The organism is Burkholderia sp. MR1-5-21 (assembly GCF_053427715.1).
The window spans coordinates 171484-227019 of the sequence record NZ_JBSAXD010000004.1 but is presented as its reverse complement, the minus strand read 5'-3'; the positions used below and the strand labels follow the sequence as shown (position 1 = coordinate 227019).

General features: G+C 67.4%; 56 protein-coding genes. 20 read left to right on the top strand and 36 right to left on the bottom strand.

The genetic code is table 11. From position 1 onward, the window contains the following. The first annotated feature begins 54 nt into the window (after positions 1 to 54). Complete coding sequence (locus ACV229_RS07645; protein WP_448082511.1) at positions 55 to 924, top strand: alpha/beta hydrolase; 870 nt, start codon at positions 55 to 57, stop codon at positions 922 to 924. 112 nt (positions 925 to 1036) lie between these two features. Here the strand turns inward: ACV229_RS07645 and ACV229_RS07640 are convergent, their stop codons facing one another. From ACV229_RS07640 to ACV229_RS07615, 6 genes are all read right to left on the bottom strand, one after another. After that, the gene (locus ACV229_RS07640; RefSeq protein ID WP_448082510.1) at positions 1037 to 1717 is read right to left on the bottom strand and encodes a MarR family winged helix-turn-helix transcriptional regulator; all 681 of its coding nucleotides are present in this window, start codon (positions 1715 to 1717) and stop codon (positions 1037 to 1039) included. 223 nt (positions 1718 to 1940) lie between these two features. Continuing rightward, on the bottom strand, positions 1941 to 2519 hold the full coding sequence (locus ACV229_RS07635) for a YceI family protein (protein WP_448082509.1): 579 nt from the start codon (positions 2517 to 2519) through the stop codon (positions 1941 to 1943). 68 nt (positions 2520 to 2587) lie between these two features. Beyond that, on the bottom strand, positions 2588 to 3148 hold the full coding sequence (locus tag ACV229_RS07630; RefSeq protein WP_448082508.1) for a YceI family protein: 561 nt from the start codon (positions 3146 to 3148) through the stop codon (positions 2588 to 2590). Positions 3149 to 3156: 8 nt separating this feature from the next. Beyond that, entirely contained in the window at positions 3157 to 3717 is a 561-nt protein-coding gene (locus ACV229_RS07625; protein WP_448082507.1) for a cytochrome b, read from the bottom strand. Positions 3718 to 3846: 129 nt separating this feature from the next. After that, positions 3847 to 4269, bottom strand: coding sequence for a DoxX family protein (locus ACV229_RS07620; protein WP_448082506.1), 423 nt, complete (start codon positions 4267 to 4269; stop codon positions 3847 to 3849). 49 nt (positions 4270 to 4318) lie between these two features. Then, a complete protein-coding gene (locus ACV229_RS07615) occupies positions 4319 to 5017 on the bottom strand; it encodes a pirin family protein (protein WP_448082692.1) in 699 nt (232 codons plus the stop codon). Positions 5018 to 5197: 180 nt separating this feature from the next. Between ACV229_RS07615 and ACV229_RS07610 the strand changes: the two genes are divergently transcribed. Next, positions 5198 to 6112: a LysR substrate-binding domain-containing protein gene (locus tag ACV229_RS07610; protein ID WP_448082505.1), complete on the top strand. Its 915-nt coding sequence runs from the start codon at positions 5198 to 5200 to the stop codon at positions 6110 to 6112. Between the two features lie 283 nt (positions 6113 to 6395). Then, positions 6396 to 6665, top strand: a complete 270-nt coding sequence (locus ACV229_RS07605) for a DUF4148 domain-containing protein (RefSeq protein WP_448082504.1) — start codon at positions 6396 to 6398, stop codon at positions 6663 to 6665. A gap of 83 nt (positions 6666 to 6748) precedes the next feature. On the opposite strand, the gene ACV229_RS07600 is transcribed toward ACV229_RS07605, so the two are convergent. From ACV229_RS07600 to ACV229_RS07590, 3 genes are all read right to left on the bottom strand, one after another. Next, positions 6749 to 7114, bottom strand: coding sequence for a 5-carboxymethyl-2-hydroxymuconate Delta-isomerase (locus ACV229_RS07600; protein ID WP_448082503.1), 366 nt, complete (start codon positions 7112 to 7114; stop codon positions 6749 to 6751). A 224-nt stretch (positions 7115 to 7338) separates the two neighbouring features. Then, positions 7339 to 8934 (bottom strand): thioredoxin family protein, encoded by a 1596-nt coding sequence (locus tag ACV229_RS07595; RefSeq protein ID WP_448082502.1) that lies wholly within the window; start codon positions 8932 to 8934, stop codon positions 7339 to 7341. 333 nt (positions 8935 to 9267) lie between these two features. After that, the gene (locus tag ACV229_RS07590; protein WP_448082501.1) at positions 9268 to 9783 is read right to left on the bottom strand and encodes a GNAT family N-acetyltransferase; all 516 of its coding nucleotides are present in this window, start codon (positions 9781 to 9783) and stop codon (positions 9268 to 9270) included. A gap of 296 nt (positions 9784 to 10079) precedes the next feature. Between ACV229_RS07590 and ACV229_RS07585 the strand changes: the two genes are divergently transcribed. Then, entirely contained in the window at positions 10080 to 10349 is a 270-nt protein-coding gene (locus ACV229_RS07585; RefSeq protein ID WP_448082500.1) for a hypothetical protein, read from the top strand. 175 nt (positions 10350 to 10524) lie between these two features. Next, positions 10525 to 11520: a DedA family protein/thiosulfate sulfurtransferase GlpE gene (locus tag ACV229_RS07580; protein WP_448082499.1), complete on the top strand. Its 996-nt coding sequence runs from the start codon at positions 10525 to 10527 to the stop codon at positions 11518 to 11520. A 166-nt stretch (positions 11521 to 11686) separates the two neighbouring features. Here ACV229_RS07580 and ACV229_RS07575 read toward each other — a convergent pair whose 3' ends face one another. The 7 genes from ACV229_RS07575 to ACV229_RS07545 all read right to left on the bottom strand — a co-directional run bounded on the left by ACV229_RS07575 (position 11687) and on the right by ACV229_RS07545 (position 19566). Beyond that, positions 11687 to 13165 carry an OprD family outer membrane porin gene (locus ACV229_RS07575; protein ID WP_448082498.1) on the bottom strand — a complete coding sequence of 493 codons (1479 nt, stop codon included), beginning with the start codon at positions 13163 to 13165 and terminating at the stop codon, positions 11687 to 11689. Between the two features lie 153 nt (positions 13166 to 13318). Then, on the bottom strand, positions 13319 to 14335 hold the full coding sequence (locus ACV229_RS07570; protein ID WP_448082497.1) for an ABC transporter ATP-binding protein: 1017 nt from the start codon (positions 14333 to 14335) through the stop codon (positions 13319 to 13321). Continuing rightward, positions 14332 to 15324, bottom strand: coding sequence for an ABC transporter ATP-binding protein (locus tag ACV229_RS07565; protein WP_448082496.1), 993 nt, complete (start codon positions 15322 to 15324; stop codon positions 14332 to 14334). The genes ACV229_RS07570 and ACV229_RS07565 overlap by 4 nt, the downstream gene beginning before the upstream one ends. 1 nt (position 15325) lies before the next feature. After that, positions 15326 to 16228 carry an ABC transporter permease gene (locus ACV229_RS07560; protein ID WP_448082495.1) on the bottom strand — a complete coding sequence of 301 codons (903 nt, stop codon included), beginning with the start codon at positions 16226 to 16228 and terminating at the stop codon, positions 15326 to 15328. Between the two features lie 13 nt (positions 16229 to 16241). Continuing rightward, positions 16242 to 17180 (bottom strand): ABC transporter permease subunit, encoded by a 939-nt coding sequence (locus ACV229_RS07555; protein WP_175965167.1) that lies wholly within the window; start codon positions 17178 to 17180, stop codon positions 16242 to 16244. Between the two features lie 11 nt (positions 17181 to 17191). Continuing rightward, a complete protein-coding gene (locus ACV229_RS07550; protein WP_448082494.1) occupies positions 17192 to 18805 on the bottom strand; it encodes a peptide ABC transporter substrate-binding protein in 1614 nt (537 codons plus the stop codon). A gap of 179 nt (positions 18806 to 18984) precedes the next feature. Then, positions 18985 to 19566, bottom strand: coding sequence for a cupin domain-containing protein (locus ACV229_RS07545; protein WP_448082493.1), 582 nt, complete (start codon positions 19564 to 19566; stop codon positions 18985 to 18987). Positions 19567 to 20065: 499 nt separating this feature from the next. Here ACV229_RS07545 and ACV229_RS07540 point away from each other — a divergent pair, with 499 nt between their 5' ends. After that, positions 20066 to 21592 carry a peptide MFS transporter gene (locus tag ACV229_RS07540; protein WP_448082492.1) on the top strand — a complete coding sequence of 509 codons (1527 nt, stop codon included), beginning with the start codon at positions 20066 to 20068 and terminating at the stop codon, positions 21590 to 21592. A gap of 113 nt (positions 21593 to 21705) precedes the next feature. Next, positions 21706 to 21915 (top strand): hypothetical protein, encoded by a 210-nt coding sequence (locus ACV229_RS07535; protein WP_448082491.1) that lies wholly within the window; start codon positions 21706 to 21708, stop codon positions 21913 to 21915. Between the two features lie 141 nt (positions 21916 to 22056). On the opposite strand, the gene ACV229_RS07530 is transcribed toward ACV229_RS07535, so the two are convergent. From ACV229_RS07530 to ACV229_RS07520, 3 genes are all read right to left on the bottom strand, one after another. Then, a complete protein-coding gene (locus tag ACV229_RS07530; protein ID WP_448082490.1) occupies positions 22057 to 23181 on the bottom strand; it encodes an OpgC domain-containing protein in 1125 nt (374 codons plus the stop codon). Between the two features lie 445 nt (positions 23182 to 23626). After that, entirely contained in the window at positions 23627 to 24529 is a 903-nt protein-coding gene (rarD, locus tag ACV229_RS07525; protein ID WP_448082489.1) for an EamA family transporter RarD, read from the bottom strand. Between the two features lie 7 nt (positions 24530 to 24536). Continuing rightward, on the bottom strand, positions 24537 to 24833 hold the full coding sequence (locus ACV229_RS07520; protein ID WP_448082488.1) for an acylphosphatase: 297 nt from the start codon (positions 24831 to 24833) through the stop codon (positions 24537 to 24539). A gap of 165 nt (positions 24834 to 24998) precedes the next feature. On the opposite strand from ACV229_RS07520, the gene hpnA reads away from it, so the two are divergent. Together hpnA and ACV229_RS07510 are read left to right on the top strand one after the other, a co-directional pair. Continuing rightward, the gene (gene hpnA / locus ACV229_RS07515; protein ID WP_448082487.1) at positions 24999 to 26006 is read left to right on the top strand and encodes a hopanoid-associated sugar epimerase; all 1008 of its coding nucleotides are present in this window, start codon (positions 24999 to 25001) and stop codon (positions 26004 to 26006) included. A 319-nt stretch (positions 26007 to 26325) separates the two neighbouring features. Then, the gene (locus ACV229_RS07510) at positions 26326 to 27834 is read left to right on the top strand and encodes a phage tail protein (RefSeq protein WP_448082486.1); all 1509 of its coding nucleotides are present in this window, start codon (positions 26326 to 26328) and stop codon (positions 27832 to 27834) included. Between the two features lie 127 nt (positions 27835 to 27961). Here ACV229_RS07510 and ACV229_RS07505 read toward each other — a convergent pair whose 3' ends face one another. Further along, on the bottom strand, positions 27962 to 29149 hold the full coding sequence (locus ACV229_RS07505) for a glycosyltransferase (RefSeq protein ID WP_448082485.1): 1188 nt from the start codon (positions 29147 to 29149) through the stop codon (positions 27962 to 27964). Between the two features lie 437 nt (positions 29150 to 29586). Between ACV229_RS07505 and ispH the strand changes: the two genes are divergently transcribed. From ispH to ACV229_RS07480, 5 genes are all read left to right on the top strand, one after another. Then, a complete protein-coding gene (ispH, locus tag ACV229_RS07500; RefSeq protein ID WP_448082484.1) occupies positions 29587 to 30528 on the top strand; it encodes a 4-hydroxy-3-methylbut-2-enyl diphosphate reductase in 942 nt (313 codons plus the stop codon). A gap of 12 nt (positions 30529 to 30540) precedes the next feature. Next, positions 30541 to 31701, top strand: a complete 1161-nt coding sequence (gene hpnH / locus ACV229_RS07495; protein ID WP_448082483.1) for an adenosyl-hopene transferase HpnH — start codon at positions 30541 to 30543, stop codon at positions 31699 to 31701. A 386-nt stretch (positions 31702 to 32087) separates the two neighbouring features. Next, the gene (locus ACV229_RS07490) at positions 32088 to 32441 is read left to right on the top strand and encodes a DOPA 4,5-dioxygenase family protein (protein ID WP_448082482.1); all 354 of its coding nucleotides are present in this window, start codon (positions 32088 to 32090) and stop codon (positions 32439 to 32441) included. Positions 32442 to 32624: 183 nt separating this feature from the next. Further along, positions 32625 to 33059 carry a nuclear transport factor 2 family protein gene (locus tag ACV229_RS07485; RefSeq protein ID WP_448082481.1) on the top strand — a complete coding sequence of 145 codons (435 nt, stop codon included), beginning with the start codon at positions 32625 to 32627 and terminating at the stop codon, positions 33057 to 33059. Next, positions 33056 to 33208 (top strand): hypothetical protein, encoded by a 153-nt coding sequence (locus ACV229_RS07480; protein ID WP_448082480.1) that lies wholly within the window; start codon positions 33056 to 33058, stop codon positions 33206 to 33208. The genes ACV229_RS07485 and ACV229_RS07480 overlap by 4 nt, the downstream gene beginning before the upstream one ends. Here the strand turns inward: ACV229_RS07480 and trhA are convergent. From trhA to ACV229_RS07445, 7 genes are all read right to left on the bottom strand, one after another. Further along, positions 33183 to 33803 carry a PAQR family membrane homeostasis protein TrhA gene (trhA, locus tag ACV229_RS07475; RefSeq protein ID WP_448082479.1) on the bottom strand — a complete coding sequence of 207 codons (621 nt, stop codon included), beginning with the start codon at positions 33801 to 33803 and terminating at the stop codon, positions 33183 to 33185. The two genes, ACV229_RS07480 and trhA, sit on opposite strands and share 26 nt — an antisense overlap. A 213-nt stretch (positions 33804 to 34016) precedes the next feature. Next, positions 34017 to 34223: a YbdD/YjiX family protein gene (locus tag ACV229_RS07470; RefSeq protein WP_050013388.1), complete on the bottom strand. Its 207-nt coding sequence runs from the start codon at positions 34221 to 34223 to the stop codon at positions 34017 to 34019. A gap of 12 nt (positions 34224 to 34235) precedes the next feature. Next, the gene (locus ACV229_RS07465; RefSeq protein WP_448082478.1) at positions 34236 to 36314 is read right to left on the bottom strand and encodes a carbon starvation CstA family protein; all 2079 of its coding nucleotides are present in this window, start codon (positions 36312 to 36314) and stop codon (positions 34236 to 34238) included. Between the two features lie 323 nt (positions 36315 to 36637). Then, positions 36638 to 36868: a hypothetical protein gene (locus ACV229_RS07460; RefSeq protein WP_448082477.1), complete on the bottom strand. Its 231-nt coding sequence runs from the start codon at positions 36866 to 36868 to the stop codon at positions 36638 to 36640. 98 nt (positions 36869 to 36966) lie between these two features. After that, positions 36967 to 37119: a hypothetical protein gene (locus ACV229_RS07455; protein ID WP_448082476.1), complete on the bottom strand. Its 153-nt coding sequence runs from the start codon at positions 37117 to 37119 to the stop codon at positions 36967 to 36969. Between the two features lie 165 nt (positions 37120 to 37284). Then, positions 37285 to 38952 (bottom strand): NRAMP family divalent metal transporter, encoded by a 1668-nt coding sequence (locus tag ACV229_RS07450; RefSeq protein WP_448082475.1) that lies wholly within the window; start codon positions 38950 to 38952, stop codon positions 37285 to 37287. A gap of 120 nt (positions 38953 to 39072) precedes the next feature. Next, entirely contained in the window at positions 39073 to 39213 is a 141-nt protein-coding gene (locus ACV229_RS07445; RefSeq protein WP_448082474.1) for a hypothetical protein, read from the bottom strand. 1092 nt (positions 39214 to 40305) lie between these two features. Here ACV229_RS07445 and ACV229_RS07440 point away from each other — a divergent pair. Then, positions 40306 to 41001 (top strand): hypothetical protein, encoded by a 696-nt coding sequence (locus ACV229_RS07440; protein WP_448082473.1) that lies wholly within the window; start codon positions 40306 to 40308, stop codon positions 40999 to 41001. A gap of 121 nt (positions 41002 to 41122) precedes the next feature. Here ACV229_RS07440 and ACV229_RS07435 read toward each other — a convergent pair whose 3' ends face one another. The 3 genes from ACV229_RS07435 to ACV229_RS07425 all read right to left on the bottom strand — a co-directional run bounded on the left by ACV229_RS07435 (position 41123) and on the right by ACV229_RS07425 (position 43738). Continuing rightward, on the bottom strand, positions 41123 to 41551 hold the full coding sequence (locus ACV229_RS07435; RefSeq protein ID WP_448082472.1) for a PRC-barrel domain-containing protein: 429 nt from the start codon (positions 41549 to 41551) through the stop codon (positions 41123 to 41125). 289 nt (positions 41552 to 41840) lie between these two features. Continuing rightward, a complete protein-coding gene (locus ACV229_RS07430; RefSeq protein ID WP_448082471.1) occupies positions 41841 to 42971 on the bottom strand; it encodes a 3-deoxy-7-phosphoheptulonate synthase in 1131 nt (376 codons plus the stop codon). Positions 42972 to 43039: 68 nt separating this feature from the next. Next, the gene (locus ACV229_RS07425; protein WP_448082470.1) at positions 43040 to 43738 is read right to left on the bottom strand and encodes a YceH family protein; all 699 of its coding nucleotides are present in this window, start codon (positions 43736 to 43738) and stop codon (positions 43040 to 43042) included. A gap of 372 nt (positions 43739 to 44110) precedes the next feature. Here ACV229_RS07425 and ACV229_RS07420 point away from each other — a divergent pair, with 372 nt between their 5' ends. Then, the gene (locus ACV229_RS07420) at positions 44111 to 44878 is read left to right on the top strand and encodes an SDR family oxidoreductase (RefSeq protein WP_448082469.1); all 768 of its coding nucleotides are present in this window, start codon (positions 44111 to 44113) and stop codon (positions 44876 to 44878) included. 44 nt (positions 44879 to 44922) lie between these two features. After that, complete coding sequence (gene hutC / locus ACV229_RS07415) at positions 44923 to 45660, top strand: histidine utilization repressor (RefSeq protein ID WP_448082468.1); 738 nt, start codon at positions 44923 to 44925, stop codon at positions 45658 to 45660. 113 nt (positions 45661 to 45773) lie between these two features. On the opposite strand, the gene ACV229_RS07410 is transcribed toward hutC, so the two are convergent. After that, the gene (locus ACV229_RS07410; protein WP_448082467.1) at positions 45774 to 46625 is read right to left on the bottom strand and encodes a phytanoyl-CoA dioxygenase family protein; all 852 of its coding nucleotides are present in this window, start codon (positions 46623 to 46625) and stop codon (positions 45774 to 45776) included. 39 nt (positions 46626 to 46664) lie between these two features. Further along, positions 46665 to 47450: an ABC transporter substrate-binding protein gene (locus ACV229_RS07405; protein WP_448082466.1), complete on the bottom strand. Its 786-nt coding sequence runs from the start codon at positions 47448 to 47450 to the stop codon at positions 46665 to 46667. A gap of 581 nt (positions 47451 to 48031) precedes the next feature. Here ACV229_RS07405 and ACV229_RS07400 point away from each other — a divergent pair. Next, complete coding sequence (locus ACV229_RS07400) at positions 48032 to 48895, top strand: LysR family transcriptional regulator (protein WP_448082465.1); 864 nt, start codon at positions 48032 to 48034, stop codon at positions 48893 to 48895. A 19-nt stretch (positions 48896 to 48914) separates the two neighbouring features. On the opposite strand, the gene ACV229_RS07395 is transcribed toward ACV229_RS07400, so the two are convergent. Together ACV229_RS07395 and ACV229_RS07390 are read right to left on the bottom strand one after the other, a co-directional pair. Next, the gene (locus ACV229_RS07395; RefSeq protein WP_448082464.1) at positions 48915 to 50108 is read right to left on the bottom strand and encodes an amidohydrolase family protein; all 1194 of its coding nucleotides are present in this window, start codon (positions 50106 to 50108) and stop codon (positions 48915 to 48917) included. Between the two features lie 73 nt (positions 50109 to 50181). Continuing rightward, entirely contained in the window at positions 50182 to 51381 is a 1200-nt protein-coding gene (locus ACV229_RS07390; protein ID WP_448082463.1) for an amidohydrolase family protein, read from the bottom strand. A gap of 575 nt (positions 51382 to 51956) precedes the next feature. Here ACV229_RS07390 and ACV229_RS07385 point away from each other — a divergent pair. Next, positions 51957 to 52583 carry a glycine zipper 2TM domain-containing protein gene (locus ACV229_RS07385; RefSeq protein WP_448082462.1) on the top strand — a complete coding sequence of 209 codons (627 nt, stop codon included), beginning with the start codon at positions 51957 to 51959 and terminating at the stop codon, positions 52581 to 52583. Between the two features lie 396 nt (positions 52584 to 52979). On the opposite strand, the gene ACV229_RS07380 is transcribed toward ACV229_RS07385, so the two are convergent. Further along, positions 52980 to 54230 (bottom strand): NAD(P)/FAD-dependent oxidoreductase, encoded by a 1251-nt coding sequence (locus tag ACV229_RS07380; protein ID WP_448082461.1) that lies wholly within the window; start codon positions 54228 to 54230, stop codon positions 52980 to 52982. A 31-nt stretch (positions 54231 to 54261) separates the two neighbouring features. Further along, complete coding sequence (locus ACV229_RS07375) at positions 54262 to 54615, bottom strand: RidA family protein (protein ID WP_448082460.1); 354 nt, start codon at positions 54613 to 54615, stop codon at positions 54262 to 54264. 208 nt (positions 54616 to 54823) lie between these two features. On the opposite strand from ACV229_RS07375, the gene ACV229_RS07370 reads away from it, so the two are divergent. Further along, the gene (locus ACV229_RS07370; RefSeq protein WP_448082459.1) at positions 54824 to 55462 is read left to right on the top strand and encodes a helix-turn-helix domain-containing protein; all 639 of its coding nucleotides are present in this window, start codon (positions 54824 to 54826) and stop codon (positions 55460 to 55462) included. The last annotated feature ends 74 nt before the right edge of the window (positions 55463 to 55536 follow it).

The window sequence follows — 55536 nt, the reverse complement described above, 5'->3', positions numbered from 1 at the left end:
CAGCTTCACCCGTCGCTTCGGGCGATGGCCGCGGCGGCCGCGGCAAAACCCGGCATGGCCGACGTGAGCCCCGATGAAGCGCGGGCGGGCGTCGCCGCGCGCACTGCCGCGCGGGCGCCCGGCCCTCATGTCGACAAGGTTTTCGACCTTGCCATTCCCGGTCCCGGCGGCGATATCCCGGTGCGGATCTATCATCCCGACGGCGCCACCGGCGTGACGATGGCCTTTCACGGCGGCGGATGGCTGATGGGCAATATCGACAGCCTCGACGCCGTCTGCCGTCATCTCGCCAACGACTCCGGACTTGCGGTGATCAGCGTCGACTATCGCCTCGCGCCCGAGCATCCGTTCCCTGCGGCGCTGGACGATGTGTGGGCGGCGACCTGCTGGGTTGCCGAGCACGGCCATGAGCATGGCCTGCCGTCGTCACGCCTGACGGTGTTCGGGGAATCCGCCGGCGGCAATCTTGCCGCGGTGGTGTGCCTGCTCGCACGCGATCGTGTGGCGCCGCGCATCCTCGCGCAGGCGCTCGTCTATCCGGCAACGGATGCTCGCCAGCAGCGCGCATCGCTGTCCGCCTATGCGGAGGGCTTCCTGCAGCGTACGGCCGACGTCGCCCACGCATTCCGCACCTACGCGCTCGATCACGGCGTTTCGCCTTTGGCGTGGACACTGTCGCCGGTCCTTGCGGACAGCCATTCCGGCCTCCCGCCGACCCTCGTGATCACCGCCGAATGCGACGTGCTGTGCGACGACGGCGAAGCCTATGCGAGGAAACTGGCCGAAGCCGGCGTCCCGGCAACCTGCGTGCGGTACTCGGGCATGCTGCATACGTTCTACGGCATGCGAGGCGAGGTCGATGCCGCGGCGCTGGCCCAGCGCCAGGTGGCCGACATGCTGCGCGCTGCGGTGGAGGCCGCGTAGCGTAGCCGGCGACGCGTTGCGGTAGACGCTGCGTCGCGTTGCCGGCGCAGCGCTTCGGGCACGGTCACGGCGTGACGTTGCCGACGGGCGCCGCCGGACCGGCGGCGTTCCGTTATTCCCCGCCGCGGGCCGGGCGCCGCGGATCCTTGGCGCGCCGCTTCGACGATGCCTGATCGGGTTCTTCGAGTCCGGGAAGCACGAGTTCTTCCATCAATGCCAGCGTGCGCAAGCAGAACGCATTGCCGGCGGCACGCTCTTCGTCCGAAAAATGCGCCATCGCGGGCGCGATCGACGATTCTTCCGCGAGCTTCACGACCGCCTTCTCGACGACGTCGAGGCCCTTCTTCGTCAGGTGCACGATGAACCCGCCGCCGTGGCTCGGATCGGGCTGCCGTTCCACCATGCCGAGCGCGGCCAGGCGGTCGATCTTCTTGGTGATCGCGCCCGAGGTCACGAGCAGCGCCCGATACAGGTCAGTCGGACGCTTCGCGTACGGATGGCCGCTGCGGCGCAACGCGAGCAGCACCCGCATGTCGGATCCGCTGATGCCTGCCATGCGCTGGCACATCTTGTCGAACGCCTGGTCGACGAGCGTGCCGATCCGCATGAAGTAGATCGCGAGCAGGAAGTTGGAGAGATCGAGATCGCTGCGCTCACGCTGCCATTGCAACGAAATGAACTCGATGAGGCTTTTCCCCGGAAGATTCATGCCGCCGGGCGCCTCCGCCGCTGTCGACGATGCAGGCTTGCGGGTCCGGGTGCGCGCGGGTGGCTTTTTGGCGGTCGTGCTCATCTCGATGGCTTCCATGCATTGTCATGCGATTCCGGCCGATTGTGGCACACCCGCCCCTCGAGAACAATCTTCCACGGAAGCTCGACCGCCCAACGGTGGTCGACAAAAAAAAGCGCCACGTCCCGACAGGGAAACGTGGCGCAAGCCAAACACCGCCGCGCGACGGAGGAAGGCGCGGCGGCTCACACTGCACGGGCCGTGCGCCCCGTGCCGGCACGACTGCTTACTGCTTGATCGCTTCGGCCGTGATCAGCAGCCGGGTCTTCATCTTGAAGCCGTATGCCTTGCCGTAATCGACGCCGAAGTCGTCGCGGCTGAACTCGCCGGCCGCGTCGATGCCGCACACTTCACGCTTGAGCATCGGGTGCGGCATGCACTTGAACGAATCGATCTTCAGCGTCAGCGGCTTCGTGACGCCATGCATCGTCAGGTTGCCGACGACCGAAACCGGCTTGTCGCCGTTGAACCTGATCGTCCCCTTGTACGTCGCTTCCGGGTATTTCGCCGCGTCGAAGAAGTCCGGCGTCCGCAGTTGCTCGTCGAGCTTGTCGTTGCCGGTGCTGATCGATGCGATGTCGGTCGTCACGTCGACCGTGCCGGTCTTCGCCGCACGATCGAGCGTCACCGTGCCGCTCGACTTGTCGAACTTGCCGCGCCACACCGACAGGCCGCCGAAGTGGTCGGCCTCGAAGCTCGGGTACGTATGAGCCGGATCGAACTGGTACGTCGACACATCGGCGAATGCCGGGAACGACAGCGAGGCGGCGAGCACGCTCGCCCCGATCATCAGATGCTTCTTCAAGTCAATCTCCTTGCAAAGTTGAGTTGCCACGCCCGTATGCGGCGTTGGGTGATGCGACGCCGCCGCGCTTACTTCGTGGCGACGATATGAAACTTGATCTGCACGTCGTCGGCGACGATCGACGTGTCCTTCCACTCGCCGGTGCCGACGTTGAACGCGGAGCGCTTGATCGGCAGCACGCCGTCGAAGGTCTGCGTCGCGCCGTTCTGCGTGACCGTGACCGGCAACGTGACGGTCTCGGCCTTGCCCTTGATCGTCAGCTTGCCGGTCACGTTGTACTTGTTGCCGCCCGCGGGCGCGATCGCCGACGACACGAAGGTCGCCTGCGGATAGGCCTTCGCGTCGAACCAGTCCTTGCCGGCGACCTGGTCGTTGTACGCCTTGTCGCCGAGGTCGTAGCTGCCGATGTCGATCGTCACCTGCGCGCTGCCCTGCGCGGCCTGTGCCGGATCGAACCTGATCTGCGCGGCGAACTTCTTGAACAAGCCCTCGGTCGGCACGTTCATCTGCTTCGACACGGCGGACACCTTGCTCTTCGCCAGATCGACGTCGGCGAGCGCCGCGCCCGACGCGGCAAGCGACGCCGCGGCGAACGCGGCCAGCATGGAGCGGGAGAAAGACACTTTCATGGGATCCTTCATTTGGCAAAGGGGAGCATCCGCGACAGCAGCCCGTCACGGTCCAGCACCTGGTGCTTGGCCACCGCGAGCAGGTGCAGCACGACGAGCGCAAGCAACAGGTAATTCAACGACACGTGGAGCGTCTTGAAGATTTCCTTCAGCGCCGGATCGGGATCGATCAGGCGCGGCAGCGGCACGATGCCGAGGTAGACGACCGGGATGTTCGACGCCGAGCTGTACAGGTAGCCGGTAATCGGGATCACGAGCATCAGCGCGTACAGCAGCCCGTGCACGCCGTGCGAGCCGACGCGCTGCCACGCCGGCATGCCGTCCGGCAGCCGCGGCGGCACGTGGGTCGCGCGCCACAGCACGCGGATCACCGCGAGCGCGAACGCCGTCACGCCGATCCACTTGTGCCACGAGAAATACTTGAGCTTCGTCGGCGTGAAGCCGGGGATGTCGGTCATCACCCAGCCGAGCGCGAAGCCGCAGACGATCAGCAGCGCGATCAGCCAGTGCAGCGCGATCGCGGTCTGCGTATAGACGGCCGGCGCGCCCGGCGAAGCATTCGAAGCCATGGGTTCCTCGTTTTGGCGAAAGGTCGGGATCGGTGCCGGCCAGGCGGGAATCCGCCCGGCCGATTCGTTCATGCGTCGATGGCGCGACTGGCGGCCGACGTTCAACCGGACAGCGTGTTGTCCGCGCGATCAGCTCGCGCTCGGCGCCGCAGCGCGCAGCGCGACCCGACCGGAACGCGCATCCAGACTGAAGGCGCCTGCCCCGAAGTAGGCGATCTGCAGAAGGCCGCCGGCCATCATCACGTTCTTCAGGAAGTGAATCATCTGGTTCTGGTCGGCGAAGTTGTGATGGAAGAACACCGCCGTGACCAGGCAGAACAGCGCCATCACCGACGCCACGCCCCGCGCGCGGTAGCCCGACATCAGCAGCAGGCCGCCGCCCGCCTCGATCAACACCGAGACGACGAACGCGAGCGGCGGCACCGGCAAGCCCATCGCCGAGATATAGCCGACCGTCGCGGCGTATGCGCCCAGCTTGCTCAGGCCGCTCATGACAAACGGCGCGCCGATCAGAATGCGACCCAACAACGGAAGAAACCTGTAACGATTCATGGCAAATCTCCTGAGATGAAGCAACTCGGGTGGACAAGAGAAAATGCATTCAGCCGGCGTCCACCATCACCAGCTCGGAATCTTCAAAGGCGACGATCTCGGCCGCCGCCACTTCCGTGATCGCGACACCGTCGCGCGGCCCCATGCGTTCACCGTTCACTTCGACGCGTCCCGACGCCACGACGAGATAGGCGCGGCGCGTGGGCTCCAGCATTTGCCGAACGCGCTCTCCCGCCTTCAGCGTCGCGCCGAGCAGCCGCGCATCCGCCCGGATCGGCAGCGCTTGCGCGTCGTCGGCGAAGCCGCTGGCGAGCACGGCGAAGCTCCCGGATCGCTCGCCTTTCGGGAACGGCCTCGTCTCCCACCGGGGTGCGCCGCCGCTCGTACGAGGCAGCAGCCAGATCTGGTACACCTTGAGCGGCGTGTCGCCCACATTGAACTCGGCGTGACGGATGCCCGTGCCGGCGCTCATGACCTGCACGTCGCCCGCATGGATCCTGCCTTCGGACCCCAGCGTGTCCCGATGTCCGAGCACGCCCTGGCGCACGTACGTGACGATCTCCATGTCGCGGTGCCCATGCATCGGGAAGCCGCTGCCGACCGCAATCTCGTCGTCGTTCCAGACGATCAGCGGGCCCAGCGCGCCGTGCTCGGGATTGCCGTCGGCGCTGACCACGAAGTGGTATTTCGCACGCAGCCACCCGATATCCGCTTCGTCCAGTGATTCCCAACGCCGATGAGTAAGCATGTGCGCATCCCTTTTCGTGCCGCCCGCGACGCGAGCCGTTGCCAGGCCGTCGCCCGATCGGGATCGGCCAGCAGCCACCGTTGGGAGAATGCTAGATTCGCAACAATCGGCTGCATAGATCCGCAATCACAAAGTATCATTGCTTTCTGTAGAACGATTGAGTCTCAGGGAACCACGCAGATGAACCCGATCACCGACCTCAACGACCTTCGGCTCTTCGCGGAAGTGGTCGAGCATGGAAGCTTCACGGCCGCCGCGCGGAGCCTCGGCGTACAGACGTCGAAGCTCAGCCGGCGCATTCGCGCGCTCGAAGAGGAGCTCGGGGTCCGCCTGCTCAATCGCACGAGCAGAAGCCTGTCGCTGACGGAAACCGGGCGGCGGTTCCACGAACATTGCGTTGCGGTGGTCGCGGAATCGAAGGCCGCCAAGGACATCGTGGACCAGACGCGGTCCCAGCCGCAGGGCACCGTGCGAATCAGCTGCCCCGTCGCATTGCTGAACTCCGGCGTCTCCGCGATCATTTCGCGATACCTCGCGGCGAACCCGCAGGTCCATGTGCTGGTCGACGCGACCAACCGCCGCGTGGATGTGGTCGAGGAAGGCCTCGACTTTGCGATCCGGGTCAGGATTCCGCCGCTGGAAAACACCGATCTCGCGGTCCGGCAGCTCGGCCTGTCGGTGCTGATCCTGGTCGCAAGCCCGGAATTGGCGGCGCGCCATCCGGCACCCACGTCGATCGAATCCCTGCACGCATGGCCCACGCTGTCGATGGCCAGCGACAGCGGGAAGTTCGTCTGGAACCTGATCGACGCCGGCGGGCAGGCCGCGCCCTGGGTGCATCAGCCGCGGCTGGCGACCGACGACCTGGCCAGCCTCCGGGATGCGGCGATACGCGGGATCGGGGTGGCGAGGCTGCCCCGGGAACTGGTGGCCGACGATATCCAGGCAGGCCGACTGCTGCACCTGCTGCCCGGCGTGTCGACAACGCCGGGGCTCGTGCACGCGATCTTCCCGTCACGCCGCGGCATGGTTCCCGCCGTTCGTCACCTGCTCGATGCGCTCGCCGCAGGGTTCGAAGCGCTGAACGACGCGTAGCGAAACGTCGACGACCCGGGCGTCGTCAGCCTGCACATAGGCGAGGTGCCTGCACTGCACCCGGATTTCGCGAACGGGTTCCGGCCCCGGTCGCTGCTGGAATCCGATCCGCTGTCGGCCGCGCGCCTGACACGCGCTGCCCGCACGTATCGCCCTGCCCATTGTTATTCACCGCAGAACACTGAGTTGGACGCCGCGCCATTTATGGTGCTTCGTCCCCGGCCTACACTGCTTCGCACGACAGACGCAAAGTCGCGTCATCCGAAACGTGGAGGTCACGATCATGAAATCCCTGGTCCGAGCGATTGCCGTAGCCCTGACTGTCTCTGCTCCCCTCGCCGCCCATGCGCAGTCGAATCAGCCGCTGACGCGCGCGCAAGTCCATGACGAAGTGGTCGCACTCAAGAAGGCAGGCTTCCAGCCCAGCGACTGGTTCTATCCCGAGAGCATCCTTGCCGCCGAAGCGAAGGTGGCCCAACAGAAGAACGCTGCGCAAGCCGACGGATCGGGCTATGGCGGCGCACGCGGCGCGACGTCGGAATCGGGGCAGTAATCGGAAATCAGGAAACGCGGCCATTGCGCGTCGAACGCGTGCTGGCGGTCACCGGCCCCCGGACGTCGTGCCGAGCGGCGCCGTCAGCGCGGCGCGATGCTCGCCTTCGCGTACGACTCGCGCTCGATGTCGAGCATTTCTGCACAAAGCTGCAAATGCGTTCCCGAACCCGCGCTGCAATGCGCGCTTAGCACGGCCAGCAGCTGCTCGGCCAGCTCACGCTTGACGTCGACGGAGCGGCCGCTCAGCATCGCTAGCTTCGCGTGCGCGAACGCGCGCGGCGCCGGCGACGTGCCGACGACGAATTCGTCGAAACGAAGCGCGCGGCTCTTGATGTCGAGTTCGTCGAAATGGCCGGACGCGACGAGCGCTTCGTTGAGTGCGATCAGCGTTGCCCTCGCATCGAACCCGTCGAGGTTGGCGGAATATTCAAGCGTCAGATGTGGCATGGTGTCGGAGGCGTAGTCGGAGTCAGAGGCGCACGGATGCCGATCCGATTGCGCCGGACCGGCCCGATGAACAGCGGCAATGGTAACGCCCGTCGTAAGTCGACGCACGCAGCGCCGTCGCGATCGGGCTTGTCGATATGGACGGGCCGACACGTCCGCCCCGCCACCGCTCCCACGCGCCCAATGTCACGCCAACGCAAGCCGCGCGACCGCGCCGCGACGCGCTACGCCTTCACCGGCTGAATCAGCCGCTCGCACGCCGCCGCCTGAGGATCGCCGGCCGGCAGCTTCCCGCATACACCGTCGAACAGCTTCACCACCGACCGCACCGACGCGTCGTGCGCGCCGCCGCTGCGCCAGCGATTCAGTTGCGTGACGACCTTGGTCAGCGCCCGCAGGTTCGCGCCGTAGAACGCATCGCGGGTCTGCCCGGCCTGCGCGAGCACGCTGCCGGCGATCCCTTCGATCCGCGCCGCATCGTCCGGCGCCAGCTCGACCGCATTCGCGAAATAGGTCGCGCCCCAGCGCAGCCGCGTCGCGGGCCCCGTCGCCGCATCGTATGCGTTGCGGTACCAGTCGAGCGCCGCGGCCTTGTCGCCGCGCGCCTTCGCGTTCGCGGCGAGCCCGGACATGAAGTAGTACGGCGTCGCCGAACGCGTGAGCTCGGCCTTCAGCAACGCATCCGATTCGTCGAGCAGCCCGGCGTCGGTGAACGTATCGGCGGCCTCGCTGACGAGCGCCTGCCGCTCATACGCATTCGCGGCACCGCGCAGCGCCGCGGCCGTCTGCGTGCGCACCGTGGCGACGAGTGCCGGCGCGTCGAGCGGCGCACCTTTGCGCGCATCGCCGCGCGCCAGCAGCACGCGACCATGCAGCGCCATCAGCCGATCGATCGACGACAGCGTCGGGTCCGCCGACAAGCGCGCGAGCGCCGCGTCGAACGCGCCACGCAACTGCGCGCGCTGCGCGGCATCGCTGCCGAGATACGCGACGACGCTCGCCGGCGCGGCAACCAGCACATCGGAATCGGCGCGCGATAGCGCGGCATCGCGCAACACCGTGCGCAGCGCATCGGCGCCCGCCGCCTTGTCAAGCGCGCCCGCCTGCGCCGGATCGCCCGACGCCGCGAGCACCACCGATTTCAATTCGAGCCGCAACGCGTCGGCTGTCGCACCGGCTGCGCGCGCGCGCCGCGCGAGCGTCTGCAGCGTCTGGGCGACGCGCTCGCCCGGCACCGGCAGCGCGCCATCCGTGTCCCACGAATAGTCGGCCAGCAGACGCCACTCGTCGGGCGTCACGGCCGTGCCGCCTTTCAGCGCGTTCGCGAGCGTCTGCCGCACCGGATGCGCGGCGTTCATGCCGAGCGACAGCGCCTGCATGTAGCGGTCGAGATCGGCCTCGCCCGGCAGTCGCGTGACTTCGGTGCCGTCGGGGCGGAACAGGATCATCGTCGGATAGCCGTGCACCTTGAAGCGCTCGCCGAGTTTCTGCGCACTCTCGGTATCGCCGTCGAGATACACGGGCACGAAGAACGACGAACGCGTCTTGAACGCCTGCTGGCTGAAGATCGTCGACTTCACCTGATTGCACGACGGGCACCACACCGCGCCCCAGTAGAGGAGCAGCGGCTTGCCGGTACGTTTTGCCGTCGCGAACGCGGCGTCGACGTCGCCCTGCTGCCATGCAATGCCGGGAGGCAGGTGCACGGACTCGCGCGGCACGCCGTCCGAGGGGACGCCCTGCGGGGTGTTGGCGGCGAATGCCGTACTTGCCGCAGCGAGCAGCCACGCGGCAGTCAGTTTCCGAAAAACAGTTTTCATCGAAGCGGTGTCCGTTTTGGGGAAGGCGGCCGTGGTGCGGCATAAATGGTCGGCGCAAACGTTGTCGCCCGCACCTGCCACGCATGCCGCATGCAAAATCATCGAACGATACGGCGCGCGCGCCGGCCGGCAAACGAATGAATTTTCGAATGGTTATGACGTGCCGAATGCGGATTGCCCGGCAACCGCGCATCGCACGCGATGCCCGTCGACGCGCAGGTTCCAACCGGTTCAATCGGTATCGCGAGCCGCGCATTCCGGCAGCTGCGCGACTTGCACATGCATCGCCATTCGCGACCGCCGCCGGAGTCGGCGGTCTCTCGAGGCCGGGCGCTACCGGACGACACCCGCGGCCGTGCGCCTGAGCCGCGCCATGTGGGACGCGGCGACGTACTCGCCGTCGCGCAGCGCGAAATCAGGCGACTCGCCTTCGACCCGGAAGCCGTGCTTCTCGTACAGCGCGATCGCCGCGCCGTTGTCGGAAAACACGGTGAGCTCGATCCGCGTGACGCCGAGCCAGTTCTCCGCCAGATCGATCGCCGACGCAAGCAGCCGGTTGCCGATGCCGCGCCCGTGGTGCGACGCCTTGACCATCATCCCGAACCCCGCGACGTGCCGCCGGCGCGGATTCTTTTCCGGATCGAGCCCAAGGTGGGCGACGACCTCGCCGTCGATCTCGGCGACGAGGCTGAACCCTCGTTCCCGAACGCCTTCGATGCGTTGCGCCCATTTTTCGAGCGACGGAAACGGCTGCTGCAGCGTGTTCGTATAGACCGCGGGGTGCGCGGCGATCTGTCGGATCGCGTCGATATCCTTCGTCTCGCTGTGTCGGATCGTGATGTCGGGCATGATGGTCTCGGGTAGAGGCCGCACGCGCTCGTCCTCTGTCGGACGTCGCTTGCCATGGCGGGAAAAACCTTGAGCTTAGCGGATTTCACCTATTCGTCATACGATCGCCTTACGTCATAAGGATCGCGGGTGCCTGCCTCGGCGCCCCCCTCGGGTGCCTGCCTCGGCGCCCCCCTCTTTTCGCACCGCACGAAAATGCTCCGTGTTCGGCGCCGGTTCGCGTTAAACTCCGTCAAGCTGTCTTGTCAAAACGGCATTTCCGCCATGACGGCGCCAACGATGCGAGGATAGGTTCGATGCGCACTACCGGCTCATCCGGGGCAATGACCCTGCTCACCGAACACGACCCGGCCGACGGTCGCGAGTTGCGTGCGTTGCGGCTCGAGGCCACCAGCGACGGCAAGAGCGTGCTGCTGATCGAGATCGACGAACGCAAGCCCGGCATCCATCGCGAGGTCCGCTACGAAATCACGCCCGCCGAGCTGATCGCGGCGATCCGTTCTCACGGCGCCGAGCTGCCCGGCGAGAACCACGGCGCCGCGTCGCTCGCACGCAGCCCCTCCTGACCGGCCTGGAACGGTGAGCCGCGCCCGATGCGCGGGCTCACCGATTCGGCGGTTTCAAGCATTCCCTCCCGTTTTAAATCCCTTTAAATCCCCTTTCCCGCCGCTGTCTTGAAAATGGCCGATAATCGGCCCATCTACGCACTTTCCGTGCGCTTCCCTCTTTTCGGCAGCCGCCATGCTCCGTGACCTCGTCGCCCAATACGGGCCGCTACTCGTGTTCGCCAACGTGCTCGCCGCCGCGATCGGCCTGCCCGTTCCGGCGATGCCGACGCTCGTGCTGTTCGGCGCGATGTCCGCGATGCATCCGGAGATGATCGGTTCGCAGCTCTTGACGGTGGTCGCGTTGTCGGTGCTCGGCGCGCTGATCGGCGACACCGTGTGGTACGTCGCCGGACGCCGCTACGGCGGCACGACGCTGAAAACGATCTGCCGGCTGTCGCTGTCGCGTGACAGCTGCGTGAAGAAAACCGAGCGCTTCTTCGGCCGCTACGGCGTGCGCGTGCTCGCGGTCGCGCGGTTCATCCCGGGGCTGTCGCTCGTGTCCGTGCCGATGGCCGGCGCGCTCGGCACGCGCTACCGCACGTTCGCCGGCTACGACGCGCTCGGCGCCGCGCTGTGGACGATCGTCGGGCTGGTCGCCGGCGTCGTGTTCTACCGGCAGATCGACTGGCTGTTCGCCGGCGCGAGCCAGCTGGGCCGCGCGGTGCTGCTGGTCATCGTCGGACTGCTGGCCATCTATGCGGCGGTCCGCTGGATGCGCCGCCGCGCGCTGATCCGCCAGCTCGCGAACGCGCGGATCGGCGTCGACGAGCTCGACGAAATGCTGCGCGACCCGACCGCGCCCGTCATCCTCGACGTGCGCTCCGCCGAACACCGCAAGCTCGATCCGTTCGCGATTCCCGGCGCGCAGTTCGCCGACGAGCGCCAGATCCGCGACATCGTCGCGCGCTACCCGCTCACGCAGAAGTTCGTCGTCTATTGCTCGTGCCCGAACGAGGTGTCGGCCGCGCTGATGGCCAAGCGCCTGCTCGACGCGGGCTTCACCGACGCCCTCGCGCTGCGCGGCGGCCTCGATGCCTGGCGCGACACCGGCCGCGAGCTGACGTCGCTCGCGGACGACGCGCGTGCCGCGAACGACGATTCCATCACCGGCCTGCACAAGCCGGCTTAGGTCCCTTTTGGTCCGCTCAGGTCGGCTCACGTCCACTTAAGTCCGCTTGGGCCCGCCCGAGTCCCGTAAACGAAAATAGCGGGCCCGCGATTCCGCGATGCCCGCTACACATCATGCGCGCCGCCATTGCGGTGCGCGTGCCTTTCCGCGTCTTTCCGCGCGCCGATCAGAACGCCTTGATCGGCACGTTCACGACGAGACGATACTCGCGGTTCGTCGCATCCGCGGAGTGCGCGGAGCCGTTGTGCCACATCGCGATGAACGTGACCTTCGTATCCTTCAGCTTGCCGCTCTGGAACGTGTACGACGGGATGAAGCCGAACTCGTGGTGACGGCCCTGCACCGGCGCGCCATTGCTCCAGTAGATGCTCGACTTCGACGGATCGGCCGCCGCGCCCGCGCTCCCGTCCGCGCCCCAGCCCGTCACGCCCCACAGCATCGCCTTGAAGCCGGGCAGGCCCGCTTCCTTGCCGTAGAACGTATAGCGCAGCTGCAGCGATTTTTCGTGCGGCGCGTTGTAGTCGACGTCCATCGAGTTGACGAGGAAGATGCCGTTCGTCTCGGTCAGGTAGTCGAAGAACTGGTCGCCGAGGATCTGCTGATAGCCGAGCAGCAGTTCATGCGGGCCGTGCTGCGCGGACACCGACAGGCTGTACGCGTTGTTGTCGATCTTGCCCTGGCGCGCGTCACCCGTGTCGTGCGTCGAATAGACGTTCGCGAAGCCCGTCCACTTGACCGACTTCGTGTCGCCGATGCTCTGCTTCACCGACGCGTAGTACTGGTGCCACACGTCGTCCGCCTGGTTCGCATACAGCGCGAGCTCGCCGTTCGGCGAATAGTCCCACGTGCCGCCGACGTAGGTCAGGCGGTCGATGCGCGTGCCGCCGTATTGCGACGTCAGGTTGGTCAGGTTCGTGTGGCCGCGCGCGTCGGTCTTCGTGAAGCTGCCCGCCTCGAGCATCACGTTCTTGAATTCGTTGCTGACGATCGTCGCGCCGAGGAAGGTCGGCGGCAGCGCACGGTTGTCATGCTGCTCCAGGAACGGGTTGTCGACGGCCTGCAGACCGTACTTGATCACCGTGTTCGAGATGCGCGCCTTCACGTCATAGATGCCGGGGTACGCCCACGCGAGCTGGTTACTGCCGCCGCCGCCCTTCGCGATGTGCACCATGCTGCCCGCGCCCTTGCCGCCGTCGAGCTTCAGCGCCGCGTACAGCGACGCGTCGAAGCCGATGCCGACCAGACCGGTCGTATAGCCCGACTCGAAGTTCGCCATCGCGCCCTGCACCCACGCGTGGCGATGCGGCCCGCCCTTGCTGTCGAGCACGTCCGCGTAGTTGCGGAACAGGAAGTTCAGGTGGCTGTCCGCAATGAAGCCATTCGACTTCGATTGCGCGGACGGTTCATCGGGCGGCGTGACAGCCTGGCTGGCTTCCGCGTTGACGATTGCATTCGGCGTCGAGGCCTGTGCAACCGTCGTGCCCGCGGCGGGCGCCGGGGCCGCTTGCGCGACCACCAGCGGCGCTGCTGCCGGCACTGCGTCATCGGCGCGAGCCGCGCCCGTCAGCGACACACCGGCGAGCGCCGGCAGTCCCCACGCGAGCAGCATCTTCGCTGCCGTCGCGATCGTCTTCTCTTTTGTCATCGTGCTTCTCTTATTGTGTTGATGTCGTTCGCCGGTCGCGATCCGCTCCCGGCTCCACCCCGGCCGCCCGTTTAAGGACGTGCCTGTACCCGCGGCGCGAAGGTCGTTCGCGCCGCACTTACCCTGTTGACCTGCCTGGTTATGCCTGTTGCGTCACGCGGTGCCCGCGCGGATGCACGCGACGCGCGCCGCCGAGCCGCGCCGCACTTCGGGCAGCGGCACGTCCGCCGCGCACGCGTCGATCGCTTCCGGGCAGCGCGTGCGGAACGCGCAGCCCGACGGCGGATTCAGCGGCGACGGCATCTCGCCCGCCAGCAGCATCGGCCGCCGCGCGCGCTCGCGTGCGGGCTCCGGCGTCGGCGCCGCATCGAGCAGCGCCCGCGTATACGGGTGCTGCGGCACGCCGTACACGTCCTGCCGCGCGCCGAACTCCATCACGCGGCCGAGATACATCACGAGCACGCGCTGGCTGATCGCCTTCACCACCGCGAGATCGTGCGCGACGAACAGATAGGACAACGACAGGTCGCGCTGCAGGTCGCGCAGCAGGTTGACGATCTGCGCCTGGATCGACACGTCGAGCGCCGATACCGGTTCGTCGCAGATCACGAGTTTCGGCTCGCCGATCAGCGCGCGCGCGATCCCGACACGCTGGCACTGCCCGCCGGAGAACTCGTGCGGATAGCGCAGCAGGTGATGCGCGTTCAGCCCGACCCGTTCGAGCATCGCGATCACGCGGCGGCGCACCTCGGTGCGGCCGAGGCCCGACTGATGCGTGACGAGCGGCTCGGCGACGATCTGCTCGATCGTCATCCGCGGATCGAGCGACGCGAGCGGATCCTGGAAGATCATCTGCACTTCGCGGCGCATCGCGGTGCCGCCCAGATGGTTCGGCGCGACGGTCTCGCCGCGCCAGCGCACGGTGCCGGCCGTCATCGGCACGAGGCCGATCAGCGCGCGCGCGAGCGTCGACTTGCCGCAGCCCGATTCGCCGACGAGCCCGACGGTCTCGCCGCGCTTCACGTCGAACGACACGCCGTCCACGGCACGCAGCGTGCCCTTCGGCGACCACGGGTAGCCGCCGAGCGGCACGCGGAAATGCACTTTCAGGTCCTGCACGGACAGCAGCGCGTCCGCCGATCCGCCCTGCCCTTGATCGATGACGCTCATCGCAGTCCTCCGGTCAGTTCCGCCACCGGCCGGTGGCACGCGCGCACCGCGCCGGCCGCGCTGTACGCTTCGAGCGCCGGACGCGTGTCGGCGCAGCGGTCTTTCGCATACGCGCAGCGCTTCGCGAACGCGCAGCCGGCCGGCGCCGTGCCCGGCATCGGCGGGTTGCCCGGAATCGCGACGAGCGGCGCGTCGTCGGCGTCGGTCAGGCGCGGCAGCGCATTCAGCAGGCCGATCGTGTACGGATGCGACGGCGCCGCGAAGATCGATTCGGCCGGCGCATATTCGACGGTGCGGCCCGAATACATCACCATCACGTCGTCCGCGAGGCCCGCGACGACGCCCATGTCGTGCGTGATCAGCACGATCGCGGTGCCGCGCTCGCGGTTCAGCTCGCGCAGCAGGTCGATGATCTGCGCCTGCACGGTCACGTCGAGCGCGGTGGTCGGCTCGTCGGCGATCAGGATTTCCGGCTCGGACAGCAGCGCCATCGCGATCATCACGCGCTGCCGCATGCCGCCGGAGAACTCGTGCGGATACATGCGGATGCGGCGCGCCGCGTCCGGAATGCGCACCGACTCCAGCGCCTCGATCGCGCGCTTCGTCGCTTCCTTGCGCGACAGCTTGCGATGCAGCTGCAGCGTTTCGGTCATCTGCCGCTCGATCGTCAGGAACGGATTGAGCGACGTCATCGGGTCCTGGAAGATCATTGCGATCCGGTCGCCGCGCACCTTGTTCAGCGCGCGCATGTCCATCGCGAGCAGGTTCTCGCCGCGATAGCGGGCAGCGCCGGTCGTCGTGCCGTTGCCGGCGAGCAGGCCGAGCAGCGCCATCACGGTCTGGCTCTTGCCCGAGCCCGATTCGCCGACGATGCCGAGCGTCTTGCCCGCTTCGAGGGTGAACGAGACGCCGCTGACGGCGTCGATCGGCGGCGCGTCCTTGCGCGTGAAGCGCACGCCGAGGTTGTCGACTTCGAGTAGTGCTGCCATTTCAACGATCCTTCGGGTCGAGCGCGTCACGCAGGCCATCGCCGACGAAGTTCACGCAATAGAGCGTCACGCACAGCATGACGGCCGGGCACAGCAGCAGCCACGGCATCGATTCCAGTTTCTGCGCGCCGTCCTGGATCAGCACGCCCCAGCTCGTCATCGGCTCCTGCACGCCGAGGCCGAGGAACGACAGCACCGATTCGGTCAGCACGATGCCGGGCACCGAGACGGTCGCGTACACGACGACGACGCCGAGCAGGTTCGGCACGATGTGGCGCAGCACGATCGACGCCGGCGACACGCCGATCGCGCGCGCCGCATCGACGAACTCGCGATTGCGCAGCGACAGCGTCTGGCCGCGCACGACGCGCGCCATGTCGATCCACGAGAACGCGCTGATCGTCAGCACGACGAGCATGAACGAGCGGCCGAACAGCGTCATCATCAGGATGGCGATCAGCAGGTACGGGATCGCGTACATCATGTCGACGATGCGCATCATCACCGCGTCGGTGCGGCCGCCCGCGAAGCCCGCGGTCGCGCCCCACGCGACGCCGAACAGGCCCGACACGAGCGTGCCGAGCAGGCCGACCTCGATCGACACGCGTCCGCCGATCAGTGTGCGCACGAGCAGGTCGCGGCCGAGTTCGTCGGTGCCGAACCAGTGCTGGTTCGCCCAGGTCGGCGCCAGGCTGATCGACGCCCAGTCGCTCGCGGACGGATCGGCCGCGAGCAGCCACGGACCGACGAAGCACGCGAGCGTGATCAGCGCGAGCAGCACGAGGCTGAACACGGCGGCGCGGTTGTGAACAAAGCGGGCGAGCGCCAGCGCGAGCGGCGAGCGCGAGCGCGGCGGCGTGTCGGCCTGCACGGGCAGGCTGACGACAGGAGTAGTCGGAGTCATCGCAGCGCCTCGCTCAATAACGGATGCGCGGGTCGAGCCACGCGTACGCGAGGTCGACCAGCAGGTTGAACAGCACCGCGCAGACGGTCGTCAGCACGACGAGGCCCAGCACCAGCGTGTAGTCACGGTTGATGGCGCCGTTCACGACGAGCTGCCCGAGCCCCGGCAGCGCGAACACCGATTCGGTGACGACGGCCGCCGTGATCGACGAGATGCAGACCGTGCCGAACAGCGACACGACCGGCATCAGCGCGGGCTTCAGCGCGTGGCGCAGCACGATCGTCGAGCCCGGCAGGCCCTTCGCGCGCGCAGTGCGGATGTAATTGCTCGACAGCGTCTCGATCATCGAGCCGCGCATCACGCGTGCGAGCAGCGACATGTTGATGAACGTCAGCAGCACGATCGGCAGCAGCCGGTACTGCCAGCCGCCGTCGCCCCAGCCGCCCGCGGGCAGCCAGCCGTTGCCGGCCGACGTCTTCAGCAGGATCGCGAAGATCCACACGAGCACCGGGCCGAGCACGAACGGCGGCACGACGTTGCCGACGTTGCCGATCAGCATCACGACGCGGTCGATGAAGCTGTCGCGGCGCACCGCCGCGACGGTGCCGAGCAGCACGCCGAAGCCGATCGAGATCGGGATCGACACGCCGCCCACGCCGAGACTCACCGGCAGCGCCTTCCTCACGAGGTCGTTCACGGACCAGTCGACGTAGCGGAACGACGGACCGAGGTCGCCGTGCAGCAGCGCGTCGAGATACAGCAGGTACTGCTTCCACAGCGGCTGGTCGAGGTGGTACTTCGCGTTCAGGTTCGCGAGGGTCGCCGCGGACAGCTGCTTTTCCGTATCGAACGGACCGCCGGGCGTGAAGTGCAGCAGCAGGTAGCAGACGGTGACGACCGCGAGGATCGTCGGCACCGCCCACAACGTGCGTCTCAGTGCGTAGGCCAGCATGATCGCTCCGCTCAGTGCTTGATCACGTACATGTCCTGCGACGCGCGCATGTCGATCACGTTCTTCAGCGAATAGCCGCCGACGTACGGCTTCACGAGACGGTCGGCCGAGTACTGGAACAGCGGGACCATCGGCGTGTCGTCCATCGCGAGGTCGTGCGCCTGCGTGAGCAGCGCGGCGCGCGCCTTGTCGTCGAGCTTCTGGTTGCCTTCGTCGATGAGCGCGTCGGCCTTCTGGTTGCAGTAGCCGACCGTGTTCTGCGCGCTGCCGCAGCGCAGCAGGTCGAAGAACGTCATCGCGTCGTTGTAGTCGGCGAACCAGCCGTCGCGCGCGATCTGCACCTTGCCGTCATGCCGCTCCTTCATCAGCACCTTGAACTCGACGTTCTCGAGCTTCGTGTTGACGCCGAGCTTCGTGCGCCATTCGGACGCCGTGAACAGCGCGACCTTCTTGTGCAGGTCGTTGGTGTTGTACGTCAGCGTGAACGACAGCGGCTTCGCATCCGAGTAGCCGGCCTGCTTCAGCAGGTTCTTCGCGTAGTCGACGCGCTTGGCCATCGGCCACGACGCCCATTCCGGCGTGAACGCCTGCACGCCCTTCGTGCCGTTCGGCATCAGCCCGTACATCGGCTTCTCGCCGGCCTGCGTGAGCTTCGACGTCAGCACGTCGCGATCGAGCACCATCGACAGCGCCTGGCGCACGCGCTTGTCCTTCAGCTCCGGATCGCTGTTGTTCAGGTAGTAGTAGTAGGTCGCGAGCTGCAGGCCCGGACGCAGCTCGCCGCCGAACTGCTTGCTGACCTGCTGGAAGATCCCGGACGGAATCGAGTAGCTGTAGTCGATCTGGCCGGCCTGGTACATGCGCATCGCGGTCTCGTCGCTCTCGATCGGCAGGTACGTCACCTTGTTGATCACGACCTTGGGCGCGTTCCAGTACTTCGCGTCCTTCGTGATCACGATGCGGTTGTTCGGCTGCCAGTCGACGAGCTGGTACGGGCCGTTGCTGACGATGTTCCCCGGGCGCGTCCATGCGTCGCCGAGCTTCGTCACCGTGTCCTTGTTCACCGGCGCGAGCGGTACCATCGCGGTCAGCTCGGGGAAGAACGCGACCGGCACGTCGGTCGTCACCTCGAGCGTATACGGGTCGATCGCGCGCACGCCGAGCGTCGACGGCGCGGCCTTGCCGGCGATGATGTCCTTCGAGTTCTTCACGAATTCGACGAGGATCGTGTACTTCGAGCCCGTCTTCGGATCGACGAGGCGCTGCCATGCATAGACGAAATCGGCGGCCGTCACCGGCTGGCCGTTGCTCCACTTCGCGTCGTGGCGCAGCTTGAAGACCCACGTCTGCGGCGTCTTGCGCTCCCACGACTGCGCGACGCCCGGCACGACCTGGCCGGCCGCGTCGATGCGCGCGAGCCCTTCGAACAGGTCGAGGCCGATCGTGTTGCCGGTCCACGACTCGATGTGAGCGGGATCGAGCGACTCGACTTCGGCGGGCACCTGACGCGTCAGGTCCTGTTGCGCGGCGAGCGTGACGTTCGACGGAACGGTAACGGCGTGCGCGGCGGACGTCGTCAGGGCGAGCGCGGCCAGCACGGCCGACATGGCATGCGAGGATTTCATCGTGGCAGTCTTTAGAAGGTTTATTCGGTGCGCGTGTGGCGGCGGATGCCGCGGATTACGCGTGGAACGCTGACGGGCGCAGCGATTGAGGAGGCCCGTGATTTTCGTATGTCATCTTAGTATTCCTTACGTTCCTTTCGACAGATACTCCATCGCCGGAACGAAGGAATACCTGTGCGTTAGAACAGCCTCGGTGTCCCGACCCAGACCACCACCGACTCGATCTTCGCGGTGTTGGCCCAGCTGTGCGGGACCGTCGACTGATAGTGCGCGCTGTCACCGGCATGCAGGGCGAACGTCTTGCCCTCCAGCGTCAACGACACTTCCCCTTCCATCACATACAGGAACTCCTCTCCTGCATGTGTCGTCACCTCCGACCGCTTCTGTCCCGGCGGCATCCGCACGAGGATCGCCTCGAGCTGACGCCCTTCCGACACGTTCGTCATCCGCGCGAACAGGTTGGCCGAATCGGCGAACCCGAAGAAGCGCAGCTGATCGCCGCGGCACACCGAACGCTCCTCGCTCGGCGTGTCGACGAAGTACTGCACCGTCACACCGAGCGCATGCGCGATACCTGCAAGCGACGTCAGCGACGGCGATGCGAGCCCGCGCTCGACCTGTGACAGAAACGGTTTCGAAATACCCGCGGCCGTAGCCGTTTCATCCAGCGTGCGCTTCAGTCGTTGGCGCAACGCGCGAATCTTGCTGCCCATGGCGGCGGCAGCGTTGGCAGGTCGCGTGTTTTCAGTGGGGGGAACCATAGCAGGCCGAAAAGTAGTCGTCAAAAAATGTTTGATGGAAAATAACTAAGTTAGATCGATATAGCTTAGTCTTCGGGTTCTTGCACGTATCCGGTGTCGCGCGCGATCCGCAAAACACCGTCCGGCCCCAGCCGGGAAACGCGCTATCTTGCCAGACTCGCCGCCTTCACAGGCAAGCTGCAAGCGGCTCTCCGGGATTTCTCGGGGGCGCCGGAGTCAAGCTTACAAAGACATGATGAGACGAATGTTCCTGAAAGCTCCCGCCGTATCGGGAATTACCCGGTGTGGCGCGGACCTGACGCGCTGCGTCAGCAAACGTTACAAGTCGCGCGCTGGCCGAGGCCTCGCGCCGCCCGTCACGGGAGGCGCCTGACCCCGGCATTGGCCAGCCCGCCCGACCTTGCCGCCGCCTTTGCGCTGCCCACCCGGCCGACGCGCGCAGGCACCCAGATTGACCCCGGCAGCGCGCGATCCGCGCCGCCCGCTTGAACCGAGATTGATGATGCATGCTTCTTCACCTGTTTCCCAAACCCGATCGTTTACGACAGTTTTCCTCATCGAGATGTGGGAGCGCTTCGGCTACTACGGCATGGCCGCGCTTCTCGTCCTCTTCATGGTCGACAAGCTCGGCTTCACCGACAGCCATGCGAACCTGACCTGGGGCGCGTTCACCGCGCTCGTCTACGCGTCGCCGTCGATCGGCGGCTGGATCGGCGACAAGGTGCTCGGCGCGCGCCGCACGATGATCATCGGCGCCACCGTGCTGTGCGCCGGCTACCTGATGCTCGCGATGCCGAACGAGCAGCTCGGCTACCTGTATGCGTCGCTCGGCGTGGTCGTGGTCGGCAACGGCCTGTTCAAGGCGAACGCCGCGAACCTCGTGCGCCGGATCTACGAAGGCGACGACGCGCGCATCGACAGCGCGTTTACGATCTATTACATGGCGGTCAACATCGGCTCGACCGTGTCGATGCTCGCGACGCCGTGGATCAAGGATCACTGGGGCTGGCACACCGCGTTCGCCGTCTGCTGCGCGGGCATGCTGCTCGGCATCCTCAACTTCGTGCTGATGCACCGCACGCTCGCGCACATCGGCTCGCAGCCGGACGACCAGCCGATCCAGTGGCGCCGTCTCGGCGCGGTGGTCGCGGGCGGTGTCGCACTCGCGTTCGTGACGATGTACGTGCTCGAGCACAAGCAGCTCGCGGTCGCGAGCGTGTGGACGGCGGCGGCGGCGATCCTGGCGATCTTCGCCTACATGATCGCGAAGTCGGAGCGCTCGGAGCGCGCGGGCCTGATCGCGGCGCTCGTGCTGATCGGCCAGGTGATCCTGTTCTTCATCTTCTACGTGCAGATGTCGACGTCGCTGACGCTGTTCGCGCTGCGCAACGTCGACCCGCGCTTCATCCTGTTCGGCACGACGATGTTCTCGTGGAGCGCCGCGCAGTTCCAGGCGCTGAACCCGATCTCGATCATGCTGCTGAGCCCCGTGCTCGTGATGATCTACAACGCGTTCTCGAAGCGCGGCCACAACATCCCGGTCGCGGTGAAGTACGCGCTCGGCTTCGGCGCGGTCGCCGCCGGCTACCTGGTGTTCACGATCAGCGGCCGCTATGCGGTCGACGGCCGCGTGTCGTCGTGGTTCATGGTGTGGGGCTACGCGCTGTACTCGCTCGGCGAGCTGCTGGTGAGCGGCCTCGGCCTCGCGATGATCGCCCGCTACGTGCCGGCGCGCATGAGCGGCTTCATGATGGGCGCGTACTTCGTCGCGACCGGCGTGTCGCAGTATCTCGGCAGCGTGGTCGCGAACTTCGCGCAGATGCCGTCGCACGACCTGCCTGCCACCGAATCGCTGCCGCTGTACCTGTCGCTGTTCGAGAAGCTCGGCTGGCTCGCGGCGCTCGGCATGGTGATCGCGCTGCTGCTGCTGCCGCTGATGAACCGCCTGTCGCGACAGCACCAGCGCTGCATGGAAGAGCGCCGCGAAGAAGCGGCGCCGGCACCGGCAGTCGCCGCGGCTCAGTGAAATCCCTTGGCGCGCTGCGCGCGCGCCACATTCTCCTGCCGATCGCGCGCCCTCGTCCTACACTGGTCTCAGGGAGCGCTTCCGACGAGACGCGCGACAGGCAGGAGAAAGTCATGAAAAGCAAAACGACGCGGCTCTTGAGGATGCTGTCGGATATCCGGCATGCGCAGCGCTGCACCGCGCTGCGTGCCGCGAAGGCCGCGGCCGAAGCGGATGCGGTGCTCGCCGAACGGAACGACGACGCAACGTCCGACGAGCGCAGCGAAGCGGACACCGACGACGCACCGCCCGTGCTCCGCTCCCGTATCGGCTCACCTCACTAGGGCGGTTCTGCCCGACCGCGCGCTCAACGTGTCAACGCGCCACGCCAGTGCACGCGTGTCGCAGGAAGTCCTCCACCCGAAGGTGAACCGCGCGAAGCGTGCGTCAGGCACGCCACGCACGCGCGACGCCACCTGCGCCGCTCACGCGGCCGCCCTGCGCCACCGCGCCCACCAGATTCCCGAACTCGCGAGCGCCATCATCAGGCCGAGCGCGCACGCATCGGCGGCCACGCCGTAGCCGACGGCGTGCGGCAGGCAGGCGCCGTGCAACAGCGGACGCAGCAGCGAATCGAGGACCAGCGAGATCGCGGCCCCCGCGACGAAGCACGGCAACCCGCGCTGGCCGACCGCGACGACCGGGCGCACGGCCTGCGCGATCCGCGCGATCCAGCCGTAGCGCACGCAATCCGCCATCACCCATGCAAGCGCCGCGAAATTCACGACGCGCGCGAACGCGAGATCGCGCTTGAGCAGGCCTTCGGGCTGCGGCAAGCCCGAGAACAGCTTGTAGCTCGCGCAGGCCAGCACGATCGCACAGGCGACGCCGGTCGCCGCGGCGCTCCAGCGGCCGAGCGCGACACGCCGGTAGACGGGCTGGCAGCGCGCGAGCACGCCGGCCACGAACATCAGCTGCCACGCGAACGGGTTGAAGCTCCAGTGGAACGTGTCGGTGTCCAGCAGCTCGGGGCCGAGCCAGCCGGCGGCGAGCCACGACGCGACGCTCAGCGCGACGAGCAGCCACGGCTGGCGGCGCGCGAACGGCACGATCGCCGGCGCCGCCAGCGCGAACAGCACGTACATCGGCAGCACCGCCGCGAGATACGGCTGGCGCTGGAACGTCAGCAGTTCGGCGAGCCCCGTGAGCGGCGACGCGAGCATCACGCTGACGTCGTCGAGCGCGAGGTTCGGCGCATCGATCCCGTAATGGTCGAGCACCGCGGACACGACGAGCATCAGCGTCGACGTCGCGAGAAACGCGCGATAGATCTGTATCGCGCGGCGCATGAACCGCCGCTGCGCGGCGCGCGCGCCATGTCGCTCGGCGATCGCGCAATACGCGCTCGCGGTCGCGAAGCCGCCGAGGAACACGAACACCTCGGCCGCGTCGCACAGCGCGAACGCGTGCAACGTCACGCGCGACAGCAGGCTGGCGCTGATGTGATCGACGACGATCATCAGCAGCACGATCCCGCGGAAGAAATCGACTTCGATCAGGCGGCCGCTGCGCGGCGGATGAATCGCGGCGGACAGCGTGCTCAAGGACATGATCGCGCCCGCGAAACGACGGCGCAGCACGCGCCGGGAACATTCGGGAAAGGAAAGCGCGCGAGATCGGCGGCGATACACGTATGCCTGTATCGCGCCAGCCCGGCTGGCCGGAAAGGGAGATGACCGTTCATCGGAAAGCTGCATACGAGAGAAAGACGGTCAGGTCAGTCTAATGGCCGGTCAGTGCATACCCTAAGTAACAAAATGCAACCGAATCTTCTGTTCGGTTACACGCGCACGAACCGCAATGCGTCGCGCAAGCGAAGCTGGCGGCGCAGTCAGCGCACGGTCAGTTGGTGGTCAGAATCCGGTCGGTGTGGTCGGTGTGGTCGATGCACAATCGCCGCGCGATCGATGCGCCATTGCGATGCACGTCGATGCGCGATCGATGTGCAATCGGCGCGCTACCGGTGCGGGCATCTTCGACGCGCCGATCGGCGCGTCACGCGCGGCGCGCAGGCAGGCGCCGCATCAGCATCGCGCTGTGCCAGGCGGTCAGCGCGACCGCGACCCAGATCGGCCCGTAGGTCGCGAGCTTCGCGACCGTCAGCGTCTCGCCGAGCAACAGCAGCGACACCACGATGAGCAGCACCGGCTCGACGTAGCCGAGGATGCCGAACAGCGCCATCGGCAGCATCCGGCTCGCCTTCAGGTAGCTCGCGAGCGCAAGCGTGCTGAGCGCGCCGAGCCCCGGCAGCAGCGCCGCCCACAGGACGGGATGGCTCGCGACGGGCGTCGCGCTCGACGCGACCATCGCGGCCGCGACCGGGCACAGCAGCGCCACCTCGAGCGCGAACGCGGCCAGCGAATCGGCGTTGATCCGGCGGCGCAGCACGAAATACGGCGGATAACCGAGTGCGACGACGAGCGTCGGCCACGCGAACGCGCGCGTCGCCCACACCTCGTGCGCGACGCCGAGCGCCGCGCAGGCGACCGCCGCCCATTGCAGCGGATCGAGCCGCTCGTGATAGTAGAAGCGGCCGACGAGCACCATCGTCAGCGGCAGCAGGAAGTAGCCGAGCGACACTTCGAGCATCCGCCCATGCAGCGGTGCCCATAGGAACAGCCACAGCTGCAGGCCGAGCAGCGCGGCGCTCGCCGGCAGCGCGATCACCAGGCGCCAGTCGCGCACGACCCGCCCGGCGAGCGCGACGAGCGCCGGCCAGCGGCCGCGCAGCGCGATCAGCGCGAACGCGCCCGGCGCGGTCCACAAGATCCGCCACGCGAAAATGTCGAGCCCCGTGAGCGGGTGCAGCAGCTTCGCATATGCCGACATCAGCGCGAACAGCATCGACGCCGCCACCGACAGCACGACGCCGCGCCCGGCCTCCGGATACCCCGTCATCGCGCGCTCACTGCTGCTGGAAGCGTTCGAAGCGCTTGTCGGTATGCCGTTCCTCGAACGTCACCTCGGTCACGCGCGCGGCCGGCGGCCCGTGCCGCAGCCACGCGAGCATCCGGTCGATCTGCGGCCCGGGGCCCTGGATCATCGCTTCGACGGTGCCGTCGTCGAGGTTCGCGACCCAGCCGCGCAGCTTCAGCGCGTGCGCCTCGCGGACCGTCGCGTGGCGGAAGCCGACGCCCTGCACGACGCCGCGCACCCGCACGTAGTAGGTCTCGATTCGTTCGTCCAGTTCGTCGCGGCTCATCGTCGTCGCCCTCCAGTTGCGTTCAAGCCCGGCATTGTAGTCGCGTCGGCTGCACCACGTCAGTGCCCGCCCGGCGGCGCGCGTGCCGTCGCCGCGTGCGCCGACCACGTACAATCTCGCTCGACGCACAACCGCCGCGCCGCACGCGCGGCCATGAGGACTTGCATGACTGATACATCCCGCGATCTCGTTCTGGTCACCGGCGCGTCCGGTTTCGTCGGCTCGGCCGTCGCGCGCATCGCGCAGCTGAAGGGCTACGCGGTGCGCGTGCTCGTGCGCCCGACCAGCCCGCGCACGAACGTCGCGGACCTCGACGCCGAGATCGTCACCGGCGACATGCGCGACGAGGCGTCGATGCGCACCGCGCTGCGCGGCGTGCGCTACCTGCTGCACGTCGCCGCCGACTACCGGCTGTGGGCGCCCGACCCGCTCGAGATCGAGCGCGCGAACCTCGAGGGCGCGGTCGCGACGATGCGCGCGGCGCGCGCCGAGGGCGTCGAGCGGATCGTCTACACGAGCAGCGTCGCGACGCTGAAGGTCACGAGCGCCGGCCACGCCGCCGACGAGAACGCGCCGCTCACGCCCGAACAGGCGATCGGCGTCTACAAGCGCAGCAAGGTGCTCGCGGAGCGCGCGGTCGAGCGGATGATCGCCGACGACGGGCTGCCCGCGGTGATCGTCAATCCGTCGACGCCGATCGGCCCGCGCGACGTGAAGCCGACGCCGACCGGCCGCATCATCGTCGAGGCCGCGCTCGGCAAGATGCCCGCGTTCGTCGATACGGGGCTGAACCTCGTGCACGTCGACGACGTCGCGAACGGCCATTTCCTCGCGCTCGAGCACGGCCGCATCGGCGAGCGCTACATCCTCGGCGGCGAGAACCTGCCGCTGCAGCAGATGCTGGCCGACATCGCGCAGATGACGGGCCGCAAGGCGCCGACGCTCGCGCTGCCGCGCTGGCCGCTCTACCCGCTCGCGGTCGGCGCGGAGGCGGTCGCGAAGTTCACGAAGAAGGAGCCATTCGTCACCGTGGATGCGCTGCGGATGTCGAAGAACAAGATGTATTTCACGTCCGCGAAGGCCGAGCGCGAACTCGGCTACCGCGCGCGACCGTACCGCGAAGGGCTGCGCGACGCGCTCGACTGGTTCCGCTCGGCCGGCTATCTGAAGTGATCGGGCGTGCGCGGGGCTGCGAGCGCCGAGCATTTCGCCTGCGCGTCGCGCCTGCGCTTCTCGCCCGCGCACCTCGCCTGCGCTTCTCGCCTGGACGTCGCACCGGCGCAACGCACGCGTGCTTTTTGGCGTGTTGCGTCACGCGTCTCGTGCGCCGCACCTGGCACGTCAATCCCCCCGCTTCTCAAGCCCGGCACCCAGCCCGGCGCCTGCAAAAACGCGTGCGCCGGCCCCTGTACCTGCACTTTGTTACACGTCGCGCGCGGACCGGCATCGGCGCAACGGGTAAAATCGCGGGTCTTACGTAGAGATCTCACGCATGAACCTGAACGATCAGATCGATGCGCTCGATGCCGGCGTCGATCAGCTCCTCCACGATCACCGCGCCGCCCAGCAGGCGGCACGCAGCGCGGATGCCTTCGCGCGCGCGGCCGCGGCTGAAGCCGAAGCGGCCGCCCAACGTCACGCCGCGGCCGAAACCGAAGCGCAGGCTGCCGCACAGCGCCATGTGCAAGCCGCCGCCGAGGCCGAAGCCGCACTGCTGCGCCACACCGCCGCGGCCGCCGAAGCGCAGGCCGCTGCACAGCGCCACGCCGACGCAACGGCCCAGGCCGACGCCGCCGTGCAACGTCACGCGGAAGCGACCGCGCTGACCGAAGCGCTCGCGCAACGCCATGCAGACGCCGAAGCTGCATCGCAACGCCATGCGGCTGCGATCGCCGAAGCCGAGGCCGCCGCACAACGTCACGACACCGCAGCGACCGAAGCGGAAGCCGCTGCGCAGCGCCATGCAGCCGCCACCGCGGAAGCGGAGGCCGCCGCGCAACGTCACGCGGCCGCTGTCGCCGAAGCCGAAGCCGCTTCGCAGCGCCACGCCGAAGCGATCGCGCAGGCGGAAGCCGCCACCCGGCGCCATGCCGACACGGCCGCGCAGGCCGAAGCCATCACGCAGCGTCACGCCGAAGCGATCGCCGAAGCGGAAGCGGCCGCGCAACGCCATGCCGACGCGACCGCGCAAGCCGACGCCATCACGCAGCGTCACACCGAAGCGATCGCGGAAGCGGAAGCCGCCGCGCAGCGCCATGCCGAAGCAGCCGCTCAGGCCGAAGCCGTCGCGCAGCGCCACACCGAGGCGATCGCGGAAGCGCACGCCGCCGCGCAGCGCCATGAAAAGGCCATCGCCGACGCCGAAGCGCTGGTCGAAGCCGTCGTGAAGGAAGCCGTGGCAGCTAAAGCGATGGATACGGCGGACGCAGCCGAGGCCGTTGAAGCGGTAGAGGCGCCGCACACCGCGGAAGCGGAAGCGGAAGCGGAAGCGGCAGACGCCAACGTGTCTGCGCCCGCCGCAACGGCAGCCGCAGCGGAAACGGAAACTGAAGCTGAAACCACCGTCGCGACGGAACCCGCGCCCGCCGGCGCAGTGGCGAATGCCGATGCCGATGCCGATGCCGATCCCAATGCCGACGCCGTAGCCGACGCCGAAGCCTCGACCGCACCTGCGGACAAATCGACGCTGCACGTCGGGCGCCCGTCCCAGAACGAGCTGACGCTGACCGTCAACGGCGAATCGATCACACTGCATCCGGAGCAACTGAGCCAGCTGATCGAGGAGCTCGCGCACGTGCGTGCATCGATGCAGCCGGAGCAGCCGTCGGGCATCCCGGCGGGCTGGCGCTTCGTGTCGACGAAGAATCCGATGATGGCGGTGCAGAAGCAGTCGAACGGCGACCGTTTGCTGGTCGCGCGCCACACCGGCTACGGCTGGGTGCCGTTCACGTTCTCGCCGGATGTGGTGGTGCAGATGTACATGATGCTTACCCAGCGGTAAGCGGACGCCGCCGGCCGCAGGAGGGCTGCAGAAGGCCCGTCGGCGCGGGCGGCGTTTTGAAGGGCGGCCAATGCGGCCGCCCTTTTTCGCATCGGGCCTGCCCGCGCTGCGGTCAGGCCCAGGGCGCTCAGCGATCCACCGGCGCCTGCACGCGCGCCTTCCACTGGCCGCCCTTGCCGCGCCAGTAACGCCATGCGGACGCGAAGGTCGCGCCGACGTAGAACGCCGCGACGAGCGGCAGCGCGGGCGCCCACCACGGCGAGCGCCGGTAGTAGCGCAGCATCGGCGCATACGCGGTGCACATCGACGCCCACGCGAGCCACGCCGGCCATGCGCGCGCGCCGTACGCGAGCGCGGCGACGGGCGGCAGCAGGTAGATGATCGTCATCCCGAGCAGCGTGCCGGCCAGCAGCCACGGCGAATAGTGGAGCTGCGTGAACGCGGTGCGCGCAATCATGTTCCAGATGTCGCGCCAGCTGTCGTACGGGCGCAGCGACACGCTGCGGTCGGCGAGATCGAGGCGGATCGGATGGCGGCCGCTGCCGCGGTGCTTGATCTGCGCGGCGAGGCTGCAGTCGTCGATCAGCGCGCCGCGGATCGACTCGATGCCGCCCGCTTCCTCGAGCGCCGTACGCTTCACGAGCATGCAGCCGCCCGCGGCACCCGCCGTCTTGTTGCGCGGATCGTTGATCCACGAGAACGGGTAGAGCTTCGCGAAGAAGAACACGAACGCCGGGATCAGCGCCTTTTCCCAGAACGAATCGCAGCGCAGCCGCACCATCAGCGACACGAGATCGCGATGCTCGGCCTGTGCGCGCGTGACGAGCTGGGCGACCGCGTCGGGCGGATGGCCGATGTCAGCGTCCGTCAGCAGCAGGTAGTCGGCCGGCAGGCCGAGCGTGCCCACCGCGGCGATCCCTTGCGACTGCGCCCAGACCTTGCCCGACCAGCCGGCCGGCAGCGGCTTCGCGGACAGCACCGTCAGGCGGTCCGCGCGATTGATCGCGAGCGCCGCCGCGCGGGCCGCGTCGGCGGTGCCGTCGTCGCTGTGGTCGTCGACAATGATCAGATGAAAGTCGCCCGGGTAGTCCTGCTCGAGCAGCGACGTCGCCGCGCGGGCGATCACGTCGGCTTCGTTACGGGCCGGCACGACCGCGACGACGGCCGGCCAGCCGGCCTCGGCGGCGGCGCCGCGTGCGTCGGGCGGCAGCGCCCGCGCCGGCTGCGCGCGCCAGAAGCCGCCGCGCGCGACGAGCAGGACGATCCAGATCAGCAGCGACAGGCCGGACAGCAGGAACACGATCGGCAGCATCATCGGCGTGCCTCCTGCCGTACGCCCGCCGCACTGGCCGTCCGGGCGGACGCGGTAATCGGGGTCGGGTTGAAAACGCCGGCAAGGGCGCCGGCGGCCGGCCGCGGGCGCGGCACGGCGGGGCAATACGCGTAGGAAGCGACGGTCATCGACAGGCCTTCAAATGTGCTCGACGTCGGGCCACCGGGGGGAAGCCCGCGAAACCGCGTAGTTTACTGGGTTCCGCGCGCGCGGGCGCCGACGCGGGCCGGCACGGACCGTCCGAAGATTGCAACTGGAAGAAACAGCATCGAAGCAAGGACGGGCCGATAGAGTTAAAATGCGCGATTAATTCGGGGTGCCGGGCCGTTCCTGCATTCATAACATTAGTCGGGACGATCGAAGCGGCTGGCTTGCCGGCTCCCTCGAACCCCGCGTCTGTCGTCGGAGTTCGCTTGCCTATGCGAGTCATCCTTGCCCAGCCCCGCGGCTTTTGTGCGGGGGTTGTCCGTGCGATCGAGATCGTCGATCGCGCGCTGCAACAGCACGGTGCGCCGGTTTATGTGCGCCATGAAATCGTTCATAACCGGCACGTCGTCGAAAATCTGCGTAATAAAGGGGCACGATTCGTTGAGGAACTCGACGAGGTGCCTCATGGCGCTGTCGCGATCTTCAGCGCGCACGGTGTCGCCCAGACGGTCGAGCACGACGCGCAGGCGCGCGGGCTCGACGTGCTCGACGCGACCTGCCCGCTCGTCACGAAAGTGCACGTGCAGGGGCGCCAGTACGTCGCGGCGGGCCGCCGGCTGATCCTGATCGGCCATGCAGGCCATCCGGAAGTCGAGGGCACGATCGGCCAGATTCCGGGCGAGGTGATTCTCGTCCAGAGCGAAGCCGAGGTCGACACGCTGACGCTGCCGGTCGACACACCGGTCGCGTACGTCACGCAGACGACGCTGTCGGTCGACGACACGCGCGGGATCATCGAGGCGCTGCAACGCCGCTTTACCGACATCGTCGGGCCGGACACGCGCGACATCTGCTACGCGACGCAGAACCGCCAGGCGGCGGTGCGCGAGCTGAGCGCGCAGGTCGACGTGCTGCTCGTGGTCGGCGCGACCAACAGCTCGAACTCGAACCGCCTGCGCGAGATCGGCACCGAAAGCGGCGTGCCGAGCTATCTCGTCGCCGACGGTTCCGAAGTGAAGGCCGAATGGTTCGCGAACGCGCAGACGGTGGGACTCACCGCCGGCGCGTCGGCACCCGAAGAGATGGTCGAGGATGTGATCGGCGCGCTGCGCGCGCTGGGGCCCGTCGAGGTCACGACGATGGCGGGCCGTGAGGAAAAAGTCGAATTCAAGCTGCCGGCGAAGCTCACGCAAGCTGTCGCCCGCGAAGTTTAAGGAGGACAACCCTTGTCTATTCCGCTGCTCCAGCAAGTCCGCGTCGGCGCATACATCATGCGCCAACACCTGTCCGGCAACAAACGCTATCCGCTCGCGCTGATGCTCGAGCCGCTGTTCCGCTGCAACCTCGCGTGCAACGGCTGCGGCAAGATCGATTATCCGGATCCGATCCTGAACCAGCGCCTGTCGGTCGAAGAGTGCCTGGAAGCCGTCGACGAATGCGGCGCGCCCATCGTGTCGATCGCCGGCGGCGAGCCGCTGCTCCACAAGGAGATGCCGGAAATCGTCAAGGGCATCATGAAGCGCAAGAAATTCGTGTACCTGTGCACGAACGCGCTGCTGATGGAAAAGAAGATGGACGACTACCAGCCGAACCCGTACTTCGTCTGGTCGGTCCACCTCGACGGCGACAAGGACATGCACGACCATTCCGTGTCGCAGGACGGCGTCTACGACAAGGCGGTCGCGGCCATCAAGGAAGCGAAGCGCCGCGGCTTCCGCGTGAACATCAACTGCACGCTGTTCAACGATGCGATCCCCGAGCGCGTCGCGAAGTTCTTCGACACGCTGAAGCCGATCGGCGTCGACGGCATCACCGTGTCGCCGGGCTATGCGTACGAGCGCGCGCCGGACCAGCAGCACTTCCTGAACCGCGACAAGACGAAGAACCTGTTCCGCGAAATCCTGAAGCGCGGCGAAGGCGGCAAGCGCTGGTCGTTCAGCCAGTCGTCGCTGTTCCTCGACTTCCTGGCCGGCAACCAGACCTACAAGTGCACGCCGTGGGGCAACCCGGCGCGTACGGTGTTCGGCTGGCAGAAGCCGTGCTATCTGGTCGGCGAAGGTTACGTGAAGACCTTCAAGGAACTGATGGAAGACACGAACTGGGACAACTACGGCGTCGGCAACTACGAGAAGTGCGCGGACTGCATGGTCCACTGCGGTTTCGAGGCGACCGCCGTGATGGACACGATCGCGCATCCGCTGAAGGCGTTCGCCGTGAGCCGGAAGGGCATCAAGACCGAAGGCGCGTTCGCGCCGGACATTCCGATCGACAAGCAGCGTCCGGCCGAGTACGTGTTCTCGCGCCACGTCGAGATCAAGCTCGAGGAAATCCAGCGCGCCGGCAAGGGCAAGCTGCAGAAGCCGGCGAAGCCGGCAGCGGCGGCTTAAGCAGGCACGTGACGCGCGCGGCGGCGATCGCCGCGCAAACAATGGGTGCGACGGAGCGATTCCTCGCACCCATTTCTTTTTTCAGGCCGCCGCCGCCATATCGCACGCCTGCCGTTCACGCATCCGAGTACACGCTCCGCTTCGAGACACAGCTCGATGCTCGCATCGTGCGAACGAACTCAGCAAGCGCGCAATCGACGGTTGATTCGCATCGTCGGATCACGCTGAACGATGTCGCAAATATCGCGACGTGCTGACACGCGACAAGCGATACCTGTTCTCGCACGAATGGCGGCACGACACGTCCGACACGGGCGCGCGATAATGACGCATCGGCCGCCACGCACATCGGCCGCACGTCCTTATCCGTCCACTCGAGCAAGTCCATGTCTGCCATCGACACCACCGCCATCGACACCTGGCACGCGCACGTGTACTTCGACGCCGCCAGCCGCGACGCGGCCTGGGCCTTTCGTCAGGTCGTCGACGAACGGTTCGGCGCGATCGTCGAACTCGGCCGTTTTCACGAGCGCCTGGTCGGGCCGCATCCGGCGTGGTCGTATCAGATCGCGTTCGACGCGGCACGCTTTGCGGAGATCGTGCCGTGGCTCGTGCTGAACCACGGTGCGCTCGACATCTTCCTGCATCCGAATACCGGTGACGACCTGCGCGACCATCGCGATTCGGCGGTGTGGATCGGGAGGTCGTATGCGCTGAACCTGGCGGCGCTGGCCGGGTAATTGCGCAGCGCGTCGTCCGGTTGAAGCCGCGCGATTCGTCACGCGCGGCCCGCTTCCCCCGCCAATCCGCAGGCTCATCGCAGACGCCCCGCGACATCCACGTTTCGGTTTGCGGTGAAACATCCGCATGCATCGCGTCGCTATAGTGGATTTTCGTTCCCGGTCACCGCACAGGCACACCCGATGAAAATCCAGTCAGACGCCGACATCCGCCACATCTACGAGCAATGGCACGCCACCGTCGTCGCACGCGACCTCGACGGACTGATGTCGCTGTATGCGGACCACGCGGTGTTCGAAACGCCGCTGGTCGTCGTCACGCTGCCCGACCACGGCAGCGGCGTGCTCCGCGGCAAGCCGGCCATCCGCGACTTCTTCGACGCGGGACTGCGCAAGCTGCCGAACAGCCTCGGGCGCTGGTACCGGACGGGCGTCTTCTTCTCGAACGGCCGGCAACTGACGTGGGAATATCCGCGCGAAACGCCGGACGGCGACCAGGTCGATCTCGTCGAGGTCATGGACATCGACGACGGCCTGATCGTCCATCATCGGGTCTATTGGGGATGGATCGGTTTCCAGTCGCTGCTCGCCGCCGCCCGGAAGCAGGAACTGCGATGACGGGCGCCGGATCGGACCGCGCGCTCGACGGCCGCGTCGCCTGGCTGCAGTGGATCGTGAACGCGTATACGCCGATGTTCGCGAGCCTGCTGACAGCCGGCAGCACGCGTCACGCGACGGATATCACGCTACGTACAGCGCAATGCTGACGAACTGGCACAGGCTGCCCGCCAGAACGAACAGGTGCCAGATGCCATGTCCGTGGCGGATGCGCTCGTCGTTGATGAAAAAGTAGATGCCGGCGCTGTAGATGACGCCACCCGCGACGAGCCACGCGGTTCCCACGGGCGGCAACGCATGAATCAACGGGCGGATGGCAACGAGCGCCAGCCAGCCCATCAGCACGTACAGCACCATCGAAACGATGCGCGTGCGCCGCCCGAGCGTGAGTTCCTGCACGATGCCGAACGCGGCAAGCCCCCAGCTCACACCGAACAGCGACCAGCCCCACGGCCCGCGCAACGTGACGAGCGTGAACGGCGTATAGCTGCCGGCAATCAGCAGGTAGATCGCCGAATGGTCGCACTTCTGCAGAATGGCTTTCAGACGCGGTTTGCGCACGCTGTGGTAGAGCGTCGAGATCGCATAGAGCACGCAGAGCATCGCGCCGTAAACGCTGAAACTCACCACCTTGTAAGCGTCGCCCGCGAGCGCGCCCATCGTCACCAGTGTTGCCAGACCCGCCACCGATAGCACCGCGCCGACGAGATGGGTAATGCTGTTGAAACGCTCACCGACATGCACGACGTCGTCCTCCTGCGGGGGTTCACCGGGGTAAATAGTTCATATGATAGCGGCCATGGAACGTTGCCGGGTTGCGGGCAGATCAAGCGCGATGCAGAGCAGAGGCCGTGACGACACAGCGATGCGCAAGCCGCCCGCCGGAAAAAGAAAAAGCGCCGTGACACGCGTCACGACGCTCTTTCGTTCGTCGCTGAACCGCTACACCGGTTCAGCTCAACAGCACTTTCCCGCTCCCGACCCATACCGTGCATTCTGCCGTTCGCGGAAAAACTCCTCGTACGTCATCGGTTCGCGGTCCGGATGCGTGTCGCGCATGTGCGCGACATAGGTGTCGTAGTCGGGCAGGCCGACCATCAGCCGCAACGCCTGCCCGAGGTAGCGGCCTGCGCTGCGCAGGTCGCCGCCGAGATCGCTGAACATCGCGGCCTCCCCTTAGCGTCCGCTGCCGAGCGCCTGCGCGGCCGGCAACGCTTCGTACGGCGTCTCCCGCACGGTCGGCTTCGACTCGCGGCGCGCGCGCAGGATCGCGAGCACGCCGTACACCGCGATGCTCACCACGACCAGAATGAACAGCCCGGCGAGCGCGGCGTCGATGTAGTCGTTGAAGATGATCCGCTTCATCTGCGCGATCGACTTCGCCGGCGCGAGCACCTTGCCTTCGTCCACCGCCGCCTGCAGCTTCGCGGCATGCGCGAGGAAGCTCACCTTCGGGTTCGCGTCGAACACCTTCTGCCAGCCGGCCGTCAGCGTGCAGATCAGCAGCCACACTGTCGGCACGAGCGTGACCCACGCATAGCGCTCGCGCTTCATCTTGAACAGCACGACCGTGCCGAGCACCAGCGCGATCGCCGCGAGCATCTGGTTCGAGATGCCGAACAGCGGCCACAGCGTGTTGATGCCGCCGAGCGGATCGACCACGCCCTGATACAGGAAGTAGCCCCACGCGGCCACGCACAGCGCCGTCGCGATCAGGTTGGCCGGCAGCGATTCGGTGCGCTTCAACGCCGGGTGGAACGTGCCGAGCAGGTCCTGCAGCATGAAGCGGCCCGCACGTGTGCCCGCATCGACGGCCGTCAGGATGAACAGCGCTTCGAACAGGATCGCGAAGTGATACCAGAACGCCATCATCGCTTCGCCGCCGATCACCTGGTGCAGGATGTGCGCCATGCCGACCGCCAGCGTCGGTGCGCCGCCCGCGCGCGCGATGATCGTCGTCTCGCCGACCGCCTTCGCGGTTTGCGTGAGCATGTCCGGCGTCAGCACGAAGCCCCACTGCGTGACGGTGTTCGCGACCGCTTCCGGCGTCGAGCCGAGCACGGCGGCCGGCGCGTTCATCGCGAAGTAGATGCCCGGCTCGATCACGCACGCGGCGACGAGCGCCATGATCGCGACGAACGATTCCATCAGCATCGCGCCGTAGCCGATGAAACGCGCGTTGGTTTCATTGTCGAGCAGCTTCGGCGTCGTGCCCGACGAGATCAGCGCGTGGAAGCCCGACACCGCGCCGCACGCGATCGTGATGAACAGGAACGGGAACAGGTTGCCCGACCACACGGGGCCCGTGCCGTCGACGAACTTCGTCAGCGCGGGCATCTTCAGTTCCGGCGCGACGATCAGGATGCCGATCGCGAGACCGACGATCGTGCCGATCTTCAGGAACGTCGACAGGTAGTCGCGCGGCGCGAGCAGCAGCCACACCGGCAGCACCGATGCGACGAAGCCGTAGCCGATCAGGATCCACGTGAGCTGCGTGCCGCTGAACGTGAACCACGCAGCGAGCGTCGGCGAATCGTGCACGGTCTGGCCGAACGCGATCGACGCCATCAGCCCGACGAAACCGATGATCGACACTTCGCCGATGCGGCCCGGACGGATGTAGCGCGTGTAGACGCCCATGAACAGCGCGATCGGAATCGTCGCGGCGACGGTGAACGTGCCCCACGGCGAGTTGGTCAGCGCCTTCACGACGATCAGCGCGAGCACCGCGAGGATGATCACCATGATCAGGAACGCGCCGAACAGCGCGATCACGCCGGGTACGGTGCCGAGCTCCATCTTGACGAGGTCGCCGAGCGACCGGCCGTCGCGGCGCGTCGAGATGAACAGCACGATGAAGTCCTGCACCGCGCCCGCGAACACGACGCCCGCGAGGATCCACAGCATGCCGGGCGTGTAGCCCATCTGCGCGGCGAGCACCGGGCCGACGAGCGGCCCTGCGCCGGCGATCGCGGCGAAGTGGTGGCCGAACAGCACGTACTTGTTGGTCGGCACGTAGTCGAGGCCGTCGTTGTGCCGGACGGCCGGCGTCATCCGCAGCCCGTCGAGCTGCATGACCTTGCTGGCGATGAAGCGGCTGTAGAAGCGATACGCGATCAGATACACGCAGACTGCGGCGATCACGATCCAGAGGGCGCTGACGCGCTCGCCGTGCGCGAGCGCGATGGTGCCGAACGCGAACGCGCCCAATAACGCGACCGCAATCCAGATCAGGGTGCTGGAAGCCCGATTCATGGCGTCTCCTGTCCTATTTCATTATCGATATCGCGCAGCTGGGCAACCGCGCGCCCGTGGCGGCAATGCGCCGGCACCGGCCTCGCAATGGGCCGATGGTGTGGGCTCGTAGTATTCCGTGACGGAGGCCTGGCTTACAAGCGGACAACTACGTACGTTGAGCTACGTAAAATTACGTAGCGCGTCCTACAGCGCATTGACCATGGGACAGTGGAATGGTCTTCGTTGGGACTGAAGGGTATCGGGCGGCCCACGACGGGCCTCGATCGCGAGGGTTGCACGCATGCTTGCGTACGCAACGAGACAGCGGGTGGGCGAACCGACTACCGGCTGCGAAGCAGGCCCGTCAGGCAGTATTTTCCATACATCAGGCAATGGTTCTGCACGACGTCCGGCGCGTCGCTCCTGGGCGCGACCTCAGCGCCGACGCGTGGCGCGTCGGCAGCGGGCGTGCGGCAGACGAGGCTCAGGGCCGCCAGCGCGGCGACGAGCGCCAGCGCACCGGCCAGCCCCGGTCCCATCGCCATCTTGTGATTCGGGCGCAAGCGATTCATCGCAACCACTCCCGTCAACTTCCTGCATGCGGGCTCGCGTCGTCCAGAGGCCCCGCCTGACGTCGCAGCGGCGACGTCAGGCGGCGCTCGGCAGGGCGTCATGGCATGACACGCATGCTGCGAACAAGCCCGACGAGCAGCGACGCCCAGACGAGCGACGACAGCACGCAAGCCCAAAGGATCAGCATGACCCGCTCGATCACGGTCAGCGGCGCACTGCGCAATGTGCGGCGCACGCGCGCCAGGCGCATGCGGGCATGCCGTCCTGCAAGTCGCATCGAGCGTGCCGAAACGGCTCGAATCCGGCTCAAGTTGTCCACCTCGGTCGACGCGAACCCACGCCGGACGCATCGCAGGCATGGGTACGACACATACGAACATGCCGTGCGGCGTAGATGCGCCGCACGGCGCCGGACCTACTTCAGCAAGGTCATCTGCACCACCTTCACGACGACGAGCGCGACGGCGATCAGCAGATAGCCGCGCAGCACGCCCATCCACACACGCTTGGCCAGCGTCAGGTTCGGCGGCGGCAGCTCATCGAGCGGCGGCATGCGCCACGTGTCGCGCGCGCCGGCCGGCCAGGCCTGCACCGTTGCGGCACCGTCCGCCGACTCGCGGCGCAGCTTGCGCACCGCGACCGTCGCCGCATAGCCGACGATGGCCAGCAGCGTGCCGCCGGCGAGCATGCCGAGAATCGTTTCCCCGGTCATGTCCGGATACATCACCGACGCGGTCAGGATGATCGACAGCATCACGAGCACCCAGATCACTGCGCCGGTAAACAGGTTCAGCTTCTTCGAGTTGACCCACGGGCCGAGCACCGCGCGGTCGTTGCACAGCAGCAGCAGGAACACCGTCGCGCTCGGCAGCAGCACGCCCGCGAGCGTCTGCACGGCTTCGGTCAGCAGGCCGAGCGGGCTGCCGGGAATCAGCACGATCGCGGCCGCGGCGGCCACGATGCCGAAATACACGAGATAGAAGCCCTTCGCGTCCGACACGTTGCGATGCAGCGAGTGACGGATCTTGAACACGTCGCCGATCGCATACGCCGTCGACAGCGACACGGCAGCCGCGCCGATAATGGCCGCGTCGAACAGCGCAATGGCGAACAGCACGGCCGACGTGTGGCCCGCGTACTTGTCCAGTCCGGCGATGATGCCGCCGGCGTCGGTGAAGTTGCCGAACTCGGGCTTGCCCGAATAGAGCTGCGCGCAGAACGCGATCATCGCCACCGCGCCGATCAGCACGAACGCAATGCCGATCCACAGGTCGGCCTTCTCGTACTTCATGAAGCGCGGCGTGATGCGCTTGTCGACCACATAGCTCTGCTGGAAGAAGAGCTGCCACGGCGCCACGGTCGTACCGACGATGCCGATCACGAGCAGCATCACGTCGGAGAGCTTCGAATGGGCGGGCCAGTTCGGGATGAAGAAGTCCCGCGTCATCTGGCCGACCGGCGGATGAATCGACACGAGCACCGGCACCAGCAGCAGGCTCAATAGACACAGGAACACCGCGAAGCGTTCGAATCGCCTGAAGTTACCGGTACTCACGGCCGCCATCGTGAGCGCGGCTGCGATGCACACACCCGCGATCTTCGACAGGCCGAAGAAGTCGAGCACGAACGTGATGCCGATGAACTCGGTCACGATCGTCAGCGCATTGAGCAGGAACAGGTCGATCACGCTGAACGCGCCCCAGAACTTGCCGAAACGTTCGAAGATGAGGCGTGCGTGTCCGACGCCGGTGACGGCCCCGAGCCGCAACACCATTTCCTGGTTCACGAAGAGCACCGGCACCAGAAGCAGCATGGTCCAGAGCAGCGTGGTGCCATAGTTCTGTCCGGCCTGCGTATAGGTGCCGAAGGCGCCCGCGTCGTTGTCGCCGACCATCACGATCAGGCCGGGACCGAGGATGGCAAGCAGTGTCCGGAAACGCGCCCACCAGTTGGTGCGTGGCGCGACGTCGTGGTGGGCAATGGTGCCTAGTGCACCCTGAATGTCGCCGAGATGCGCGTCGTCGAGGACTGCACTGCGTTCGCGCACGGTATCGCGCGGCGAGATGTTGGCTGGTGACGACATTTTCTTGTCTTCCCTGATAAGCGGTTAGCAGAACGAAAATGTACCCATTCCGGCAGGCGTGAGCGCGTGCGCCGTCGAACGACAGCGTCGCTCGCGTATGCCGGAACCGAGTGCCGGCGGTTACGAAACGAGGTTTTTCAAACGGACCCAGAAAGCGGCGAACCGGTGCGATTCGCGCGGTTTCAACGACAGCATCGCGTCGTAGCAGGCGCGCGATTCGTTGACGTGAGGCAGATTCGACAGGAGCAGGCCGAAAATCATGATGTTTCTCCATGCGTCTGGCTTGACGCGATCTTGCGAAAAGCCAGCAGACACGGAGGCCGGGCACATCACGCGCGCGGCGACAGAGATCTACTCGCTTTTCTCAGCGAACGAAAAAGATAGAGATGAGCGGCATATGGGATAACTGTCAGTGCCCGGCATTTCGGCTCCTTATTTGTGGCGAGTACGCACGGTTGCGACGTACGTGTTTATCCACGCGTCGGCACACACCTGAAGCGAATCGAATCGTCCAGGCACGCGCAAACGCGGCCGCGAGTTGACGCTCGCGACGCTTTGCCACACGGGACGCACGCAAACGCGTGCGCTCGTATGGCGCCAATCATCAAGGTGCACGGAGGGTACGGCTACGGCGCGCACCGTCTGCCTGCTGGCAAGACGGCGGCTGGGAAAGGGAGCGCGGACGTCCTGCCGATCAGGCAGCGAAACAGTTCGAAGGTCGACAACTGCTACTGTCCAAGGTACCAGCCCCTTTTGTGAATACCTTTAAATTCTAGGTGGCTCGCGAATGCGAAGTCAACACGATTCGCTAAGCATAACCAATATATTTCGCGGCGCACCGATTATCCGGCATAAAGCCCCGTCATTGCGGGCTGAAGTCTTTCAAACATGAAACGATGCGACATGACTGAAAGAATTAACCGACGGAAATGCGCACGCGCCTTTACACCATGCAACGGCAGCGGGCCACGCTACAGAAGCGGGAACAACCGGAACGCGAACCCGGCGAGCGCGATGTCGGCGCGGTTCCGGCCTCGTGCCGCGCAGCGGCCTCATCCCCCTGGAAGAGATAAGCAAAGCCGGAAATGGCGTGCCTGCTCGGTCCTGCCGTTCCAAGGGTCGAAACAGGATTGGTCGCGCGAACGCCCTTCGCGCCGGCGACCGGCAAGATCGATCGCCCTGACCGGGTCGGCTTCTACCGGACGGCCCACGGGTCCGGCGCACTTCGACGCGTGTCAACCATGCGGCCATTGCGGCGCGCGGTCTGCGGGAATAGAACCTAGAATTGAGCAAGGTGCCGGCCCCTTGGCGCGGAACCTGCTCGTTCCTCCCAGTCCATCGACGCCGGCAGCCATGAACCCTCATCTTGCTTGCTTCGTCCGCCCCGCGCTGGGCGCGTTTTGCGTCGCTGCGCTGGCGACGCTGTCCTCGTGCGGCGGCGAGGCCTGCTTCGGCTTCGACAACTGCTTCAACAACAACAACGGGATGCAGTCCGTCAGTGTGTCCGGCACGGCCGCGACCGGCCGGGCGCTCGCGAGCGCGACCGTGACTGCGAACTGCGCGCAGGGCCGGGGCTCCGCGCTGTCGGACGGCGGCGGGAACTACAGCATGACGTTCAATGCGGTGCTCCCGTGCGTCCTCACCGTGACGTCCGGCGGCACGACGCTGCATTCGCTCGCCTATGCCGGCGGCACCTTCAATACGACGCCCGAGACGGAGCTGATGATCGTCTATCTCGCCGCGCAGCTCGGCACGACGACCGCCGACCTGATCACCAATCTGCCGGGCGTTTCACACTTCCAGCAGGTGCTGGAAAACCAGACCAACGTGCAGGGCGCGCAAGCGGCCGTCGTCACGACGCTCCAGCAGCACTACGCGGTGACGCTGGCAGTGCCGGCGTTCCTGACGACACGGTTCATCGTCGGGCAGCCGGGCGTCGACAGCGATCTCGGCGCGCTGGCGACGGCAGGCGCGATCGACACGAACGGCATGCCCGATCCGGCCGCGGTGTCGCTGGTGTCTCAGGCTGGCGCGGCTCACCCGCTCTGAGCAGCGGGCTTCGCGCAATTCGGCGTCCGGCACATTCAATCGTCCGCACGCCGGCGCCGTCACGGGAGACGGCGAAACCGCCCGGTGCATTGCGCACCGGGCCATGCGCATCACGCGCGGTTCAATGCTTGTCGTCGGCCTGCTTCGGCTTCGGCGGCGACGGCACCTTCGCGTACTGGAACGCCGGCGTCGCCTTCAGCGCGTCCTTCGTCGCGCCCGGCAGGTAGATGTTGCCGTTGCGCACGTCGAGCGACGCGATCGGCACCGCGACGTCATGTGCTGCGACGCCCAGGAAGCCGCCGGCCGACACGATCGCCGCGGAGATCGAACCGTCCGGCGCGACGATCAGGTCGCGAATCGTGCCGACCTTCTGGTTCTGGTCGTTGTAGACGACCTTGCCGAGCACGCTCTTCTTCACGCTCCAGCCTTCGAGCAGTGCCTGCGATTGTTCGACGGTGACGCTGAGCGGCTGCGTGCCCGCGATCTGTGCATGCGCGCTGAGGCTCGATACGAGAACGGCGGCTGCGACGATTGTCTTGGAGAAAGCCATGCTGATTGCACTCCGGTTCGGTTGTTGTTGGTGCCGGGAGCGAAGCGGCGCAGGTGCGGCGGCGAATCGGTGAGCACCCCGCGCTTCGTCGATGCAGCGGCGGCTGGCCGCGCCGCCGCTGCGTGTGCGCGTGACGGGCCGGGATGGGCGCGTCGGGTGGCGCAACACTGGCGTCATGGTAGCGCCAGTGGAGAAACGCTGCCATCAGGCTGCATGGCGCGGGGGCGTGCCGAACCGAATGAAGATCGACGTCGACGACGATATGCCGCGCGACTTCGCGTGAGTCGCGTTACGCATTCCGCGAATAAACCCGCCGATGCCTCACGGCCTCGGCAAGCACATCGAGCACCGGCTCCGTCTGCGTCCAGCTCAGGCACGCATCGGTAATCGACACCCCGTACTTCAGCGGCACGCCCGGCTTCAGATCCTGCCGCCCCGCCTCGAGATTGCTCTCGACCATCACGCCGACGATCCGGTGCTCGCCCTGCGACAGCTGCTGCGCGAGATCCTGCGCAACATCGATCTGGCGCTCATGCGACTTGTTCGAATTCGCATGCGAACAATCGACCATCACCTGCTCACGCAGGCCCGCCGCGCGCAGCACCGCGCAGCTCGCCTCGACGTGCGCGCCGTCGTAGTTCGGGCCGTTCTTGCCGCCGCGCAGGATCACGTGCGCGTCGTCGTTGCCGCGCGTCTCGAAGATCGCGGCCATGCCCATCTTCGTCATCCCCATGAACGCATGGCTCGCGCGCGCCGCGACGATCGCGTCCGACGCGACCTGCACGCCGCCGTCGGTGCCGTTCTTGAACCCGATCGGGCAGCTCAGCCCCGACGCGAGCTGCCGGTGACTCTGGCTCTCGGTCGTGCGCGCGCCGATCGCGCCCCACGCGATCAGGTCCGCGATGTATTGCGGACTCAGCAGGTCGAGAAACTCGGTCGCGGCAGGCAGCCCGAGCGCATTGACGTCGAGCAGCAGTTGCCGCGCGGCGCGCAGGCCCTCGTTGATGCGGAAGCTGCCGTCGAGCCGCGGATCGTTGATGTAGCCCTTCCAGCCGACCGTCGTGCGCGGTTTCTCGAAGTAGACGCGCATCGTGATCAGCAGGTCGTCCTTCAGCGCGTCGGCGGCGACCTTCAGGCGGCGCGCGTAGTCGAGCGCCTGGTCATGATCGTGGATCGAGCACGGGCCGACGACGATCAGCAGCCGGTCGTCGCGGCCGTGCAGGATGTCGCCGATCGCCGAACGGGTCTGCTCGACGAGCGTCTGCGTCGCGGCCGGCACCGGCAGTTCGTCCTGCAGCAGCGCCGGCGAGATCAGCGGCCGGACGGCGCCGATACGGACGTCGTCGATACGCGTGGTGTCCTGCGTCGCGTCGGCTTCGCCAACCTCGCGATCGTGTGAAGGATTGTCGAGGTTCTGCATGATGATCTCCGGGGGACTTCAGGTATGGGGTTACGCTGGATTATGGCACTCGCCCGTCGCGACTTCGCTCAGGACGGCTCCCCCGACGATTCGACGTCGATCCCGAGCTCGGTGGCCATCCGCTGAACAAGCGCGTTGAGCCGGGCGACTTCGTCCGCGAGGCGCTTCTGCTCGGCCTTCAGCGCTTCGAATTCCGACGGCGGCACGGAATCCGCGCCGCCCGCGTCCGGCCCCGCGATGTCGGCCGCGCTCACTTCGCCGCACATCAGGTGCATCCAGCGGTTCTCGCGCGCGCCGGGCGCACGCGTCAGCCGGACGACCAGCGGCGGCTCGCGCGTCGCCAGCTCTTCCAGGAACGCCTCGACCGACGAGATATCGGCGAAGCCGTGCAGGCGCGCGGTATTCAAACGCAACTCGGCGGCCGTTTGCGGGCCGCGCAGCAGCAGGATCGTCAGCAGCGCGATCGCCTGGCTCGGCACGCCGAGCACGCGGTTCATGTTGTGTTCGAAGCGCGGCACGCGGCTGCTGCTGCCTTCCATCACGATGCTCAGGTGCTTCAGCGAGTCGAGTGCGGTCGTCACCTCGTCCTCGGTGACGTTCATCACCGGCGAGCGCGCGGTCTTCTGGTTGCAGCCTGCGGTCAGCGCGTTCAGCGACAGCGGGTAGGTATCGGGCACCGTGTGCTGTTTCTCGACCAGCACGCCGAGGATGCGCGCCTCGAGCGGCGTCAGTTCACGGAGGGGGCGTGGCGTAGGCGTGGTGTTCATGAGTCGGGTGGCGTCGCGGCGTGCTGCAGGTAAAGGGGAGGCGGATCGCGCCCGCCGGCGCTGCCGGGCGGGTCGATCCATATGATAGCCGGTGCGGCCGCCGAGAAGATCGGGACACGTCGACGCACGGTCGTGCGCTGCACCGGCGTTTGCGCGACGCGAACGCCGGCGCTACGATACCGCTTCATTCATGCTTTCGCGGCGCGTCCCGGCAACGGTTCCCGGCAAGGCTGGCGGCCGCGATCGATCCTCCCCGCCCCCCCCGCGCCACCGGGCGCACCGGGGGTGATGACCGCCAGGGTCGCCGCACCGCGCGCCGGGCCACAAGCACGCGCACATCGCCGTTCAACTCTTCTCCGTCTTCCCGTCGGCATGGTCAATACGCCCCCCTCTACCTCGAACGTCCGCGCGATCGTCACCGGCCACACACGCGGCCTCGGCGCCGCGCTCGCCGAGCTGCTGCTGCAGCGAGGCGTTGCCGTGCTCGGCCTGTCACGCAGTCGTCATCCGTCGCTCGGCGCACAGGCCGGCGATCGCTTCGCCGAAGTCGAACTCGACCTGTCGGACCCCGCGCGCGTCGAAGCGTGGCTGGCCAGCGACGCGCTGCGCAGTTTCGTCGACGGCGCGTCGACCGTGCTGCTGTTCAACAACGCCGGCACCGTCGAGCCGATCGGCCCGCTCGACGTGCAGGACCCGACGGCGATCGCGCGCGCGGTCAGCCTGAACGTCACGACGCCGCTGATGCTGTCGGCCGCGCTCGCGAAGGCCGCGTCCGATGCCACCGACCAGCGCATTCTGCACGTATCGAGCGGCGCGGCGCGCAATGCGTACGCGGGCTGGAGCATCTACTGCGCGACCAAGGCCGCGCTCGACCATCACGCGCGCGCGGTCACGCTGGACGCGACGCGCGGGCTGCGCATCTGCAGCGTCGCGCCGGGCGTCGTGGATACGGGCATGCAGGCGACGATCCGATCGACCAGCACCGACAATTTCCCGCTGCGCGAGAAGTTCGACCAGCTGAAATCGAGCGGCGCGCTCGCGACGCCAGAGGCTGCCGCGCGGCAACTGATCGACTACGCGCTCTCCGACGCGTTCGGAACCGTGCCGACGGCGGACGTGCGGGAATTGCCGGCGGGTTGAACCGGGATAGAATCCCCGGATCACATTCCCCGAAGGATCCCCCGATGGTCAAGAAGACCACCGCGCCGTTCCAGCAGATCAAGACGCGCGTTCGCCAGAACATCGAATCCGGCGACTGGCACCCCGGGGACCGCATTCCGTCCGAGCTCGATCTCGCCGCGCAGTTCGGCGTCGCGCGCATGACGGTGAACCGCGCGCTGCGCGAACTGACCGACGAAGGCGCGCTGAAGCGCATCGCGGGCGTCGGCACGTTCGTCGCCGAGGACAAGCCGCAATCGAACCTGCTGATGATTGCGCACATCCGCGACGAGATTCGCGCGCGCGGCCACGAATACCGCTGCCGCGTGCTCAGCCGGTCGCGCGAGCCGGCATCGTTCGACGTCGCGGCCGCGTTCGGCCTGCCGGTCAACACGCCGGTCTTTCACGTGATCTGCGTGCATGAGGAGAACGGCCGGCCGATCCAGCTCGAGGATCGCTACGTGAATCCCGAGGCGGCGCCCGGCTTCATCGACCAGGACTTCCAGACCGAGCCACCATCGGAATACCTGTACAACAATGTGTCGCACTACGAACTGGAAATCGAGCACGTCGTCGACGCATCGCTGCCGTCGAGCGAGCAGGCGAGGCTGCTCGACATGCGCGCCGACGAGCCGTGCCTGACGCTCACGCGCCGCACCTGGACGAACGGCCTGCCCGTCACGTTCGTGCACTTCCTGCATCCCGGCAACCGCTACCGGCTCGGTTCGCGGTTCAAGCCGGGAGCCGGACACCGGCAGGCGTGACCGACTTCCGCGCGCCTGCGAATCCGTTCAGACCGATCCGCTCATACCAATGACAACGGCGCCTGCTCCACACCGGAACAGGCGCCGCGACGCACACGCGGCGTACCGTTCGGTCAGATCGCCGCCACCTGCCCCGCGTCCTTCGACCACACGACCGGGAACAGCGGATGCGCGAGCGGCGCGCCATCCGGCAGTTCGTCGGCAAGGCCGGGGAAATCCGGTGACGTCTTCCAGCGCCGCGGCGCATGGCGGATATCGTCGCCGACGAAGCGGATCGAGAACGCGCGCCGGCGGTTCTGCGTACCGCCCGACGCATGCAGCGTCAGCATCTGGAAGCACACCATGTCGCCCGGCTCCAGCGCCCAGTGCCGGATCGGAAACGCGGCGCGGTCCGCTTCGATGTCCGGCAGGTCCGCGAGGCTGCCTTCCGGAAACCACTTCGCTTCCTTGTCCATGAACGTGCGCGGCATCAGCCACGGACCGCGATGCGAGCCGGCGATGAATTCGAGCGTCGATTCGAGCGGCACCGGATCGACCGGGATCCACATGCTGACGTTGTCGACACCTTCGATGTTGTAGTACGGCTGGTCCTGGTGCCACGGCGTGCGCTGCCGCGTGCCGGGCTCCTTGACGAGCAGGTGGTCGTGATGGAGCCGCACCGTGTCGACGCCCATCAGCGCGGCCGCGACGGACGGCGCGGGCGAACGCACGATGAAGTCGCGGTACGCGCCGTTGTGCTGCCAGTTGCAGAAATCCTCGAAGAACCAGCCCGGATCGTCGGGCCGGCTCGCGACCTTCGAACGTTCGCTCGGATGCGCGAGGTTCGTGTCGATGCCGGCCTTCAGCGTCGCGATCTCGTCCGGCGAGAAGATTCCCTTGACGCATACCGCGCCTTCCGCGCGAAACGCGTCGATCAGCTCGGGCGTGACGGCCTTCGCGACACGGTCTCGGATACTCATGGTCATGGCTTGCCTGTCGGTGAGTTGAATCGTGGGATCACGTCATCACGGCTTCGCGCCGTAGATGTCGAAATCGAAATACTTCGCGGCGATCTTCTGGTACGTGCCGTTCGCGCGGATCGCGGCAATCGCCGCGTTCAGGCGGCTCTTCATGTCGGCGTCGCCCTTGCGGAGTCCCATCGCGACACCGTAGCCGGTGATGCGCACGTCCGTCACGTCGGGGCCCGCGAACGCGAAGCCCTTGCCGTGCGGCGTCTTGAGGAACGAATAGCCGGCCTGCGTCTTGTCCTGGAACGTCGCGTCGAGGCGGCCGTTGACAAGATCCTGGTACACCTGGTCCTGGTTCTGGTACGACACGATCGTCACGCCCTTCGGCGCCCATTCGGCCTTCGCGTACGCCTCCTGCGTCGTGCCCTGGTCGATGCCGATGCGCTTGCCTGCGAGCGATACGGCGGTCGGCAGCAGCGTCGAGCCGGCCGGCGCGACGAGCGCGCCCGGCGACGCGTACAGCTTGTTCGAGAAGTCGATCTGCGTGAGCCGCTCGTCGGTTGCCGTCATCGCGGACATGATCACGTCGAACTTGCGCGCGCGCAGCGCCGGAATCATCCCGTCGAAGCCCTGCTCGACCCACACGCATTTCGCACGAAGCTGCTCGCAGATCGCATTGCGCAGGTCGATGTCGAAGCCGGCGAGCGAGCCGTCCGGCTGCTTCGCCTCGAACGGCGGGTACGTGGGGTCGATGCCCCAGCGGATCGTCGTCGTGTCCTGGGCGAAGGCGACGAGCGGCGCGAGCGCCAGCGCGGTGACGAGAAGCTTTGCAGTCCGGTTCATGGCATGTCCTTCAGGGTCTCGACGCGGCGGGCGGCCGCCCTGGCGTCCGGTGGGGAGCGCCGCGACGGAGGGCCCGCGCGGCACGCGAACAGCTTGTTTTCCGATGAAGCCGGGATGCAGTCTAGACCGCTCGATTTTTGAGCGCAAGGGGTGGGGAAGCGGGGGTGATCCGGGCGGTGATATTCGCGCGGGTAAGCGGCAGGAGAGTAACCATCAATCCGCCACCTCGTGCGAAATCTGCGGAAAATCCGACAAATTCTCGGTGTTTACCCCGCGCGACGCGTACACACCACAGCGCGCGTTTCTCCCGATATTCATTGCGAATGGATGTCCATACAGGCCCAACCAGAGGCAGTCTGCACCGCGGCATGGCTCTGACCTCGACGGGTAGCCTAGACAGCAATTGCCCCAAAACCTCGCCGCACATCCTGCAGCAGCGTCTGGCCGTTCGTATCCGCGAGATTCACATCCTCACGCAGCATCCTCCCCGGCGAAACGACAATTGCCCATCACGTCAGCGCATGTTAAAAACCGTCGCAAGTATTGGGAAATGAAATGCTCGATTCCGCAGAAGTGAAAAAATGAATAGACCCCTGTTCGACCTCGACCTGCTGCGGGCGATCGTGATGGTCGCCGATTGCGGCAGTTTCACCACGGCGTCCGCGCGGCTGCATTCGACGCAATCGACCGTCAGCCAGAAAGTGCGCCGTCTTGAGGAAATCGCGGGCCACCGGCTGCTCGATCGCGGCACGCGCGACGTGCGGCCGACCGACGCGGGCGTGACGGTGCTCAGCTATGCGCGGCGGATGCTCGCGCTCAACGACGAGATGCTCGAGGCGCTGTCGGGCGCGACCGTCGCGGTAACGATCCGCCTCGGCGTGCCCGACGATTTCGCGGCGGGCCGCACCACGCATGCGCTCGCGGCGTTCAAGCGCGAGCATCCGCAGGTGAAGCTCGAGGTGACGTGCGGGCTGAGCCGTGACATCAGCGCCGCGTACGACCACGGCGATCTCGATCTCGTGCTGATCAAGCAGCGGCGCGACAGCCGCGAAGCGGTCGTGCGCTGGCCGGAGAAGCTGAAGTGGATCGACAGCGCGAAGCATCCGTCGATCGATCTCGACCCGGTGCCGATCGTCACGTTTCCGCCGCGCGGGCTGTATCGCGACGACATGATCAAGGCGATCGAGGAGCGCGGCCGCCGCTGGCGGATCAGCTTCACGACGTCGAGCCTGAGCGGCATCCAGGCCGCGGTCGCCGACGGGCTCGGCATCAGCGTGCTGCCCGCGCGCGTGGTCACGGCCGAGCACGTCGTGCTGACCGCGAGGCAGGGGTTCGCGCCGATCGAGAACATGGACATCGCGATCCTGCACCGGCCGACCGCCGACCCGATGGTCAAGGGCCTGACGAAGGCGCTCGCCGCGATGCTGGAGCACGAGCGTCGGTGAGGTTGCGTGGCGGCCGCGCTCAGACCAGCACGCCGTCGCGCGCGACGATCTTCCCCGACGACACCACGAGCTTGCGCACCGGTCGCGCGACGACCGCCTCGGCGGGCGTCAGCGCATCGACGAGCACGAGATCCGCGCGGCTGCCCGGCTGCAGCCCGTAATCCGCGAACCCGCAGCCGCGCGCACCGCTGTACGTCACGCAGTCGAGCGCGAGTTCGAGCGCGGCGTCACGGCGGAAGTCGTTGCGCATGCCGATCAGCATCGCGCGCTCGAGCATGTCGGGCGAACCGTACGGCGTCCACGTGTCGCGGATTCCGTCGTTGCCGCCGACAACCGTCACGCCCGCCGCGCGGCATGCGGCGAGCGGCGGCACCGCGACCGACGCCGGCGCGGTCGTGACGAGCGCGACATCGAGTTCGGCCATCCGCGCGAGCAGCGGGTCACGCGCACGCTCGTCGATGTCGCCGAGGCAGAAACCGTGGCTGATCGTCACTTTCCCCTGCATCCCGAGCGCGGCTGTGCGTTGCAGGATCAGGTCCAGCGAGAACGCGCCCATCGTCGACGGTTCGTGCAGATGGATGTCGAGCCCGCGCCCGAAGCGGTCCGCGAGTCCGAACAGCACGTCGACCGCCTCGGCCGGATCGCCTTCGATCGCGCACGGGTCGAGCCCGCCGAGCAGGTCGGCCCCCGCGCGCAGCGCGTCGGCGAGCAACGCGTCGGTGCCGGGCCGCTTGAGCACGCCCGATTGCGGAAACGCGACGATCTGGATCTCCATCTGCCCGCGCAGCGTCTCGCGCGTCGCGAGCACGCCGTGCAGATGGCGCAGCCCCGCATCGGTATCGATGTCGACGTGCGTGCGCAGCCGCGTCGTGCCGGCCGCGAGGAACGCGCGCGCGAGCGCAAGCGACTGCGTGCCCGCGTCATGGCCGCTCGTCGCGCGCCATAGCCGCTCGTTCTCGATGCGGTCGACGAGGCGCGGGCCGACTTCGTTGCGGTACCACGGCATTCCCCAGTGCGTCTTGTCGAGGTGCGTGTGACCTTCGACGAGACCGGGCAGCACGAGTGCGCCCGCGCCATCCTCGACCGCGCAGCCGGCCGGCGCGACGGTGTCGTCGAGCGCGGGACCGACGCGCGCGATGCGCTCGCCGTCGATCAGGATGTCGAGCGCGTCGCCGGCGCCCGTGCGGAGATTGCGGATCAGCAGGCTGGTCATGCGCGTATCCATTTGTCTGAACGATGGGTCTGAACGACAGGGCCAACCAAAGGCTGCAGCCGGCCCCGCTGCATCATCGCGCAAAATCCAGCGCCGGCGCGAGCGGCGCGCCTGCGGCGCTTTCTCCGCGCCGCACGACCCAGCGTTCCGCCGGCACGCCCGCGACCGCCGCCGCCGCATTCGGCGCGCGCACCGCGACGAACGTCGCATCGCAGCCGACCGCGATCCCGTAGTTGTCCTTTCCAATCACGCGCGCACCGGCATGCGTCGCCATGTCGAGCGCGATCGCGAGTTCATCGTCGGTATAGAAGCCCGAGCGATAGCCGACCAGCATCGCGCGCTGCAGCATGTCGCCATTGCCGTACGGCCACCACGCGTCGCGGATGTTGTCGTTGCCGGCGAACACATGCACGCCCGCAGCGCGCAGCTGCCGCACCGGCGGAAACGCGCAGTCGCCCGGCGCGTTCGTCAGGATCGCGACGCCTGCTTCGGCGAGCACTGCCGCCGTGCGTTCGACGTCGTCGGACGGTACTTCGCCGAGCGCATACGCATGGCTCACCGAGACGCGCCCGCCGAGCCCCGCCGCGCGCGTGCGGGCGGCGATCCGCAGCAATTGCGCGATGCCGGTCTGCGCCGGCTCGTGCAGGTGGATGTCGAGCTTCGCGCCGCGCTTCTCGGCGATGCCGAACAGGATGTCGAGCTGCCCGTCCGCGTCGTCGTCGAGCGTGGTCGGGTCGATCCCGCCGACCACGTCCGCGCCTTCGCGCACGGCCGCATCGAGGATCTCGGCGGTGCCCGGGCACGACACGACGCCCGCCTGCGGGAACGCAACCAGCTCGATGTCGACGATCCCGCGCCATTGCTCGCGCGCGGCCATCACCGCGTGCAGGTTCGCGAGGCCGGTCGTCGCGTCGACGTCGACGTGGCTGCGCATCGCGACGGTGCCGAACGCCGCCGCCTGCGCGATCAGCGCGTTCGCGCGCTCGATGATAGGCGGCGCGGCCGCAAGCAGCCGCTTCTCGACCGCGAGGCGATCGCGCAACGTTGCGACGGGTTGGTGCGGCACCCAGCGATCGCCGACGAAGCTCTTGTCGAGATGGATGTGGCCATCGACGAAGCCGGGCAGCACGACCCGTCCGTCGAGGTCGATCGTCTCGACGCCGGGCGCGGGCGCGCAGTCGGCGCCGATCGCGACGAAGCGTCCGTCGCTGACGGCGAGGTTGACGGGTTGGCCGTTCGGTGCGACGGCGTTGATGAAGAGGCGATCGGTCATGTCACTGGCGTGGTGAGGCGGTCGCAGCGCCACGCCAATGCGGACAGGGGAAAAGCGCAGGCGGCGCAGCGCGACCGTAAGTGGGGAATGCGGTCACGATATCGAACCCCGGCGGGCGACACCAATTAAATGTCGCGATGACGCGCATTCGATTTCGCGATGCGCGGGCGACACGTGGAGCCGGGCCGTCGTATGCCGCAACTATTACGTGGCGTGGCGATGCCGGGATGCCGAAGCGCCGGCATCCGGGCCGCCTGCGCGGGGACACGCGGAGCCGGCAGTCGTATGCCGCGACTATCACGTGGCGTGGCGATGCCGGGATGCCTGGATGCCGAAGCGCCGGCGTCGGGCCTGCGGTCGGTTTCGCCCGGTTGCCATCGCTCGATTGCCGTCGCCCGAAGACCCCGCCTCCCCTGTCCCGCCGGCCGTGCAGCCACCGATTTACGCGGCAACAGACTTTACACGTTGTTACCGGGCCGCTCCGGACGCGCGTTCGGCCATTCCTTATACTCACGCCGAGTTCGCCACCCGTCTCTCGATCCCCCGGCGAACACGTTGCCGACGCAGGAAACACCATGAAGCGCATGCCCTCCACGAAGACCGTCCTGTTCGCCTCGCTCGTCGCCGTGGCGGCACTCCCGCTGACCGCCTGCGTCGCGCCGGGCTATGCCCCATACGGCGCACAGGGCTATCCGCAGCAGCAGTACGCGACGCCCGCCTATTCACAGCCCGCGCAACCGGGCTACGTGCAGCAGCCTGCGTATCAACAGCCCGCGTATCCGAACCAGGCGCCGTCGCCGTATGAGTCGCAGTACGGCGACCAGCAACAGTACGGCGGACAGTACGCGAGCCCGTACGGCGCGCAATACGGCACGATCACGAACATCCAGCCGGTCAACGCCTCCGTCGGCCCGTCGGGTGTCGCAGGCACCGTCGTCGGCGCGCTGATCGGCGGCGTGCTCGGCAACCAGGTCGGCCGCGGTCACGGCCGCGACGCGGCCACCGTGATCGGCGCGCTCGGCGGCGCGGTCGCGGGCAACCAGATCGGCCAGCAGATGGGCGCGTCGCAACCGCCGAGCAGCTACCGGATCGACGTGCAGGTCAGCGACGGCTCGATGCGCACGTTCAACGTGCCGGCGCCAGGCGACCTGCGGCCCGGCGATCGCGTGCAGATCAACGGGAGCCAGTTGTCGCGGTATTGATTTCCATTCGTTGATGTCGCGCCGTTGATCGGCGCGACGTCGCGCGCAGCGCCTGCACAGCGGTACTGCGACGCATGATGCGGGTTGGGTGCGACGGGCGACGCCGGGCCGCCCGGTTACCCCGTTTCCCCACACCCGCCCTTCCCCTCCTCCATCACACGCGCTCGGCCTCGAACGCGAGCCGCGTCGACTGCGCCGCCGCCCGCAGGCCGCGCGAGCGCCGGTAGATCACCGACATCACGACGATCTGCGCGGCACCGACCACCAGCGAGCCGCGCGTCGACGGGTCGACGGGTCGACGCCCAGCATCACGAACACGAACGCGACGAACACAAGGCAGATCCACGACGTGACGCCCGCGCTCAGCGTCGTGACCGACGCGGACGCGAGCCAGGTTCAGCGGCCGTGCAAAAAACGCTCGACCCGGAACGGCGCCGGGTCGACGAACGGCGTCGTGCCCATCATCAGGTCGGCGATCAGCCGGCCCGTCACGGGCCCGAGCGTGAAGCCGTGATGCGCATGCCCGAACGCGAACCACAGATCCGTGTGACGCGGCGCCGCGCCGATGACGGGCAGCATGTCCGGCGTGCACGGCCGGCGGCCGAGCCACGGCGCGCCGTCGACGCGCGCGCCGAGCGGAAACAGCGCGCGCGCCACCGGCTCGACGGCCGCGAGCTGGGTCGGCGTCGGCGGCGTGTCGCGGTCGCCGAGCTCGACGCCCGTCGTCAGGCGGATGCCGCGCGTCATCGGCGTGATCAGGAAGCCGCTGTCGGCGTCGAGCACCGGCTGGTTCAGCCGCGCGCCCGGCTGCGCCGCGTAGTGCATGTGATAGCCGCGCTTGACCGCGAGCGGCAGCCGGTAGCCGAGCCGCTCGCACAGCAGGTCCGACCAGGGCCCGAGCGCGACGACCGCCGCGTGTGCGTCGAGCGGGCCGTGCGCGGTGCCGACGCGCCAGCCGTTTCCGGCCGCGAGCGTCAGCGCGTCGCCCGTCACGATGCGGCCGCCGAGCCGCTCGAAATGGCGTGCATACGCGGTCACGAGCCCGTTCGGATCACTGATCGAATCGGAGCCCGTGTAGCGCAGCGCGCCGATCAGCGCGCGACTCAGGAACGGCTCCGCGTCGCGCAGCGCGGCCGCGTCGAGCGTGTCGAACGTCACGCCGTATTCGGCGCGCCAGCGCTCGGCGTTGCGGGTTTCGGCGTCGCGCGTCGCGGCGCTGCGGAACACCTTCAGCCAGCCGCCTTCGCGCAGCAGCGCGCGGGCGCCCGCTGCGTCGATCAGCGCGCGGTGCTCGGTCACGCAATGCTCGATGAGCGGCGCATACGCGCGCGCGATCTCGGCGTGGCGCGCCGGATGCGAGTAGCGCCAGTAGCGATACAGGAACGGCGTGAGCTTCGGCAGCGCCGCGACGTGATAGCGGACGTCAGGAGACCGGTTGCACGCGTACTTGAGCAGCGCGCCGAAGCCGCGCGGAAACGCGTACGGATAGACGCCTTCGCGCTGGATCAGTCCGGCATTGCCGAACGAGGTTTCGTTGCCGGGCGCCTTGCGGTCGACGAGCGCGACCGACAGGCCGCGCTGTTGCAGGTGGACGGCCACGGACACGCCGATCATGCCGCCGCCCAGGACGAGCGTATCGAACTTCATCAGGGACTCCTCGAGGCGCGTGGCGCCGGTGTCAGGCGAGCGCGGTCACCGCGATCTCCACGTCGAGACCGGGCTTCATCAGCAGCGCCTGCACGCATGCACGGGTCGGCGCATGGCCGGCCGGCACCCATGCGTCCCACGCCGCGTTGAACGCGTCGAAATGCGCGGCGTCGCTGAGCCACACGTTGGCCGTCAGGACGCGCGTCTTGTCGACGCCGGCGGACGCGAGCAGCGCGTCGATGCGCGTGAGGATTTCGGTCGCCTGCACCGCGATCGGCGCGCCGGCGGTGTCGGGCACCTGCCCAGCCAGATGGACGAAGCCGTTCGCGATCACGACCTGGCTCATGCGCGTGCCAGTCTGCAGACGCTGGATTTCATTGGACATGGATTGCACCTTCGATGGACGGGTGGGATGACCGGGAAAGGGCGTCGTGCGGCCGGCTTCCTGCGGGTTTCGTGCCGCCCGATGCTAGAGTTGCCATGACGCCCCACCGTTGGCGACTTCGACGAAAATTATCATATACGAGAATATCGATTATCGTATACGACAAAACCCGTATTCACGTCGCGCGCGCATCGCGCCGAGTTTTCGCATGCCCAAATCCACCGCCCCCGTTGCACCGCCCACCGACGCCGCGCCGCCGCAGCTCGACCACCAGACGGTCGGCGCGCGGCTGCGCGACGCGCGCAAATCGCGCGGCCTGACGCTCGCGCAGCTTTCCGAGCGCTCCGGCATCGCGGTGTCGACGATCTCGAAGGCCGAGCGCGGCGACATCGCACTCACCTACGACAAGTTCGCGGCCCTCACGCACGCGCTCGCGCTCGACTTCGACACGATGTTCGGCCGCCCGGCGCCCGCCGGCGCGATGACGCCGTCGTTCACGCCGGCGGGCCAGCAGATGGTCTACGACACGCCGAACTATGCGTACGGGATGCTCGCGAACGACCTGACCGGCAAGCGGATGGTGCCCGTGCGCGGACGCATCCATGCGCGCAAGCTGTCCGACTTCGCCGACTACATCCGGCACAGCGGCGAGGAGTTCGTGTTCGTGTTGAGCGGCGAGCTGGAGCTGCGCTTCGAGAACGGCCATGCGTTCCGGCTCACGACCGGCGACAGCCTGTATTTCGACAGCTCGGTCGGGCACGTGTACCTGAGCCTCGGGGATACCGACGCGGAAGTGCTCGCGTGCTGCGTCGACGGCGACGTCCGGCGGCCGCGCGACGCGATCTGACGCGCGCGGCGGCGACGTGCGGCGGCGTCGCGCCGCAGCGGTTCAAACGCGGCAGCAGGCGCGGCCGATTCCGA

Bases quoted from the DNA above. Each gene is read 5' to 3' on its own strand.
- rarD (WP_448082489.1), bottom strand. From the start codon at position 24,529: ATGACGGGGTATCCGGAGGCCGGGCGCGGCGTCGTGCTGTCGGTGGCG.
- ACV229_RS07445 (WP_448082474.1), bottom strand. From the start codon at position 39,213: ATGATTTTCGGCCTGCTCCTGTCGAATCTGCCTCACGTCAACGAATCG.
- ACV229_RS07645 (WP_448082511.1), top strand. From the start codon at position 55: ATGGCCGACGTGAGCCCCGATGAAGCGCGGGCGGGCGTCGCCGCGCGC.
- ACV229_RS07580 (WP_448082499.1), top strand. From the start codon at position 10,525: ATGCTCCGTGACCTCGTCGCCCAATACGGGCCGCTACTCGTGTTCGCC.
- hutC (WP_448082468.1), top strand. From the start codon at position 44,923: ATGGTCAAGAAGACCACCGCGCCGTTCCAGCAGATCAAGACGCGCGTT.
- ACV229_RS07595 (WP_448082502.1), bottom strand. From the start codon at position 8,934: ATGAAAACTGTTTTTCGGAAACTGACTGCCGCGTGGCTGCTCGCTGCG.
- ACV229_RS07390 (WP_448082463.1), bottom strand. From the start codon at position 51,381: ATGACCGATCGCCTCTTCATCAACGCCGTCGCACCGAACGGCCAACCC.
- ispH (WP_448082484.1), top strand. From the start codon at position 29,587: ATGCGAGTCATCCTTGCCCAGCCCCGCGGCTTTTGTGCGGGGGTTGTC.
- ACV229_RS07610 (WP_448082505.1), top strand. From the start codon at position 5,198: ATGAACCCGATCACCGACCTCAACGACCTTCGGCTCTTCGCGGAAGTG.
- ACV229_RS07565 (WP_448082496.1), bottom strand. From the start codon at position 15,324: ATGGCAGCACTACTCGAAGTCGACAACCTCGGCGTGCGCTTCACGCGC.
- ACV229_RS07385 (WP_448082462.1), top strand. From the start codon at position 51,957: ATGAAGCGCATGCCCTCCACGAAGACCGTCCTGTTCGCCTCGCTCGTC.
- ACV229_RS07520 (WP_448082488.1), bottom strand. From the start codon at position 24,833: ATGAGCCGCGACGAACTGGACGAACGAATCGAGACCTACTACGTGCGG.
- ACV229_RS07615 (WP_448082692.1), bottom strand. From the start codon at position 5,017: ATGCTTACTCATCGGCGTTGGGAATCACTGGACGAAGCGGATATCGGG.
- ACV229_RS07510 (WP_448082486.1), top strand. From the start codon at position 26,326: ATGAACCTGAACGATCAGATCGATGCGCTCGATGCCGGCGTCGATCAG.
- ACV229_RS07490 (WP_448082482.1), top strand. From the start codon at position 32,088: ATGTCTGCCATCGACACCACCGCCATCGACACCTGGCACGCGCACGTG.
- ACV229_RS07630 (WP_448082508.1), bottom strand. From the start codon at position 3,148: ATGAAAGTGTCTTTCTCCCGCTCCATGCTGGCCGCGTTCGCCGCGGCG.
- ACV229_RS07370 (WP_448082459.1), top strand. From the start codon at position 54,824: ATGCCCAAATCCACCGCCCCCGTTGCACCGCCCACCGACGCCGCGCCG.
- ACV229_RS07550 (WP_448082494.1), bottom strand. From the start codon at position 18,805: ATGAAATCCTCGCATGCCATGTCGGCCGTGCTGGCCGCGCTCGCCCTG.
- ACV229_RS07600 (WP_448082503.1), bottom strand. From the start codon at position 7,114: ATGCCACATCTGACGCTTGAATATTCCGCCAACCTCGACGGGTTCGAT.
- ACV229_RS07555 (WP_175965167.1), bottom strand. From the start codon at position 17,180: ATGCTGGCCTACGCACTGAGACGCACGTTGTGGGCGGTGCCGACGATC.
- ACV229_RS07420 (WP_448082469.1), top strand. From the start codon at position 44,111: ATGGTCAATACGCCCCCCTCTACCTCGAACGTCCGCGCGATCGTCACC.
- ACV229_RS07470 (WP_050013388.1), bottom strand. From the start codon at position 34,223: ATGTTCAGCGATCTCGGCGGCGACCTGCGCAGCGCAGGCCGCTACCTC.
- ACV229_RS07405 (WP_448082466.1), bottom strand. From the start codon at position 47,450: ATGAACCGGACTGCAAAGCTTCTCGTCACCGCGCTGGCGCTCGCGCCG.
- ACV229_RS07575 (WP_448082498.1), bottom strand. From the start codon at position 13,165: ATGACAAAAGAGAAGACGATCGCGACGGCAGCGAAGATGCTGCTCGCG.
- ACV229_RS07440 (WP_448082473.1), top strand. From the start codon at position 40,306: ATGAACCCTCATCTTGCTTGCTTCGTCCGCCCCGCGCTGGGCGCGTTT.
- ACV229_RS07400 (WP_448082465.1), top strand. From the start codon at position 48,032: ATGAATAGACCCCTGTTCGACCTCGACCTGCTGCGGGCGATCGTGATG.
- ACV229_RS07435 (WP_448082472.1), bottom strand. From the start codon at position 41,551: ATGGCTTTCTCCAAGACAATCGTCGCAGCCGCCGTTCTCGTATCGAGC.
- ACV229_RS07530 (WP_448082490.1), bottom strand. From the start codon at position 23,181: ATGTCCTTGAGCACGCTGTCCGCCGCGATTCATCCGCCGCGCAGCGGC.
- ACV229_RS07380 (WP_448082461.1), bottom strand. From the start codon at position 54,230: ATGAAGTTCGATACGCTCGTCCTGGGCGGCGGCATGATCGGCGTGTCC.
- ACV229_RS07560 (WP_448082495.1), bottom strand. From the start codon at position 16,228: ATGACTCCGACTACTCCTGTCGTCAGCCTGCCCGTGCAGGCCGACACG.
- ACV229_RS07535 (WP_448082491.1), top strand. From the start codon at position 21,706: ATGAAAAGCAAAACGACGCGGCTCTTGAGGATGCTGTCGGATATCCGG.
- ACV229_RS07450 (WP_448082475.1), bottom strand. From the start codon at position 38,952: ATGTCGTCACCAGCCAACATCTCGCCGCGCGATACCGTGCGCGAACGC.
- ACV229_RS07485 (WP_448082481.1), top strand. From the start codon at position 32,625: ATGAAAATCCAGTCAGACGCCGACATCCGCCACATCTACGAGCAATGG.
- ACV229_RS07605 (WP_448082504.1), top strand. From the start codon at position 6,396: ATGAAATCCCTGGTCCGAGCGATTGCCGTAGCCCTGACTGTCTCTGCT.
- ACV229_RS07540 (WP_448082492.1), top strand. From the start codon at position 20,066: ATGATGCATGCTTCTTCACCTGTTTCCCAAACCCGATCGTTTACGACA.
- ACV229_RS07425 (WP_448082470.1), bottom strand. From the start codon at position 43,738: ATGAACACCACGCCTACGCCACGCCCCCTCCGTGAACTGACGCCGCTC.
- ACV229_RS07570 (WP_448082497.1), bottom strand. From the start codon at position 14,335: ATGAGCGTCATCGATCAAGGGCAGGGCGGATCGGCGGACGCGCTGCTG.
- ACV229_RS07505 (WP_448082485.1), bottom strand. From the start codon at position 29,149: ATGATGCTGCCGATCGTGTTCCTGCTGTCCGGCCTGTCGCTGCTGATC.
- ACV229_RS07480 (WP_448082480.1), top strand. From the start codon at position 33,056: ATGACGGGCGCCGGATCGGACCGCGCGCTCGACGGCCGCGTCGCCTGG.
- ACV229_RS07545 (WP_448082493.1), bottom strand. From the start codon at position 19,566: ATGGTTCCCCCCACTGAAAACACGCGACCTGCCAACGCTGCCGCCGCC.
- ACV229_RS07430 (WP_448082471.1), bottom strand. From the start codon at position 42,971: ATGCAGAACCTCGACAATCCTTCACACGATCGCGAGGTTGGCGAAGCC.
- ACV229_RS07455 (WP_448082476.1), bottom strand. From the start codon at position 37,119: ATGCGCCTGGCGCGCGTGCGCCGCACATTGCGCAGTGCGCCGCTGACC.
- ACV229_RS07395 (WP_448082464.1), bottom strand. From the start codon at position 50,108: ATGACCAGCCTGCTGATCCGCAATCTCCGCACGGGCGCCGGCGACGCG.
- ACV229_RS07375 (WP_448082460.1), bottom strand. From the start codon at position 54,615: ATGTCCAATGAAATCCAGCGTCTGCAGACTGGCACGCGCATGAGCCAG.
- hpnA (WP_448082487.1), top strand. From the start codon at position 24,999: ATGACTGATACATCCCGCGATCTCGTTCTGGTCACCGGCGCGTCCGGT.
- ACV229_RS07585 (WP_448082500.1), top strand. From the start codon at position 10,080: ATGCGCACTACCGGCTCATCCGGGGCAATGACCCTGCTCACCGAACAC.
- ACV229_RS07625 (WP_448082507.1), bottom strand. From the start codon at position 3,717: ATGGCTTCGAATGCTTCGCCGGGCGCGCCGGCCGTCTATACGCAGACC.
- ACV229_RS07410 (WP_448082467.1), bottom strand. From the start codon at position 46,625: ATGACCATGAGTATCCGAGACCGTGTCGCGAAGGCCGTCACGCCCGAG.
- ACV229_RS07640 (WP_448082510.1), bottom strand. From the start codon at position 1,717: ATGAGCACGACCGCCAAAAAGCCACCCGCGCGCACCCGGACCCGCAAG.
- ACV229_RS07460 (WP_448082477.1), bottom strand. From the start codon at position 36,868: ATGAATCGCTTGCGCCCGAATCACAAGATGGCGATGGGACCGGGGCTG.
- ACV229_RS07465 (WP_448082478.1), bottom strand. From the start codon at position 36,314: ATGAATCGGGCTTCCAGCACCCTGATCTGGATTGCGGTCGCGTTATTG.
- ACV229_RS07590 (WP_448082501.1), bottom strand. From the start codon at position 9,783: ATGCCCGACATCACGATCCGACACAGCGAGACGAAGGATATCGACGCG.
- ACV229_RS07620 (WP_448082506.1), bottom strand. From the start codon at position 4,269: ATGAATCGTTACAGGTTTCTTCCGTTGTTGGGTCGCATTCTGATCGGC.